This is a genomic window from Actinomadura sp. NPDC049382, assembly GCF_040677125.1.
GTDB lineage: Bacteria > Actinomycetota > Actinomycetes > Streptosporangiales > Streptosporangiaceae > Spirillospora > Spirillospora geliboluensis.
Genome location: NZ_JBFARO010000002.1, coordinates 225079 through 265669 on the forward strand (window position 1 = coordinate 225079; position 40591 = coordinate 265669).

A 40591-nucleotide genomic window follows, 5' to 3' on the forward strand; every position below is an offset into this window, starting at 1 on the left:
GACCTCCTTCTCGATCTGGACGCCGCGGCGCAGCCGGGTGCCCTCCGGGAAGGCGCTGTCGACGGCGCCGGCGAGCCAGGAGGTGGGCCCGGCGAGCAGGGCCTGGACGAGCTGGGTCGGCAGCGCCTGCCGGTTCGCGACCGGCAGGAAGACGCCGTTGGGCACGAGGGTGTGCCGGTCGGGCGCGAAGAAGAACAGGTTGACGGTGCGCATGGCGCGCTCGACGTCGTCCTTGGTGAGCAGGAGGCCGGACTTCTCGTCGCCGGGCAGGCCGGTGATGCGCCAGACGCCCTGCGAGGTCTTGGTGAGCTGGAAGACGGCCTCGAACTCCTTCGGGGACGCCGTGTACTGGCCGTCGGCGGTGATGGTGCCGAGCTCCTCCCCGGTGACCCGCACGGTGGCCTGGTTCTCCGCCGACTTGACCACGTGCGGGTCGGTGACGCGGCTCGCGAGGACGGTCACCGAGGGGCGCAGCCCGGGGCTCCAGGACGTCCGGCCGCCGAGGTACATCTTGGCGACCTTGTGGCCGTCGTCGAAGCTGGCGGACGCGGCGAGGAACCCCGAGACGATCTCGGCCGGCCCCCAGTCGGGCCGCGGTTTGACCGGGATGAGCCGGACGTAGGGGTCGTCGACGCGCTCGGCGCGCTCGGCGGGCCTGCCGCTGACGACCTGCCCGCCGCTCGGCACGTTCGCGCAGCCGGCGCCGCCGAGGACGAGCACGGCCAGGGTCAGCAGGCTGGTGATGCGCCCGGTGCACGCGCTCATTCGCCCGCCTCCAGCTCCGCGAACAGGGGGCGGGCGTCGCCGGCGCCGGGCGGGACGAGCGGGAGCGGCGAGCCGCGCAGCTCGGCCCCGGCGACGCGGGGCAGCGACAGGCGGAACTGGGAGCCCGCGCCGGGCTCGCCCCACGCCTGCAGCCAGCCGCCGTGCAGCTGCGCGTCCTCGCGGGAGATCGACAGGCCGAGCCCGGTGCCGCCGGTGGTGCGGGCGCGGGCCGGGTCGGCGCGCCAGAAGCGGTCGAAGACCATCTGCCCTTCCCCGGGTTTGAGGCCGACGCCGTGGTCGCGGACGGCGACGGCGACGGCGTCGCGGTCGGCGGCGACGGAGATGATGATGTCCTCCCCCTCGCCGTGCTCGACGGCGTTGACGACGAGGTTGCGCAGGATGCGCTCGACGCGGCGCCGGTCGACCTCCGCCATGCAGGGTTCGCCGGGCAGCTGCAGGACGACCTTGCTGCCCTTGCGCTCGGCGAGGCCCTGGATGTCGCCGACGACGCGCAGCACGAGGTCGCGCATGTCGAGGGACTCGGCGTCGAGGGTCGCGGCGCCGGCGTCGTGGCGGCTGATCTCCAGGAGGTCGGCGAGCAGGGACTCGAACCGTTCGAGCTGGCTCTGCAGCAGCTCGGCGGACCGTCCGACGGCGGGGTCGTCGAAGGTGTCGCGGTACTCGTAGAGCATGTCCGCGGCGATCCTGATGGTGGTCAGGGGGGTGCGGAGCTCGTGGGAGACGTCGGAGACGAACTGGCGCTGCACCTGCGACAGGTCCTCCAGTTCGCCGATCTTCTCCTGGAGGTTCGCGGCCATCTCGTTGAAGGAGCGGGCGAGGCGCGCCAGGTCGTCCTCACCGCGGACCCTCATGCGCTCTTCCAGGCGCCCTGCGGCGAGCCGCTGCGCGCCTTGTGCGGCCAAGCGCACCGGTATGACGACCTGCCGGGTGACCAGTGAGGCGATCGCGGCCAAGAGCAGCACCAGGACGATGCCCACTCCGGACAGGGAGCGGCTCACGTTGGTGAGGGTCTGCTGTTCCTGCGTGAGCGGGAACAGGTAGTACAGCTCGAACTGGCCGGTGCGGCCGCCGACGATGAGGCCGCGTTCGTCCGCCCTGCCCCCGAGGTAGGACAGCTTGCCGTAGGTGTAGGCGCGCGATCCGGCGGGCGCGGTCTTCAGCTCTTCGCGGAGCCGCTTCGGGACGCTCTCGGGCCGCAGTTCGTTGGTCGTGTACCCGTCGAAGTACTGCTCGTTGGTGTCGCGGATGTAGACCTCGTAGAGGCCGGACGGTCCGCTGCGCGACTTCAGGCGGTCGATGGTCGTGTTGAGCCTGCTGCCGTCCCCGGCGGAGTTGCCCAGGTCGCGCTGGACCTGCGCCAGGCCTTCGTCCAGCTGGAGCCGGGCCGCCTTCACCTTGCCGTCCATGAGCGCCGACGAGACCTGCTGCATCAGGAACGCGCCCAGGATCGCCACCACGATCGCGGAGATGAACAGCGTGGACGTGACGACCCGGACCTGGATCGACCGTCGCCAGCGCAGGTAGGCGGCGCCGATGGCGCCGCTCAGCAGCCGCCGCGCCTTGCCCAGGGCACGGCGGACGTACCTCTTCGCCCGCCTCATGTCCGCTTTCATGAGGGGTCCGCGAGGCGGGGCACGGGGCCGCGCTGGTACTGGACGGTCATCGGCGTGTCACGGGGGACGGGGCGCTGTGACGGAGCGCTGCGATGGGACGGGCGGGGGCGCCGCCTCGGGGAGCCGTGCGAGGGCCGGTGCCGCGGGCCCGCGGGCGGGGCGGCCGACTCAGGCCGGCCCGGCCTTGTAGCCGACACCGCGCACGGTGACGACGATCTCGGGGCGTTCGGGGTCCTTCTCGATCTTGGCGCGGAGCCGCTGGACGTGCACGTTGACGAGCCGGGTGTCGGCGGCGTGCCGGTAGCCCCACACCTGCTCCAGCAGCACCTCGCGGGTGAAGACCTGGCGGGGCTTGCGGGCGAGGGCGACGAGCAGGTCGAACTCCAGCGGCGTCAGCGGGATGTGCCGGTCGCCGCGCTTGACCGAGTGGCCGGCGACGTCGATGGTGATGTCGCCGATCTGCAGGGTCTCGGGGGCGGGCTCGTCGGTGCGGCGCAGGCGGGCGCGCACCCGCGCCACCAGCTCCTTGGGCTTGAACGGCTTGACGATGTAGTCGTCGGCGCCGGACTCCAGGCCGAGCACGACGTCCACGGTGTCGCTCTTGGCGGTCAGCATGACGATCGGCACGCCCGACTCGGCGCGGATCTGCCGGCACACGTCGATGCCGTCGGCCCCCGGCAGCATCAGGTCGAGCAGCACGAGGTCGGGCCGGGTCTCCCGGAACGCCTCGAGCGCCTTGTCGCCGTCGTGCACGAACGAGGGCTCGAAACCCTCGCCCCTCAGCACGATGCCGAGCATTTCGGCGAGCGCGAGGTCGTCGTCGACGACCAGTACACGTCCTCTCATGGCCCTCATCGTCGCAAAGTCGGGGTTCGGTGGAGTGGTGCGCGATGCTCCGGCGCCACCTTGCCAGGGAGAGATATACCTTGGCGTGCAAGGTTACCCGCGTTTGCGCCGTACATGGCTCCCCCGCATCGGGTGGGCGGCTCGGATTGCAGAGGTGACTCCCGAAAGCGGCGCAAGATTGACATCTCGCCCGTGACAGGATGACCTGACCGGCGATCGCCGCGGGGCCCGGCGGGCCCCGCCCGGAAGCGCCGCGACCCCCGCACGCAGACCGCAGGGAACCAGGGACCGCAGGGAGCCGAGAATGCCGGGACCGGACGGCTGGGACGACGACGCCGGCGCCACCGACGTGGTGCGGGGCGTCCCGTTCCGACCCATGTCCATCTCGGAGCTGCTGGACGGCGCGATCGCCGGGATCCGGCGCCGCCCCCGCGCCACGCTGGGCCTGTCGGTGGCGATCAGCACGGTCATCCAGGTGACGAGCTCGGTCGCCGCGTACTTCTTCATCGGCAACGAGGCCCGCGACGAGGTCACCCCGGACGTGCTGCTGGAGTCGCTCGGCGCGCAGCTCACGCTGACGGTGCTGGGGCTGGTCCTGTCGGCGTGCGGGATCCTGCTGATGGCGGGGCTGATGGCGCCGATCCTCGGCCGCGAGCTGGTGGGGATGCCGATCGCGCCCCGGCAGGCGTGGCGGGACGCGCGGCCGCAGCTCGGCCGGCTGGCCGGCACCGCCGCGGCCGTCATGGGCGCCTCGCTGGGCGCGCTGGCGCTGGCGGTGCTGCCGTTCTTCGCGCTGATCGCCGCGGACGCGCACCCGGCCTTCGGGGTGATCGCGGGGCTGCTCGGGTTCCCGCTCGGGATCGGCCTGATGGTGTGGCTCTACATCCTGCTCGTCCAGGCGGTCCCGGCGGTCGTCCTGGAGCGGCGGACGGTCACGGGCGCGCTGCGCCGGGCGGTCACGCTGTCCAAGGGCCGGTGGTTCCACACGTGCGGGACGCTGCTGCTGGCGCTGCTCGTGACCGTGTTCATGGGCTTCTTCGCGCTGCGCATCCCGTTCCTGTTCGTGCAGCTGGTCTTCTTCGGCGACGCCTCGGGCGACGGGGCGACGATGGGCGCGCTCGCGGTCGACACGCTGGGCCGGATCGTGAGCTGGTCGGTGGTGCTGCCGTTCGACGCGGGGGTGATCGCGCTGCTGTACATGGACCGGCGGATGCGCCGCGAGGGCTTCGACCTGGAGCTGCGCAGCCGGGGCCGCTCCGCCGCGGCGGTGATCGCGGGCGGGCCCGCGCACGAGCCCGCGCACGAGCCCACAGGTGAGGACGGGTTCATCGATCTCTGGCGGACCGATCCGGTGCCCGCCCGGCCGTGGACGGGAGCGAACCCGTGATCCTCGACCCGATCGGCCGCGACGAGGCCCGCGAGCTGGCCCGCCGCGAACTGGAGAAGCAGGTGTACCAGCGCGACAGGCCGTCCTGGCTGGAGCGCGTCTGGGCCGACTTCTCCGAGTGGCTGGCCGGCCTGTTCAACCGGGCGCCGAACCCGGAGGCGCAGGGCACCGGCGGCGGCTGGGTGTCCGTCCTGATCATCGTGCTGGTGCTGGCGATCGCCATCGCGCTGATCGCGTGGCTGATGCGGGGCCGCCGCAACCTGCGCTCCCGCGACAAGGCCCTGCTGGAGGACGCGCCGTCCACGGCGCTCGACCACCGCCAGGCCGCCGAGCGCCACGCGGCCGCCGGGGAGTGGGCCGAGGCGATCCGGGAGCGGCTCCGCGCGATCGCGCGCGACCTGGAGGAGCGGGCGGTGCTCGCGGCGCGGCCGGGCCGCACGGCGGACGAGCTGGCGGCGGAGGCGGGCGAGGCCGTGCCGGAGCTGGCCGGCGAGCTGGCCGCCGGCGTCCGGATCTTCGACGACGTCTGGTACGGCGACCGTCCCGGCACGGCCGAGGGGTACGCGCGGATGAAGGCGCTGGACGAGCGGCTGCGCGCGACGAAGCCGAAGCCGCTGGAGGCCGACGACCTCACCCCGGTGGGCGCCGGCGACGAAGGGGGCCCGCGATGGTGACCCAGGCCCCGCCCGGAGCCGCGACCTCCGGCGCCGCGGAGCCGTCCGCGCGGCAGGTCGCGGGCCGCCGCTGGCGGTCGGCGCGCGGCGTGCTCGCGGTGCTGCTGGCGCTGGTCGTGATCGCGGTGATCCTGGCGGCGCTGCGCCCGTCGACGTCGGCGGGCGCGCTCGACCCGGAGTCGCCGAAGCGGGACGGCTCGCGGGCGCTCACGGAGATCCTGCACCAGCACGGCACTGCCGTGACCATCAGGCGGAACATGCCGGAGGCCCTGCTCGCGGCCCAGCCCCGCGACACGCTCGTGGTGACCCGCACCGAGCGGCTCACTGAGAACGACCTGCGGATGCTGGCCGGTACGCAGGTGAACGTCCTGCTCGTCCGGCCGACGGCGGCGGCGCTGGACGTCCTGGCCCCCCAGGTGCGGCGGGTCGGCCCGAGCTTCGAGGAGACCGCGGCGCCGGGCTGCGCGCTGCCCGCCGCGTCCCTCGCCGGGAAGGTCGCCTTCCACGAGTCGGACACCTACGAGATCAACGGCCAGGGGACGGCGTGCTACCCGGCCGAGTACGGCGGCGCCAGGGTCGTCCAGGTGCAGGAGAACGCGCACACGGTGACCGTGCTGGGGTCGGCCGCGCCGCTGACGAACCAGCGGCTCACCGAGGAGGGCAACGCCGCGCTCGCCATGAACCTGGCGGCGCCGGGCTCCTCGACGGTGTGGCTCTACCCCGACCTGCCGAAGGCGGGCGAGGCCGCCGGTCAGCAGTCGCTCGGCGACCTGCTCCCGTTCGGCGTCAAGCTGTTCTTCCTCGAACTCCTGGTCGCGGTGCTGCTGGTGGCGCTGTGGCGGGGCCGGCGGCTCGGCCCGGTGGTGGCGGAGGCCCTGCCGGTCGTGGTCCGGTCGGCGGAGACGGTGGAGGGCCGCGCCCGCCTGTACCGGGCCGGGCGCGCCCGCGACCGCGCCTCGGACGCGCTGCGCTCCGGCGCCCGGGAGCGGCTCGTCCCGCTGCTCGGGCTGCCGCGCGGCAGCGCGCAGGACCCGTCCGCCGCACAGGAGATCATCACGGCGGTGGCCCGCCGCACGCCCTACGACGAGACGTACGTCGGGGCGGCCCTGTACGGTCCCGAACCCTTGGACGACGCCGGGCTCATCGCGCTCACGGACGTCCTCGACGACCTGGAAAGGCAGGTACGGCAGTCTTGAACACCCCTGTAGAGCTCGGGAAGGACGACGTGCCCGGCGGCAGCACGGGGCCGGGCGCGCTGTCCGAGGAGGCCCGGCGGCAGGCCGAAACGGCGCGCGCCGCGCTGACGGCGCTGCGCGGCGAGGTCGCCAAGACGGTCGTCGGCCAGGACTCCGTGGTGACCGGGCTCGTCATCGCGCTGCTGTGCCGCGGCCACGTGCTGCTCGAAGGCGTCCCGGGCACCGCCAAGACGCTGCTCATCAAGACGCTGTCGCGAGCCCTCGACCTGGACTTCAAGCGCGTCCAGTTCACCCCCGACCTGATGCCCGGTGACGTCACCGGTTCGCTGGTGTACGACAACCGGACGGCGGAGTTCGAGTTCCGCGAGGGTCCCGTCTTCACCAACCTCCTGCTCGCCGACGAGATCAACCGGACACCGCCGAAGACGCAGGCCTCCCTCCTGGAGGCCATGGAGGAGCGCCAGGTCTCGGTGGAGGGCTCCGCGCGCGCTCTGCCCGACCCGTTCGTGGTCTGCGCGACCCAGAACCCGATCGAGTACGAGGGCACCTACCCCCTGCCCGAGGCCCAGCTCGACCGGTTCCTCGTCAAGCTGACCGTGCCCGTCCCCACCCGGGACGAAGAGATCGCCATGCTGCAGCGGCACGCGGGCGGGTTCGACCCGCGCGACCTGTCGGAGGTGAAGGCGGTCGCGGGCGCGGACGAGCTCGCCGCCGGACGCGCCGCCGTCAGGACCGTCCACCTCGATCCCAAGGTCGCCGCCTACGTCGTGGACCTGTGCCGCGCCACGCGGCAGTCCCCGTCGCTGCAGCTCGGCGTCTCGCCGCGCGGTGCGACGGCGCTGCTGGCGACGTCCCGCGCCTGGGCGTGGCTGTCGGGCCGCGACTACGTGACCCCGGACGACGTGAAGGCGCTGGCCAGGCCGACGCTCCGGCACCGCGTCCAGCTCCGTCCCGAGGCGGAGCTGGAGGGCGCGACCGCCGACGGCGTGCTGGAGGGCATCCTCGCCCACGTCCCCGCGCCGCGCTGATGGCGCTGACCGGGCGCCTGGGGCTGCTGGCCCTGCTCGGCGCGCTCGTCCCGCTGCTCGTGCCGAGCTGGTGGGCGCTGTTCGCAGTGTGGGGCGTCCTGCTGCTCGGCGTCCTCGCCGACCTGGCGCTCGCCGGGAACGTGCGGGCCCTGCGCTTCCACCGGGACGGCGACACCAACGTGCGGCTCGGCGAGACCGCCCGGGTGGCGCTGATCGTCGAGAACCAGGGCCGGCGGCGGCTGAAGGCCCGCCTGCGGGACGTGTGGCCGCCGAGCGCGGGCGCCGCGCCCCGCACGGTCAAGGTGGACGTCCCGGCCGGTGAGCGCCGCCGCGTCGAGATGACGCTGACGCCGACCCGGCGCGGGGACCGCAAGGCCGTCACCGTCGTCGTCCGCTCCGCCGGGCCGCTCGGGCTGGCCGCGCGGCAGCTGTCGCGCTCCGCGCCGTGGACGGTGCGGGCGCTGCCGGCGTTCCCGTCCCGCCGCCACCTGCCCGCCAAGCTGGCGCGGCTGCGGGAGCTGACCGGCGCGCACGTGGCGCTGATCCGCGGGCAGGGCACCGAGTTCGACTCGCTGCGCGAGTACGTGGACGGCGACGACGTCCGGTCCATCGACTGGCGGGCCACCGCGCGCCGCGGCGACGTCGTCGTCCGGACGTGGCGGCCCGAGCGCGACCGGCGCATCTACCTGGTGCTCGACACCGGCCGGACGTCGGCGGGCCGCGTCGGCGACATCCCCCGGCTGGACTGCTCGATGGACGCGGCGATGCTGCTCGGCGCGCTCGCGTCCCGGGCCGGGGACCGGGTCGACCTGCTCGCCTACGACCGGCGCGTCCGCGCCCGCGTGGAGGGCGCGTCCCGCACCGACCTGCTGCCCGCGATGGTGCACGCGCTGGCGCCGCTGGAGCCGGAGCTGCTCGAATGCGACGCCGCCGGGATGGTGTCGACGCTGATGGCGCGGGTCCGGCAGCGGTGCCTGGTCGTGCTGCTGACCGAGCTGAACACGGCCGCGATCGAGGAGGGGCTGCTGCCGCTGCTGCCGCAGCTCACCGCACGGCACCTGGTCATGATCGCGGCGGTGTCCGATCCGCGGGTCGGCGAGATGGCCGCGTCCCGCGGCGACCTCGCCGCCGTGTACGACGCGGCGGCGGCCGAGCGCGCCCGCGCCGAGCGCCGCCGCCTCACCGCCGAGCTGCGCGGCCACGGCGTCGAGGTGGTGGACGCCCCGCCGGACGAGATCGCCCCGGCGCTCGCCGACGCCTACCTGGCGCTGAAGTCCGCCGGACGCCTTTGACGCGCGGACCGGCAGGACGCGCGCAGACCGGACGTGTGCGGGCCGGAGGCGGGTCAGCCGGAGACGGGGGCCGCGTCGGGGCGGAGGTCGGCGTCGCCGGTCTCCCCCGCGCGGGTGGCGCGGCGGCCGAGGACGAGCACGTAGCCGAGGAAGGCGACCTCCGCGACCACGCCGATCCCGATGCGCAGCCAGGTGACGTGCACCCAGCCGGTCACGAAGCCCTCGATGAGGCCGGACACCAGCAGCACCGCGACGAGGCCGATGGCGATGCTGACGGCGGCGCGTCCCTCCTCGGCGAGGGCCTGGCCGCGGCGGCGCGGGCCCGGGTCGATGATCGTCCAGCCGAGCCGCATGCCGCCCGCGCAGGCGAGGTACACGGCGGTGAGCTCCAGCAGGCCGTGCGGCAGGATCAGGCCGAAGAAGATGTCGCCCTTGCCGTAGGCGAACATCAGCCCGGCGGTCAGCCCGAGGTTGAGCTGGTTCATCAGCAGCACGTACACGGTGGGGATGCCGAGCAGGATCCCGAAGATGAGCGCGACCGCCGACACCCAGGCGTTGTTCACCCAGACCTTGAAGGCGAAGGACGCCGCCGAGTGCTCCGTGTAGTAGTTCGCGAAGTCGTGGTCGACGAGTTCGCGGATCTCGTCCGGCGTCCCGATGGTCGCCTGCACGTCCGGGCTGTGGACGATCCAGATCGCGAGGGCGAGCGAGAGCAGGTTGCCGAGGACGGCGGCGCCGAGCCACCACCACTTCATCCGGTAGGCGGCGGCCGGGAACGACACCGTCGCGAAACGGGTGACGTCCCGCCAGAGCGGCGCCTGGGCGCCCGCCACCGCGGCCCTGCCGCGCGCTACGAGCGACGAGAGCCGGCCCACCAGCTGGGGGTCGGGCGAGCTGGAGCGGACGACGGACAGGTGCGTGGCCGTGCGCTGGTAGAGCTCGACCAGTTCGTCCACTTCGGCGCCGCTGAGCCTGCGTCCCCGGTTGATGAGGTGCTCCAGGCGCAGCCAGTCGGCGTTGTGCGCGGCCACATAGGCGTCGACGTCCACCCGGCGAGACTAACGTGTCGCATTACCGAACCGGCAAAATGAACGCATCCCCGGCATTGGAGGAGCAGGACATGGCCGAACTCGTCACCGGCGAGGCCGTCGCGCTCGACATCCGCGTCGCGCGGCTGGCCAGCCGTGGCTGCGCCTTCCTGCTCGACCTGATCTTCCAGACGGTGATGCTCTACCTCGTCGTCTACGTGACCGCGATGACCTCGCTCGTCGCGGACGACGCGTGGACGGTCGGGCTGACGCTGCTCGGCACCGTCGCCGTGCTGGTCGGCTACCCGTGCCTGTCCGAGACGCTGCTGCGCGGGCGGACGCTGGGCAAGATGGGCGTGGGCCTCCGCGTGGTCGCCGACGACGGCGGGCCGATCCGGTTCCGGCAGGCGCTGGTCCGGGCGCTGGCCGGCGTGATCGAGTTCTGGACGTTCTACGGCTCCCCCGCGCTGATCACCTCGTTCTGCAACCGGCGCGGCAAGCGGCTCGGCGACCTGTTCGCGGGCACGATCGTGATCAAGGAGCGCGCCCCCGCGGCGGCCCTGTTCGGCCCGGTCGCGGTGATGCCGCCGCAGCTCGCCTGGTGGGCCCGGTCGCTGGAGATCTCGATGCTGTCGGACGAGCTGGCGATGACGGCCCGCCAGTACCTGTCCCGGTTCTGGGAGCTGCTGCCCGAGGTGCGGGACTCGCTGGGCGAGCGCATCGCCGGGCAGGTCGTCGCGGTGGTCAGCCCGCCCCCGCCGCCGGGGGTGCGGCCGGAGATCCTGCTGTCGGCGGTGCTCGCCGAGCGCCGGCACCGCGAGGAGATGCGGCTCGCCGAGCGCCGCGCCCGCCGGATGCGCCGCCTCGGCCTGCCCGTGTGGGGCCCGGGACCGGCGCAGGGCCCGGTGCCGGTGATGGCGATGGCCGGGCCGCCGGTGGCGGGTCCCGTCCGGCCGGGGCCGCCGGTGCCGCCGCCGTTCCGTCCGCCGCTGCCGGGGCAGCCGCAGTTCCTGCCGCCGCCCAACTACGGCGCGGGGCCGTACCAGCAGGTCCTGAACGCTCCCGGCCAGCCGCCCGCAGGGCCCTACCCGACCGGCCAGTACCCGACCGGCCAGTACCCGACGGGGCAGTACCCCACAGGCCAGTACCCGGCCGGGCGCTGACCGGCCGCCGTTTGTCAATCACGGCCGTCTCCAGGGCCGTTCGTTGTGGACTTGTGTGCCTATCCCGGGCCGTGGCCGCCTTCTAATATCCGAATAAGTTTCGTGTTTTAGGAGGCGGGATGCGCGTCCGTACTGCCCTCGGCCGGATCGCCCTGGCGTCCGTCCTCACGCTGACCCCCGCCGTCTTCACGGCGGCCCCAGCGCGCGCGGACACGGCACCGCTCCCCGCCATCACCGACGACCAGGGCCGGACGCTGGTCCTGCACGGGCTCAACACGGCGAGCAGCGCCAAGGGCCCGAACGGGCTGCCCTGGGTGACCCGGGACGACATCGCCCGCGAAGCGCGCGACCTCGGGACGAACTCCGTCCGCTACCTGATCCAGTGGAAGAACGTCGAACCCGAGCCCGGCCGGTACGACGACGCGTACCTGGACGACGTCGCCGAACGCGTGGCCTGGTACCGCGAGCAGGGCATGCACGTCATCCTCGACATGCACCAGGACATTTACGGCCCCGCCGCCTGCAAGGGCTCGGGGAACGGCGCCCCGGCCTGGGCCACCTACACCGACGGCCTGCCCTGCACCCCGCAGGACCCCTGGGTACTGACGTACCTGCAACCGGCCGTCCTGCGCGCCTACGACAACTTCTGGAACAACACCGGCAAGCATCCCGAACTGATGCAGCGCTACACCGCGATGTGGAAGCACGTCGCACAGCGCTTCGCGGACGACCCCGCCGTCCTGGGCTACGACCTCATGAACGAGCCGTTCGGCGGGACGAGGCAGTTCGGCTTCTTCGAAGGCCCCATCCTGACGCCCTTCTACCAGGGCATCGTCAACGCGATCCGTGAGGTGGACGGCGACAACTGGGTGTTCGTGGAGCCGCAGGCCCTCGGCCCCAACGAGGGGGCGGAGACGTCACTCGGCACCATCCGCGACCCCAGGGCGGGCGGCCCGCGAATCGTCCTGGCGCCGCACTTCTATCCCGGCGGGGTCGACCTCGGCGGTTCCTACGACGGACTGGCGAAGATGCTCGTGCAGGCGCAGTTCGCGCTCTGGAAGCGGAACATGCCCGCCGCCGCGCGCCGCCTCGGCACCCCGATGTGGCTCGGCGAGGTCGGCGGCATGGGCCAGGACGCCCCGGGCGCGGCCGCCTTCACCGGCGACTGGCTCTCCATGGCGGACGACCTCGGCATCGGCTGGGCGTACTGGTCGAACGACCCGGGCTCGTCCGGCGTCATCGACGGCAAGGGGGCGCCGACGCTCTTCTCCAAGCTCCTCGCCCGCCCCTACCCGCGCGCCGTCGCGGGCACCCTGACCGGCATCTCCCAGACCTCGGACGCGCTCACCGTCACCTGGCGCAACAAGGCCGGCGTTACCGGGCCAACGGAGATCTGGTTCCCGGCCGCTCCCAAGGTCACCTCGTCCGACCCTGACGGAACATGGCGGACGCAGTGGGACCCCGCCCGCCGCGTCCTCTCGGTGTGGGCCGACCCTGGTACGCCGTCCCACACCGTCACCGTGCGGCCCTAGCCCGGGAGGGAACGAAGCTTCTCGGTCAGGGTCGGGCGCATCTTCTTCAGGCAGAGCACCGGACGGTAGGCGCCCTCACTGGTCATGAAGTGCGTCGCCTCGGCGGGGCACTCCTGCTGCGTCGCGACGCGTCCGACGACCTTGGCGACGGCCTGGCTGGACCCGCAGTCGGCCTTGTCCAGGTCACCGACCTTGAAGGAGGGGTCGCCGATGCACTCGCCGGGGGACAGCACGCCGCCGCCGGGGCCGAGGCACAGCACCGGCTTGGCGAGGGAGCCGCTGAACGACCGCATCTTCATCACTTCGAGCGTCTGCGCCGGGCACGACCTCTCCGCGTCGACCCGCGCGATGATCTTGCCGTACCAGCCCGGCTTCGCGCACGCCTGCTCCTTGCCGAAGCCGATCGAGCCGCTGCTCACGCAGTCGCCGACGGACAGGAACGCGCCGCCCGCGCCGGGGTCGCCGGGGTGCGGGCCCTTGACGTTGCGGACGCACGCCTCGAAGTAGTTCTCGTCGGTCTTCTCGCCGCGGACGTTGGTGACGCCGTCCGTCCCGGCCGGGCAGTCCGGCTCGGACCGCGAGGTGACGCGCAGGCCGGTCGCCTTGCCCTCGTCGGTGACCTTGAGGACCTTCGCCTTGGCGTCCGAGCCCTCGCACCGCACCCGCAGGCTCGCCGGGATGCGGTTCCCGTCGTCCGCCCCGAACCCGGTGTCCACGCAGTCGCCCGCCTTCACCGGGCCGCTCGGCGCCCCGGTGCCCTTGACGAGCATGAAGCCGAGGCAGCCCACGATGAGGACGGCCGCGGCGGCGACGCCCACCCACACGAGCGGCGACGGCTTCTTGGCGGGCGGCCCCGCGAACGGCTGCCCCGGCGGCGGGAACTGCTGCCCCGGCGGCGGGAACTGCTGCCCCGGCGGCGGGAACTGCTGCCCCGGCGGCGGGAACTGCTGCCCCGGCGGCGGGAACGGCGGCTGCCCCTGCGGGACGGGCGGCATGGGCGGCTGACCGGGCGGGACGGGCGGCGGGGTCGGCGGCTGCTGCCCCGGGCCTTCCGGCGCCTGTCCGTGCATGTCCGGCACTCCTCCAAAAACACGATCTTGATGGACGGGCTAGGAAGATATCGCAACGCGCGGGCCCGCCCGGCCACCCGGTGCGACGCAACCCGGCCGGGTCACGCGAGGAGGTTGGGCGGGGACTCCAGGTCCGCCAGCTCCACACCCGGCGCGGCGAGGACGACGTCCCCGGCCAGGTGGACGGTCTCGACCTCGCCCGTGGCCAGGTCGGTGATCTCGTACTCCGAGACGGGCAGCGGCCCGGTGTCGGTCTCGTGCGCGGTCGTCCCGGCCCGGTGCCAACGCCACCTCCCGGTCAGCGCCGCGAGGGACGGCCCGCTCACCCGGACGAGCGGCACGTCGGCCCGCCCGCCGTCGTCCAGGTCCAGCGAGCGGGCGACCGCGACCAGGAAGCCCGGCGAGTCGGAGATGAACCCGGCCGCGCGCTCGGCGTGCTCGGCGCCCTCCGCGCCGGCCGCGCGCACCCACGCCAGCTCGGGCCCGGTCAGCCCGCCGCGCAGCCACCAGCCGGGCGTGACGAACTCGACGCGGATCTGCCGCCACCGCGCGTCCACGACCAGGTCGACGCGGACGCCGTCGTCCCGCCGGGACGTGTAGCGCCACCCGCCGGGGCCCGGCGCGCACTGGAAGCGCTCCGCGAGCCCCCCGTCGAGGTGCAGGTACGTCCCGGCGGGCATCAGGAGCCGATGCGCCAGGAGTGCAGGTAGTCCTCCTGGTCCGGGGTCAGCAGGTCGATGGAGATCGACATCGACGCGAGCTTGAGCCGGGCGACCTCCGTGTCGATCTCCTTCGGCACCTCGTGGACGGCCGGGGCCAGCGTCGCGTGGGACTCCGCCAGCCACGCGCACGTGAGCGCCTGGTCGGCGAACGACATGTCCATCACGGCCGCCGGATGCCCCTCGGCGGCGGCCAGGTTCACCAAGCGGCCCTCGGCGAGCAGGACGAGACGCCGGCCGTCCGCCAGCACGTACTCGTCCGTCTGCGGCCGGATCCCGCGGTGCACCTCGACCGCCATCTCGCTCAGCGCCCGCACGTCGATCTCGACGTCGAAGTGCCCGGAGTTCGCGAGGATGGCGCCGTCCTTCATGACCGCGAGGTGGTCGCCGTTCACGACGTCACGGTTCCCGGTGACGGTGATGAAGACGTCGCCGTCCGGCGCGGCCTGCGCCATGGGCTGGACGGCGAAACCCTGCAACGCCGCGTCCAGCGCCTTGACGGGGTCGATCTCGGTGACGACCACACGCGCGCCCAGGCCCCGGGCACGCTCGGCCAGGCCGCGCCCGCAGTACCCGAAGCCCGCGATGACGACGGTCTTGCCGGCCAGCAGCGTGTTCGTCGCGCGCACGATCCCGTCCAGCGTGGACTGGCCCGTTCCATAGCGGTTGTCGAACATGTGCTTGGTGTCGGTGTCGTTGACCGCGACCATGGGGAACTTCAGCGCGCCCTCACGCGCCATCTGGTGCAGCCTGATGACACCGGTCGTCGTCTGCTCACACCCCGCCTTCACCGCGCCGAGCAGGTCCGTGCGGTCGATGTGCAGCGTGTTGACGAGATCGCAGCCGTCGTCCAGCACGAAGTCAGGCCCGGTCTCCAGCGCCTGGTGGATGTGGGCGTAGTACCCCTCACGGTCGGTCCCCGCGCGCGCGAAGACCTCCACCCCGTACTCGTGGACGAGCGCCGCCGCCGTGTCGTCCTGCGTAGAGAGCGGATTGGACGCCGCCAACGCAACACTCGCCCCGCCCGCCTGGAGCGTGCGGATGAGCCCGGCGGTCTCGGTCGTCACGTGCATGCACGCCGCGACCTTGAACCCCTCCAGCGGCCGCTCCTCGGCGAACCGCTCCCGGATCTGCCGCAGCACGGGCATGCTCCGCTCGGCCCACCCGATCCGCTTGACCCCTTCATAGGCCAGCGAACCATCCGCGATATCGCTCATGAACTCCCCGCAGACACGGCCGCCGGGCGGGGAAGATCCCCGCCCGGCAGTCATATTTCCCTATCGGCTCAGTACCGGTAGTGGTCGGGCTTGTACGGGCCCTCCACGTGGACGCCGATGTAGGCGGCCTGCTCCTTGGTGAGGGTGGTGAGCTTGACGCCGAGGGCGTCGAGGTGGAGGCGGGCGACCTTCTCGTCCAGGTGCTTCGGCAGGACGTACACGCCGATCGGGTACTCGTCGGTCTTGGTGAACAGCTCGATCTGCGCGATGACCTGGTTCGTGAAGGAGTTGGACATCACGAACGACGGGTGGCCGGTGGCGCAGCCGAGGTTCATCAGCCGGCCCTCGGCGAGGACGATGATCGAGTGGCCGTCGGGGAAGCGCCACTCGTGCACCTGCGGCTTGATCTCGATCTTCTCGATGCCCTCGGTCTTGGCGAGGCCGGCCATGTCGATCTCGTTGTCGAAGTGGCCGATGTTGGAGACGATCGCCTGGTGCTTCATCCGGGCCATGTGGGCGGCCGTGATGATGTTGAAGTTGCCGGTGGTCGTCACGAAGATGTCGGCCTGGTCGACGACGTCGTCCAGGACGGAGACCTGGAAGCCGTCCATCGCGGCCTGCAGCGCGCAGATCGGGTCGATCTCGGTGACGATGACGCGGGCGCCCTGGCCCTTCAGGGCCTCCGCGCAGCCCTTGCCCACGTCGCCGTAGCCGCAGACCACGGCGACCTTGCCGCCGATCAGCACGTCGGTGGCGCGGTTCAGGCCGTCGATGACCGAGTGGCGGCAGCCGTACTTGTTGTCGAACTTCGACTTGGTGACCGAGTCGTTGACGTTGATCGCCGGGAACGCGAGCGTGCCGGCCTTCGCCATCTCGTAGAGGCGGTGGACGCCGGTGGTGGTCTCCTCGGTGACGCCCTTGATGCCGGCGGCGGTCTCGGTCCAGCGGCCGGGCTTCTCGGCGATGGTGCGGCGCAGGGTGTCGAGGATGATGCCCCACTCCTCGGGGTCGTCCTCGGTCGCGGCCGGCACGGCGCCCGCCTTCTCGTACTCGGCGCCCTTGTGGACGAGGAGGGTCGCGTCGCCGCCGTCGTCCAGGATCATGTTCGGGCCGGTGCCGTCCGGCCACCGCAGGGCCTGGTCGGTGCACCACCAGTACTCTTCGAGCGTCTCGCCCTTCCAGGCGAACACCGGGACGCCCTTCGGGTCCTCGGCGGTGCCGTCCTTGCCGACGACGATCGCGGCGGCGGCGTGGTCCTGGGTGGAGAAGATGTTGCAGGACACCCAGCGGACGTCGGCGCCGAGCTCCACCAGCGTCTCGATCAGCACGGCCGTCTGGATCGTCATGTGCAGCGAGCCCATGATCTTCGCGCCGCGCAGCGGCTTGGCGGCGGAGTACTCCTCGCGCACCGCCATCAGGCCCGGCATCTCGTGCTCGGCGAGCCGGATCTCCCGGCGCCCGAAGTCGGCCAGCGACAGGTCGGCGACCTTGTAGTCCATGCTTTCGTTGCTCCCTTGGTGATGGCGGCGCCGTCCGCGTGTGCGGGCCGGTACGCGAGGGCTTGACGGGCCCGTGGGACCCGGTCAACGCCGCGAGTCTACGGGCGGGCGGCGCCGGAAGGCACGGCCGGACGCGACTTTCTGACACGGATTTGTCAGAATCGGCCCATGCGCATCACGGAGGCCGCCCGGCGGCTCGGCACCTCGCCCCGCATGCTCCGCTACCGGGAGGCCCTCGGGCTGCTGCCCGCCACCCGGGAGGCGTCGGCGGCCCGGCGCGGCGGCGGCCACCGGCGGTTCGGCGAGGCCGAGCTGCGCGCCGTGGCGCTCGCCCTCGCGCTGGAGAAGCGCTACGACATCGGCCCGGCGGAGCTGGCGTTCGGGCTGCGCGTCCTGGCCGAGCCGCAGGTGCAGGCGCACGTCCGGGAACTGGGCGAGCGGATCGGACGGCTCTCCGCCCCGCCGACCCGCGCGCTCGACTTCGAGAAGGAGAAGGCGATGCGCCTGCTGCGCCGGCGCTGACCGCTCCCACCCCCGTCCTACCGCGGCTAGTTCGGGGCGTTCTCCCCCGGCACCACCACGCCGGACTCGTAGGCGAGCATCACGGCCTGCGCGCGGTCGCGCAGGCCCAGCTTGGTGAAGACGCGCGCCACGTGCGTCTTCACCGTGTGCTCGCTGACGACGAGGCGCTGCGCGATCTCCCCGTTCGACAGGCCGCCCGCGATCAGCACCAGCACCTCGGTCTCCCGCGCGGTCAGCGTCTCCAGGGCCGCCGGGGCCTGCGGGCGGTTGCGGCGCTGCTTGGTGAACTCGCGGATGAGGCGCCCGGTCACCTGCGGCGCCAGCAGCGAGTCGCCGCGCGCCACCACCCGGACGGCGGAGACCAGCTCGTCGGCGGTCGCGTCCTTCAGCAGGAAGCCGCTGGCGCCGACGGCGAGCGCGTCGTAGACGTACTCGTCCACGTCGAACGTCGTCAGGACCAGCACCCGGACGCTCTCGGCGCCCGGCAGGGCGAGGATGCGGCGGGTCGCCTCGATGCCGTCCATGCCGGGCATCCGGATGTCCATGACGACGACGTCGGGACGGATGCGCTCGGCGATCCGGACCGCCTCGCGGCCGTCGCCCGCCTCGCCGATGACGGTGATGTCGTCCTGCGCGGCGAGCAGGGCGGCGAACCCGGCCCGGACGATCGTCTGGTCGTCGACGATCAGCACGTTGATCACGGCCGCCGCCCCTCGGGACGTGCGGCGGGCGCGTCAGGGGTGGTGGCCGGGGGGCGCCTGCGAGCCGTGTCCACGGGTGGAATTCCCCTCCCTCGTCAGCGGAAGCTCGGCCTCCACCAGGAACCCGCCCTCGGCGGCCGGCCCGGCGGAGAACCGTCCGCCCAGCATGGTCGCACGTTCCCGCATCCCGACGAGCCCGTGTCCGCCACCGGACTCCGGCGGCGGCGGTCCGGTGCGTCCGTCCACGGAGGTCGGGCCCGCGGGGTCCAATACGGCGGTACGGGGATTGACGGCGTCCCGGTTCAGTACCTGCGTCGGCGCGGACGCGCCGTCGTCGCGGACGCGAACCGCGAGCCGGTCGGCGAGGAACATCAGGTCGACGTGCACGCCCGCGCCGGGAGCGTGCCGCCGCGCGTTGGTCAGCGCCTCCTGGACGATCCGGTACGCCGACAGCTCGACCGTGGTTGACAGGGTCCGCGCGTCGCCGTGCACGGCGAGGTCGACCCGGCCGCCGGCACCGCGGTGCTGCTCGATCAGGTCGGGCAGCCGGTCCAGCCGCGGCTGCGGTGAGTTCGCCGCGTCCGGTTCGGGCTTGGCGTCGGCGCGCAGCACGCTGAGCAGCCGCCGCATCTCCACCAGCGCCTCGCGGGCCGTCTTGGCGATCTCGGTGTAGCCGGCGCGGGCCTCGGGCGACAGGTCGTCCATCGTGTACGGGGCCGTCTCCGCCTGCACGGCGATCATGGAGACGGAGTGCGCGACGACGTCGTGCAGCTCGCGCGCGATGCGGGCGCGCTCCCGCATGACGGCCTGCTCCCGCTGCACGGCGGTGAGCCGGGTGAGGGTCTCGTTGTTGCGCTCGGCGGCGGCGGCCTCCGTCCGCCCGGCGGACTCCACGACCCGCCGCGCGTCGCCGAGCCCGATGGCGGCGAGGACGGCCACGACCGTCGCGGGCCACGGGACGTCGTCGAGCGTGCCGGTGGCGAGGTAGACGACGGCGACCGTGGCGACGCTGCCGAGCGCGAGGACGCCGGTCGACTGGCGGGGCAGCTGCCGGCCCAGCGCGTACAGCGTGTAGAGGGCGGCGAAGCCGGTGGTGATGAGCAGGATCTGGCCGGTGAGGAGGCTCGCCGCGACCGCGCTGAGCACGACGGCGGCGACCGGGCGCAGGTTTTCCCGGCGCCACACGAGGGGCAGCGTCGCCGCGACGGCGAACCCGCCGGCGAGGCTGAGCGGCGAGTCGACCTGGGGCGCCAGCTCGGCCAGCGCCGCGATCGTCAGCGCGAGCCCGGTCAGCGGGGCGAAGTACCAGGAGCCCGCGACCTCCCGCCAGGCGTTGATCCAGCGGGGCAGCGGCGCCGTCGCACCGGCGGGCGCGCCCGGCGCGCCGGGGGCGGGTGCGGCGCCGCCGTTCAGCCGCGCGCCGAGCCGCGCCGCGAGCGGCCGCAGCAGGGTGCCGATCCCGGTGAGGATCCACAGGAGCAGTTGGCCGACGCCCGCCACGATCCGGCCGGACAGCCGCCACGCGTGGTGCGCGACGGCTGGGCCGAACCCCGCGGGGTCGGGTCCGGTCCGGGCCTTGTCATCGGAGGTCACCCCTCCATACTGACCGCTGCGGGGGGTGGCCACCTCACCGAGCGGATGTATAGGGAGGAGAGGGCTCCACCTGGAGTACCACGCGGGTTCCCTCCTTGAGGGGGACGTCCCGGCACGGCCCGCGAACGTAATGTCTTAACCGTGACCGCGACGGTGGCATCGCCGACGTAGGGGGTTCGGCGGGGCCGCCGCGGTCACACCAGAACCGCCCGGTTTCAGGGGTCCGGGCGGGGAGGCAAGGGAAGCACCTCGCCGGACGGCCGCGATCCGCTTTCGCGGAGGCGTCCGCCGGTCTCGCCTGGGCTGGGGTACGGCCGGCAGTGCGGCGGCCGCCCGGCGAGGGGTCCCTTGCCCATCATGAAGGCCCGTGATGGAAAGCCCGCGATGAACGCGTGGGGCGCCCTATGGACGCCCACGGACGTCAGGACGACGCGGGCGCCTCCGGAGCCGCCTCCGCGTCCGGCACCCCGGTACGGGACGCCTCGTCCAGCGCGGGCTCCAGGTAGATCAGCTTCGCCACCGGGAACTGCGCCCGGATCTTGGCCTCGGCCGCGTCGATGCCCCGCGCCACCTCCGCCGCCGTGTCGTCGTGGTGCACGGCGATCTTCGCGGCGATCAGCAGCGCGTCCGGGCCGAGGTACTCGGTGCGGATGTGGATCAGGCGGGCGACCTCCTCCACCGACTCCAGCGCCGCGACGATCTGCCGCTCGGTGTCGGGGTCGACGCCCTCGCCGATCAGCAGGCTCTTGGTCTCGATCGCGAGGATCGTGGCGACCGCGCCGAGCAGCACGCCGATCGCGACGGTGCCGACGCCGTCCCACACGCCGTCCTCGGTGACCACGGCCATCGTGACGCCGAACAGCGCGAGGAACAGGCCGACGAGGGCGGCGAGGTCCTCCAGCAGGACGACCGGGAGTTCGGGGGCCTTCGCGCGGCGGATGAACGACCACCAGGACTGGCCGCCGCGGACCTGGTTCGACTCCTTGATCGCGGTGCGGAAGGAGAACGCCTCCAGGATGATCGCGATGATCAGCACCCCGAACGCCCAGGCCGGGGCCTTGACGTCCTCGGGGTGGGAGATCTTGTGGTAGCCCTCGTACAGCGAGAACGCCGAGCCGACCGTGAACAGGACGACCGCGACGACGAACGCGTAGAAGTAGCGTTCGCGGCCGTAGCCGAAGGGGTGCTCGGGCGTCCGGTCGCGCTCGGACCGCTTGCGGCCGAGGAGCAGCAGACCCTGGTTGCCCGAGTCGGCCACCGAGTGGATCGACTCCGCCAGCATCGACGACGAACCGGTGAACGCGAACGCGACGGCCTTGGACGCCGCGATCCCGAGGTTGGCGGCCAGCGCGGCGACGATGGCCTTTGTTCCACCCTCAGCACTCATCTAGGTAATCCTCGCTTTGAGCTCATCAATGGCAGGCACCGGCGTCGGATCCACGCCCAGCGCGATAGCCAAGTAAACCGTGACATAGTCCGCTGACGCGATGAGTGACGCGATTCTCTCCAGCGGATGCTCGCCCTCGGCGCGGATCTCGGTGACCACCACGCCCCGGTCGCGGGCCAGCGCGGCGGCCGCCTCGGCCCGCGCGCGCACCCGGGGATGCTCGTCCACGTCCCGCAGGACGAGGAGGTGCAGGCCGTGCTCGGGGTCTTCGGCGCGGTCGCGGAAGAAATGGTCGTCGTCGGACGCGCCGGAGTCGGCCGGGGAGCCGCCGCGTGCGAAGAAGCCGTCGAAGGCCGCCACCTGGTTGTGGCCGGCCTCCGGCATCTCGCCGGACACCGCCGGGTACTTGGCGTTCTCGTTGAGCTGGCAGGCCGTGCGGTACGCCGCCGTCGCCGCGATCGGGGACGTCCCCCACACCAGCGGCACGTCGCCCGCGAGGTCGAGCGCGATCCGCTTCGCCGGGTTCACGAACGGCTCGCTGGACGGACGGCACCGGTGGGCCACGTCCTCCAGCAGCGTCGCCGTCGACTCCAGCACCGCGTCGGGGACGTCCACGAGCCGCAGTGTGCGCGCGGCGACGACCAGGGGGACCGTCAAGCCCCACAGTGTGGAACGCGGCTGCCCCACAGACCGCACAGGAACGAACAGCGCGCGGCTCCGGTCGGCGAGGTCGGCGAGCGGCGACTCCGGGGCGCCGACGAACATCAGCCTGCAGCCCCGCCGGGCCGCCTCAGCGGCGACGTCCAGGGTCTCCGCCGTGGTCCCGGAGCACGACACCGCGATGACGAGGTCGGCCGCGCCGACCCAGCCGGGCAGCCGGTGGCCCCGGACCGTGAACACCGGGACCGCGCAACCCGCGCCGCACACCGCCGCGAGCACGTCGCCCGCGATGCCGGACCCGCCGACCCCGGCGACCACGACCGCGCGCGGCCGGCCGTCCTCGGCCAGCGCCGCGACGCCCGCCTCGGCCGCCGCCCGCTGCGCCTCCCGCACCTGCGCCGCCGACGAGGCGACCTGCCGCAGCATCCCGCCCGGGTCGGCGGCCTCGACCGCCTCGGCGTCCTCCAGCCGGGAAGGGTCGAGCGCCGCGCTCATCGCCGCGCCACCGCCCGGAGGCTCACGGGGCGGGGGTCCTGGCCTCGTCGACCAGCAGGACGGGGATGTCGTCGCGCACCGGGTAGGCGTAGCCGCACGAACCGGTGCAGACCAGCTCGTCGGCGCCCTCGTCGGCGCGCAGGTCGCCGCCGCAGTTCGGGCAGGCGAGGATCTCCAGGAGCCAGGAGTCCAGCTTCATCGTCATGGCAGCGTCACTTCTCCCTACAGTCGGTGGGCCCGGTCGTCACTTCTCGTCCCTGACCAGCGCCAGGACCTCGTCGCGGATCGCCGCCATGGTCGCCTCGTCGCCGGCCTCCGCGTTCAGGCGCAGCAGCGGCTCGGTGTTGGACGGCCGCAGGTTGAACCACCAGCCGGCGGACTCGTCGGCCACGGTGAGCCCGTCCAGTTCGTCGATCGCGACGCCGGGGCGGCCGGCGAAGGCGTCCTTGACCTTCGCCGCGGCGGCGTCCTGGTCGGCGACCTCGCTGTTGATCTCGCCGGACGCGACGTAGCGGGTGTACTCGCCGAGCAGTTCCGACAGCGGCCCGTCCTGCTCGCCGAGGGCGGCGAGGACGTGCAGGGCCGCCAGCATGCCGGAGTCGGCGAACCAGAAGTCGCGGAAGTAGAAGTGCGCCGAGTGCTCGCCGCCGAACACCGCGCCCGTCTCGGCCATCGTCTGCTTGATGAACGAGTGCCCGACGCGGGTGCGGACCGGCGTCCCGCCGTGCTCGGCGACGATCTCCGGGACGGCCTTGGAGGTGATCAGGTTGTGCACGATCGAGGACCCCGGGTGCTTCGCCAGCTCCCGGGTCGCGACCAGCGCGGTGATCGCGGACGGGGCGACGATCTCGCCGCGCTCGTCCACCACGAAGCAGCGGTCGGCGTCGCCGTCGAAGGCGAGCCCGATGTCGGCGCCGGTCTCGCGGACCTTGGCCTGCAGGTCGCGCAGGTTCTCCGGCTCGATCGGGTTGGCCTCGTGGTTGGGGAAGGTGCCGTCCAGCTCGAAGTACATCGGGACCAGGTCGATCGGCAGGCCCTCGAACACCGACGGGACGGTGTGCCCGCCCATGCCGTTGCCCGCGTCAACGACGACCTTCAGCGGCCGGATCGACGACAGGTCGACGAGCGTCTTCAGGTGCTCGGCGTAGCCCTTCAGGACGTCCCGCCGCTGCACCGTGCCCGGCTTGCCGTCGTAGGCGGGGACGCCGTTCTCGATCATCTCGCGGATCTCGGCGAGGCCGGTGTCGCGGCCGACCGGGCGGGCGCCGGAGCGGCAGAGCTTCAGCCCGTTGTACCGGGCCGGGTTGTGGCTCGCGGTGAACATGGCGCCGGGCAGGTCGAGGCTGCCGCTGGCGTAGTAGAGCAGGTCGGTGGAGCCGAGCCCGGCCTCGATCACGTCCGCGCCCTGGGACGTGGCGCCGCGCGCGAACGCCTCCGCCAGCGGGACCGACGACTCGCGCATGTCGTGCGCGGTGACCACCGCGCTCGCCCCGGTGACCCGCACGAACGCCGCCCCGGCCGCCTCGGCGATCGCGGGGTCGAGCTCGTCCGGGACGACGCCCCGGATGTCGTACGCCTTGAAGATCTTGCCGAGGTCGCCCACTCCTGCTCCCTGGTCGAGAAACGCTGCCCGAATGTGCCAAGAGACCCTGTGCCCCGGGAAACCGGGTTCACGAGCCTACCGGGACGCGAGACGGCGACCGGCCGCGACATGGCCGCGGGCAGGGCGGGGCCGCGGGGAGGACGGGGCCGGGGCTACTCCTGGCCCTGGGTGCCCGCGGGCTCGGAGCGCAGCACGCGCAGGTGGCCGCGGCGGCCGACCTCCGTGCCCTGGCCGACCGGCTCCTGGCCGGGGCCGGGCGCGGGCTTGGCGGCCTCCCGGACGGCGTCGGCGAGGGCCTCCAGGTCGTCCGCGCTGGGCTCGGTCTCCTCCTCGACGGGGAGCCGCACGAGTTCCCACCCCATCGGGGCGGTGAGCCGCTCGGAATGCTCGGCGCACAGGTCGTAGCAGTGTGGCTCTGCGTACGTGGCGAGCGGCCCCAGGACCGCGGTGGAGTCGCGGTAGACGTACGTGAGCGTGAACACTGCAGGCGCCTTGCAGGCGGTGCGGGAGCAGGTGCGGACGGGGCTCACGATGGCTGACCGTACCCCCCTCCCAGCGGCTCCGCCACCACCCCGGCGCACGTGTCGCCGTTACCGGGCGATTTCCGGGGTAAGAACTACATTCCGTACGGAGACGAACTCTCACCGTGCGACATCTGGCAAGCCGCGCGCACCCGGTTCCCGGCGGCTCCCCGCGGGTCACCGGCGACGGCGGAGGTAGTCTGGACGCGTGCGACCCCGTGTGGCAGGCGCACGGCGTCGCGACCGTCACGGTCGCGGCATCCGTGGTCCTCTGACGCCCCCGCAGGCGCCGGTCTCGCGGACCCGCGCCGAGCGGTTCGACGACCTCGTCGACGACGAGGTGCGCCGGCTCGTCCAGCGCTGGGGTCCGGAACTGGCCGAGGTGGAGTTCGCGGTCGACGACGTGCCGATCGTCGAACCCGGCTTCGACGGACCCGTCCCGCTCGGCCAGACCGTCCTCCGGTCACCGCCCACCGCCGTCCCGCCGATGAGCTCCGCTCGGCCGCCCGCCTCCGCGGTCCCCGCCGGGGAGCCGGCGGTGAGCATCGTGGTGTTCCGCCGGCCCGTCGAGGCCCGCGCCTCCGGTGAGGCGGAGCAGTCCCGGCTGATCCGCGACCTGCTGGTCGAGGAGGTCGCCGAACTCCTCGGCCTCTCCCCCGAGTCCGTCGACCCGAGCTACGACTCCCCCGACGACTGAGGCCCACGCGGCTCGGCTCGCGCGGCTAGGGGGTCAGCGCGGTCTGGGAGTCGGCGGTGTCGGGCAGGTGGATCGTCGTCCGGGCCGGGGTGATCGGCAGGACGGTGAACAGGTAGCCGTCGCCCTTGCCGGTGGCGAGCACGCGGGACGCGTAGACGGGCCCCGACCCCGGTTTCGGGACGATCAACGCGCTGTAGGCGGTCGCGGCGTCGGCCTCGCCCGGCGCGGTCAGCTTCGCCTCGACCGTCCGCCCAGCCTGGAGGCTGATCTCCTGCGGGCGGCTCCGCCCGGCCGCGTTGACGGTCGTGACCTCGATGGTCGCCGCCCCGAACGGCGCGGTGAGGACGAGCGAGGAGTCGAACCGGTTGTCGGCGACGACGCCGGGGCCGCCGGCGGCGAGCGGCGCCGTCGCCGCGCCGTAGGCGATGTCGGCGCCGCGGTCGGCGGCGAAGCCCGCGAGGATCGGCCGGTCCGCGGTGAGCCGGACGGCGGCGGCCTTCCCCGACAGCGCGCCGTCGAGCGGGACGGACGTCACGGTCTCGGCGGGGGCGTCCAGCACGTCCTGGCCCTGCGGGGCGAACGCGCCGCCCGGCGTGATCACCTGCACCCTGATGCGGGCGTCGTCGTCGCCGGGGACGGAGACCAGCAGGCGGCGCTTGCCGGCACCGCCCGGCACGCCGGGCACGAGGACGGACGTCGCGGGCTCGGCCGACCGCGGCAGCCACTCGATGCCGCGCTTCGCGCCGATCCGGGCGCGCACCGACGCGGCGACGCGCCCGCTGGTGGTCTGCACGCGCAGCGCGAGGTCGGCGGCGGTCTTCACGATGTCGCCGAGGCCCTCCGGCGACCCGCCGATGCGCACGACCCGGGTGGTGTAGGGCGCGACGGGCGTGGCGCGTCCGTCCGGGGTGTCGAGGGGCCCCTCGCCGGACAGGGCGGTGAGGTTCACGGACGCGGGCTGCGCGTCGACGTTGGTCAGGTACAGGTCGAGCTGGTCGGCGGCTGTGGGGCCGGGCCCCAGGAACCACAGGTCGGTGCCGGGGACGGCGCAGCGGGCACTGGCGAGGCCGCGGTCGGGGCCGCCCGGCCAGTACGTGGTCTGCTCGGCCTCCAGCCCGGCGGCGATGGGACCGGTGCCGCGGACGGTGTAAGCGTCGCCGCTGGACTTGGTGTCGCCGTTCCAGCCCTGGCCTGGCGACGACATGGACCCGAGTGGGGAGCCGCCCTTGGACGGCGCCATCTGCACGCTCCCGCCGCCTCTCTGGGAGAGGGACTGGACGGCCAGGCGCCCGCCCTCGTGCCCTGGGCAGACCATCACGGCGTCGGCGACGGGCACCGTGCGGCCCTTCTCGGACGCCTCCCCCGGACGCGACAGGGTCGCGGCCCCGTACAGGGCGGCGACGGCGACGAGCATCAGCGCGGCGGTGGCGTAGCGCATGCCGAGGAGTCGCACTGTTCTCTCCAGCACGGCCCTTTCCGGCACGGCCTTCTCCAGCAGAGCCTTGCGCATGGGGGTCACGGCACCTCCTCCGGGCTCGGCTCCTTGGCCGGCTCTGAGGGTGGCTCTGGGGGTGGCTCTGGGGACTGCTCGTGCTTGACGTGGGCGGCATGGCCTGCGCGGCGGCGTCCACGGCGGCGCGCGCGCCGTCCGTGGTGGCGCCCTTGCCGGTCGCCACCGAAAGTCAGATTGTCGGTCTGCGCGCCGGGCAGCGCCAGGACGAGGACGGCCAAGACGGCGACGCCCTGGATGACGACCCAGGTGTGCCGCATCTTGTCCGAGCGTGTCAGCTTGAACTCGCCTCCGCTCGGAGGGATGTCATAGCCCCGCGCCCAGCCGTCCACCGTGTGCCATTCGAGGATCTCCTCGCCGTTCAGGGTGGCTCGCCAGCCGCCGTCCCCGGCTTCGGCCAGCAGCAAGGTGCGCTTGCCCTGTCCCGGAGGGATCTGCACACGGGCGTTGATCCGGCCCGCAGGTAGGGGCGTGACGGTGGAGCCTTGCAGAAGCATCATCCGGGCGGACGCCGCCTGGAGCCGCCACACGGCGAACGTTTCAGTGCGGCTGAGGCGGGTCAGCTCCGGTGACGCGTCCAGGACCTTCGTGACCGGGTCCTTCTGTGGGTGCGGCACGAGGATGTACTGGACGCCCATACGGGTCAGTGCGGGCCCGTCATCGCCCTCACGTCCCACGGCCAGGCCAGCTACCAGGTCGTTCAAGCGTCCGTGGGCTTCGCCGCCCACCGGGACCTCTGCTTCGCCCAGTCTCGGACGCTCGTCCCGCAGAATCGTGTAGGAGACCCGTCCGGTGGGCTCTCGGTGCAGGACGAGGGTTCTCGGCCCGCCCGGCGCGTGCAGGAACACGGGCACGGTGTCGGGGTCGACCTTGCCGAGCGGCCCACCCGCACCGCCGACCACCCACAGCGCGGCGGACAGGACGGGCGCGCTCAGCGCGGCGAGCACCACGACGGCGCCGCCCATCCGGTAGATCACGTCCTTGCCCGCGAGGACCTCGGTGGCGCGCTGGACGGCGGCGGTCGCGGCGAGCAGCACCCCGGCCCCCGCGAAGATCAGCACCACGCCGGGCCAGACCGGAGCCGCGTCCGCGCCCTTGGTGACGGTGATGGCGCTGATCAGCACCGCGAGGAGCAGCCCGAACACCGCCAGCAGCCAGCCCGCGAGCACGCTGCCCCGGCGGCTGCGCAGCGGCAGCGCGAGCACGGCGACCGCGAGCAGGCCCGCGAGCGCCCACCGGGCGGGCGTGCCCGGCCCTCCCGGGTTGAGCGTCAGCAGGTCGGCCGCCGTCGCGGGCTCGAACCGGCGGTGCAGGCCCGCCTCCGTCAGGAAGCGGGACGGGTGCAGCAGCAGGCCGACCGTCCACGGGAGCATCAGCAGCGGCGGCACGCCGAGCGCGATCCCGAGGTTGCGGCGGCCCTGCCGGGGGCCCGGCCGGTCGAGCAGCGCGTACACCATCACGGCCGCCAGCACGGCGAGAAGCCAGACGAGCGGGACGAAAGCCATCGCGACGGTCAGCAGCAGCGCCACCGTCCAGGCGGCCCGTCCGGCGCGCTTGCGCCGGGTGGCGGCGTTGAAGCGGGCGGCCTCCGAACGCGGCACCCCGTAGAGGCGGGCGGCGTACAGCCCGATCAGCGGGAGCAGCACGAGGGCGACGGCGGTACCGAGGCGTCCGCCCGCGATGGCGCCGGTCGCGGCGGGCAGCAGCGCGTACACGGCCGCGAACCAGGCGCGGACGGCGGCGACGGGGACGCGGCGCCCGGCGGCGCGGGCCCGGCGCCCGGTCAGCGGCGACTCCGTGATCAGCAGCCGGGACGCGCGGTAGGCGGTGAGCCCGGCGAGCGGCACGCTGCCCAGCAGCAGGACCGACACCGCCAGCCACGGCTTGCCGAACAGCACCGTCGACAGCGCCGCGAGGACGCCGACGTAGGGCGGGCTGCCCGCGTCCGTGCCGAGCCCCACCGGGTGCCAGCCGGTCAGGTACTGCTCCCACAGGTCGCTTGCGCCGCCCCAGGCGGGCACGAGCGCGCCGCCGCCGAGCCGACCGGCGGCGGTCAGCAGGGACCGTTCGGCGGCGACCGCGACGGCGGTCAGCGCGAGGACGAGCAGCACGCCGGGGCGGGCGAGGAACCGGCGGATCGGGCCGGGCTCGTCCACCGTGACGTCGTCCTCCTCCCGCTGCTCGCGGGCCCGCTCCTGGGCGGCGAGGTGCTCGGAGACCGCCTCGACGGCCCGGCGCAGCACCACCCACCGTGGCTGGAAGCGCCGCACGGTGCGGTGCACGCGGGCGCGGCCGTCCGCGCGGGCGGCGCGGGCCCGCCGCAGCCGGCCGGGGTCGCGCAGCACGTCGGCGAGCGCGCGCAGCTCCTCGCGGGCCGCACCCGGCCGCTTGGTGACCAGCAGGAACAGCGCGTGCGCGAGGGACGCCCACACGTTGCGGGCGAGGGCCCGCAGCATCGCCGGGAACGGCTGGTTGGCGAGCAGCGTGAACAGCGCGTTGCGGCGGTCGCGGCGGGCCGGGTGCTCGGCGGTCATGCCGATCTCGCGGAGCCCGCGCCGGGCCGCCTCCGCGTGGTAGACGACGGCGTCGCTGGCCGTGACGACCCGGTGCCCGGCGGCGTGCGCCCGCCAGCAGAAGTCGAGGTCCTCGCGGAAGATGCCGTACTCGACGTCGAAGCCGCCGAGCCGCTCCCACACGTCCCGGCGCACCAGCATCCCGGCGCTGCCGACGGCGAGGACGTCCCGGACGCCGTCGTGCTGCCCCTGGTCGAACTCGTCGCGGTCGAGGCCGCGCTCGCGGCGCCCGGCGGCGTCGACGGTGACGCCCAGCTCGCGCAGGACGCGCCGGTCGTCCCAGTCGCGGACCTTCGGGCCGAGCACCGCCGCGTTGGGGTCGGCGCCGGCGGTGCGCAGCAGCTGGGCGAGCGCGTCGTGGGCGGGCTCGGAGTCGTCGTGCAGCAGCCACAGCCACTCGGTGCGCGGCGTGCCGGGCTCGTCGTCGGGGACGGGCGCGGACGCGGCGTCCTGCCGCAGCGCCTCCGCGATCGCCTCCCCGTAGCCGGTGGTGCGCGGCAGGGTGAGGACCGTGCCCGCGCCGACGACCTCGGCGAGCACGGCGGGCCCGCGGTCCCGGCTGCCGGTGTCCACGATCACGAGGCGCTGCACGGGCCGCGCCTGCGTGAGCAGCGCCTTCAGGGTCTCCGGAAGCCACCGGGCGCCGTCATGGACGACGAGGACCGCCGTGACGACGTGGCGATCGAGAGTGGGGGCCAATGATCGCTCGATCTGTGGGACGACAGGGTCGTGGTGAAGCGTGCGGGAAGACATCAGCCGTGCCGGCCGGGGCCGGCACGGCTGATAACTGTACGGCGACCGCTCGGCGCACGCCCCGGTTCCCCCGAGATCCGGGACGGGCGGCGGGCGGCCTGGACGCCGCTAGACGGCCTGGCGCTTCAGTTTGCGCCGCTCCCGCTCGGAGAGACCTCCCCAGATGCCGAAACGTTCATCGTGCTGCAGCGCGTACTCCAGGCACTCCGTACGCACCTCGCATGCCCGGCACACCTTCTTGGCCTCGCGAGTGGAGCCGCCCTTCTCCGGAAAGAACGCCTCCGGGTCCGTCTGCGCGCACAGGGCGCGCTCCTGCCAGCCCATCTCTTCGCCGTCTGTGCCGTGCGCCAGCGGGATGACCACCTCGCTCACAGCGCACCTCCCTGCCCGTGGAACCCCCTGGTCAATGCCTTCCCTCCGGTTCCTTCCCCCGAGAAGGCATTGAAACTACACGGACGAAATTACACGCGTGTAGCGACTGCCCCGTCAAGCCGGAGAGCTTTCCTGGGCGACAAAACGGCTTATGCCGGGATGGGCTCGCTGACCTTTGGATGAAGATCAGTTAATCGGGCGGTCACCGCCGCGCTTGGACGCCGGGTCGGCGCACGCGGGCGCCGCGGCGGATCACTGCGGCGGCGGGGGCCGGTTGTCCCGGTACCAGTCGCCGCCCTGCTCGCCCTGAGGCGGCGCGGGCTGGGTGCCCTGCGGGCCCTGGTCGCCGCCGGAGCCGCCGTAGGCGCGCGTCCACTCGCCCATCTCCTCGTCGGCGGCGGGCTGCTGGTTCTGGGGCTGCTGCTGGCCGGCCTGGTAGCCGCCCTGGGCGCCGTACTGCTGGTAGTCCTGCTGGCCGTACTGCTGGGGCTGGCCGTACTGCTGCTGGCCGTACTGCTGAGCGGCCTGCTGGCCCTCGGCACCCGGCTGCTGCTGCCCGTACTGCTGGTACTGCTGCTGCCCGTACTGCTGCTGCTCGTAGCCCTGCTGCTGGTAGTCCTGCTGCTGGCCGTACTGCTGCGGCTGCCCGAACTGCTGCTGGCCCTGCTGGCCCTGCTGGCCCTGCTGGTACCCGAAGTCGGGGTAGCCCGGCTGCATCTGCGGCTGGGCCTTCGGACGCGCGGGCTGCATCCCCTGGAAGACGGTGAAGACGAACCAGCCGCCCGCTCCGACGACGGCGAGCTTGCCGGCGCCCTCCAGGAACGCGGACAGCTTCGTCACCGCCGAGGTGTACTCCGAGTCGGCGAGCATCCCGCTGAGCCACGCGATGACGCCGAACAGGACGATGCCGCCGAGGACGCCGAGCGCCCCCATGGTGATCGTCCTGGCCTGCGGGGTCGGGGTCTCGCCCCAGGTGACCAGGAGCACCGCGAGGACGAGGATCCCGACGAGGGCGATCTGCAGGAACGTGCCGCCCCGCGTCTCGCCGAGCGCGCGGCCGGTGAACGTGCCGTCGCCGCCCAGAAGGGAGATCAGCCCCGCGAGCAAGTGCAGTCCCGCCGCGGCGAGCAGTACCCAGGCGGCCGGTTCGCGCAGGCGCTGGACGGCTTCCTTGTTCACGGTGAATTCTCCAGACTGAGGCAATCCATTACACGGCAAAGCTTTGCACAGTCTCGTCCGGAGCGGCGACCCCGCACCCCGCGTCGCGGACCGCGCGATCCGCGCGGCGCCTCTTCGGTGCAGATCTCCATGCGCGGACGGCGCCCCGTAGGGTTGGATTATGAAGATCGTGTGTCTGGCGGGCGGGATCGGCGGCGCCCGGTTCCTGCGCGGCCTGCGGGAGGCGGTTCCGGAGGCGGAGATCACCGTCATCGGCAATACCGGGGACGACATCTCCCTGTTCGGGCTGCGGGTGTGTCCTGACCTGGACACCGTGATGTACACGCTCGGCGGCGGCATCAACGAGGAACAGGGCTGGGGCCGGACGGACGAGACGTTCACCGTCAAGGAGGAACTGGCCGCCTATGGCGTCGGCCCGGGATGGTTCGGGCTCGGCGACCGCGATTTCGCGACCCATATCGTCCGGACGCAAATGCTCGAAGCGGGCTACAAGCTGTCGGCGGTCACCGAGGCGCTGTGCGACCGGTGGAATCCGGGCGTCCGGCTGATTCCGATGAGCGACGACCAGGTCGAGACGCATGTGGTCATCGAGGACGAGAAAGGCCGGCGGGCCGTCCACTTCCAGGAGTGGTGGGTGCGGCTGCGGGCGTCCGTTCCGGCGCTGTCGATCGCTGCGGTGGGCGCGGAGGACGCCAAGCCGGCGCCCGGCGTGCTCGCGGCGATCGAGGCGGCCGACGCGGTGCTGTTCCCGCCGTCCAACCCGGTGGTGAGCATCGGGACGATCCTGGCGGTGCCCGGCATCCGGGACGCCGTGGCATCGAAGACCGTGGTCGGCGTCTCCCCGATCATCGGCGGGGCGCCGGTGCGGGGCATGGCCGACGCGTGCCTGACGGCGATCGGCGTCGAGACGTCGGCGCGGGCGGTCGCGGAACTGTACGGGCTGGGCCTGCTGGACGGCTGGCTGGTCGACGAGGCCGACGCGGACGTGCGGGTCGAGGGCATCGACGTCCGGTCCCGGCCGCTGCTGATGAGCGACGCCGCGGCCACGGCCGCGATCGCGCGGGCGGCGGTCGACCTGGCGATGGAGTTGAAGCGGGCGGAGGACGCCGAGTGAGGCTTGAGGTTTTCGGCGTTCCGGGGCTGCCGGAGGTCGCCGAAGGGGACGACATCGCCGCGCTGGTCCCGGCGGGGACGGTGCAGGACGGGGACGTGCTCGTCATCACGTCCAAGATCGTCAGCAAGGCGGAGGGGCGGGTCCTGCTCGCCGACGACCGGGAGAAGGCCATCGACGCCGAGACGGTGCGCGTGGTCGCGCGGCGCGCGCACGCGCGAGGCGAGACTCGGATCGTGGAGACGCGCCAAGGGCTCGTGCTGGCCGCGGCCGGGGTGGACGCGTCCAACACCCGGCCGGGCACTGTGCTGCTGCTCCCGGAGGACCCGGACGCGTCGGCGCGGCGCATCCGGGCCGGGGTGCGGGAGCGCACCGGGGCCGACGTCGCCGTGATCGTGTCCGACACGCTGGGGCGGCCGTGGCGCAACGGGCTCACCGACGCCGCCATCGGCGTCGCCGGGCTGGAGCCGCTCGCCGACCTGCGCGGCCGCACCGACTCCCACGGCAACCGGCTCGACGCGACGATCACCGCCGTGGCGGACGAGATCGCCGCGGCGGGCGAACTGGTCAAGGGCAAGCTCGACGGGGTGCCGATCGCCGTCGTGCGGGGGCTCTCCGAGCTGGTCACGGCCGAGGACGGGCCGGGCGCGCAGGCGCTCGTGCGTCCCCCCGACGAGGACATGTTCAGGTTCGGGTCGGCGGACGTGCTGCGCGCGCGCCGCACGATCCGCGAGTTCACCGCCCAGCCCGTCGACCCGGCGGCGGTGCGCCGCGCGGTCGACGCCGCGATCACCGCGCCGGCGCCGCACCACACGACGCCGTGGCGGTTCGTCCTGCTGGAGTCGGCGGAGTCGCGGACCCGGCTGCTGGACGCGATGCGCGACGCGTGGGAGGCCGACCTGCGCCGCGACGGCTTCTCCGCGGAGTCGATCACCAAGCGGCTGCGCCGCGGCGAGGTGCTGCGCCGGGCGCCGTACCTGATCGTGCCGTGCCTGGTGATGGACGGCTCGCACGACTACCCGGACGAGCGGCGGTCGCGCGCCGAGCGCGAGATGTTCGTCGTGGCGACCGGCGCCGGGGTGGAGAACCTGCTGGTCGCGCTGGCGGTCGAGGGGCTCGGCTCGTGCTGGGTGTCGAGCACGATGTTCTGCCGCGACGTCGTCCGCGACGTCCTCGACCTGCCCGACGAGTGGGACCCGATGGGCGCGGTCGGCGTCGGGCACGCCGCCGCGCCGCCGCGCGAGCGCCCGCCGCGCAGCGCCGAGGCGTTCATCGAGGTCCGGTAGCCGGCGCCGTCGAGGTCCGGTAGGCGGGAATAGATCGGGTCCGGCCGGGGCTGGCGTGGGTACGGGACTCCACGCCGGCCTTGGCGGGGCCCCGGCGCGGCACAAATTATGACGATTGGCATAGAGTGCCCGCATGGACGCCACGAGCTCCGCTCTACGTCGGGCCCTGGCCCGCGCGCGCGACGGCAAGACACTGGACCGATCCGAGGCCACCACACTGCTGCAGGCCCGCGGGGCGCAGCTCGACGATCTGCTCTCCTACGCGGCCCGCACCCGGGACGCCGGTCTGGACGCCGCCGGCCGTCCGGGCGTCATCACCTACAGCCGCAAGGTCTTCATCCCGCTGACGCGGCTCTGCCGGGACCGCTGCGGGTACTGCACGTTCGCGACCGTCCCGCACCGGCTCGACGCGCCCTACCTCAGCCCCGACGAGGTGCTGGAGATAGCGCGGCAGGGCGCCGCGATGGGCTGCAAGGAAGCCCTGTTCACGCTCGGGGACCGTCCCGAGGACCGGTGGAAGCAGGCCCGCGAATGGCTCGACGCGCACGGGTACGACGACACGCTCTCGTACGTGCGCGCGATGGCGATCCGGGTGCTGGAGGAGACCGGGCTCCTGCCGCACCTGAACCCGGGCGTGCTGACGTGGCGCGACTTCCAGCGGCTCAAGCCGGTCGCCCCGTCCATGGGCATGATGCTGGAGACGACGGCGACGCGGCTGTTCAGCGAGCGCGGCGGCCCGCACTTCGGGTCGCCCGACAAGGACCCGGCCGTCCGCCTGCGCGTCCTTGAGGACGCCGGCCGCACGAACGTGCCGTTCACGACCGGGATCCTGATCGGCATCGGCGAGACGGTCGAGGAGCGCGCGGACGCCGTCTTCGAGATCCGCCGGACGATGCGGGAGTACGGGGCGATCCAGGAGGTCATCGTCCAGAACTTCCGTGCGAAGCCCGACACGAAGATGCGGGACGCGCCGGACGCGGAGCTGGCGGAGCTGGCCGCGACGATCGCGGTGACGCGGCTCGTCCTCGGGCCGAAGGCGCGCATCCAGGCGCCGCCGAACCTGGTCGCCGACCAGTATGCGCTGATGCTGCGCGCCGGCATCGACGACTGGGGCGGCGTCTCGCCGCTGACCCCCGACCACGTGAACCCCGAGCGGCCGTGGCCGCAGATCGACGAGCTCGCGGAGCGGACCGCCGAGTCGGGCTTCACGCTGCGCGAGCGGCTGACGATCTACCCCGAGTACGTGCGGCGCGGCGAGCCATGGCTGGACCCGCGGCTGATCGGGCACGTCGCCGCCCTGGCCGACCCGGCGACCGGGCTGGCGCGGGAGGACGCCGTCCTCGAAGGACGCCCCTGGCAGGAGCCGGACGGCGGCTTCGAGGCGTCCGGGCGCACCGACCTGCACACGACGATCGACACCACCGGCCGCACCAGCGACCGGCGCGACGACTTCGACGAGGTCTACGGCGACTGGGACGCGCTGAAGGAGCGCATGTCCGCACCCCAGCGCTTCAACGCCGACGTCAAGACCGCTCTCGCGCGCGCGGAGCAGAACCCTGCCGGGCTGTCGGACGACGAGGCGCTCGCCCTCCTGCACGCCGAAGGCCCGGAGCTCGACGCCCTCGCCTCCCTCGCCGACGACCTGCGACGCGAGGCCGTAGGGGACGACGTCACCTACATCGTCACGCGGAACATCAACTTCACCAACGTCTGCTACACCGGCTGCCGGTTCTGCGCGTTCGCACAACGCCGCACTGACGCCGACGCCTACACGCTGTCCCTGGAACAGGTCGGGGACCGGGTGGACGAGGCATGGGCGGCGGGCGCCACCGAGATCTGCATGCAGGGCGGCATCCACCCCGACCTGCCCGGCACCGCCTACTTCGACCTCGCGCGTGAGGTGAAGCGGCGCGCCCCCGACATCCACCTGCACTCCTACAGCCCGATGGAGGTCGTGAACGGCGCGTCCAGGACGGACCTGTCGATCCGGGAGTGGCTGCAGGCCGCGAAGGAGGCCGGGGTCGACTCGCTACCGGGAACGGCCGCCGAGATCCTGGACGACGACGTCCGCTGGGTGCTGACCAAGGGAAAGCTGCCCACCGACCAGTGGGTCGAGGTCGTCACCACCGCGCACGAGATCGGCATACCGACGACGTCCACGATGATGTACGGGCACGTGGACACCCCGTCGCACTGGGTCGCGCACATCAAGCTGCTGAGGTCCATCCAGGAGCGGACGGGCGGATTCAGTGAGTTCGTGCTGCTTCCGTTCGTCCACCACAACTCGCCCATCTATCTCGCCGGGCTGGCACGTCCCGGGCCCACAGTTCGGGAGAACGTGGCCGTCCACGCCTTGGCGCGCATCCTGCTGCACGGAGCGATCTCCAACATCCAGACGTCGTGGGTGAAGCTGGGGGACGAACTGTGCACGCGCGTCCTGCAAGGCGGCGTGAACGACCTCGGCGGGACGCTGATGGAAGAGACCATCAGCCGCATGGCGGGGTCGGAGAACGGCTCGTTCAAGCCCATCAGCGAACTGGAGGCGATCGCGGCGCGCGCGGGGCGTCCGGCCAGGCAGCGCACCACCCTCTACGGCGAGGTGCCGGCGGAGCGTCTGGAAGCCGCCCGCCGCACGGACGGGATCGGCAAATTCGGGAAGCGGCTGCCGCTCAGTCCTGTATGACGGACACGTGGACGAAGACGGACGCCCGCTGTGGCGGCGCCCGGCGCTCTGGGCGGCCTTGGCGCTGCTCCTGTCGGGCGCGGGCGGCGGCGCGTGGGCATCCGGTCTGTTCTCCGCACCGGCCTGCTCCGGCGCCGACGTCCGGATCACCGTCGCGGCGCAGCCGGAGATAGCACCGGCGCTGAAGGACGTGGCGTCCCGCTTCAACGTGGAGAAGCACCGCGTTGGCGGGCGCTGCGTCCACGCCAGCGTCACCCCGGTCGCACCGGCCGCTTACAAGGGCCAGTCGGACGCCTGGCTACCGGAGTCGTCACTATGGCTGGGCCGCAACATGCCCGGCACACCAGTGGCCGCAACACCAGTGGTTCTAGCCACGCCCCGCCCCGTCGCAGACGTGGCCAAAGCCCTCCGCAAGAGCGGCGGCTCAACGGCGACCTTGGCCACCCTCACCACCGCCGAACGGTTCGCCCGCCCCCTCGCCGTCACCACAGAGCAAGCAGTGGTCGCCTACAACGAAACCCACCGTCCGAACCCCGTCATCAGCCTCCTGCCAACCGAGGGCACGCTGATGCTGGACCACCCCTACGCCGTCACCACGAAGGACCCGCGCCGACGCGACGCCGCAGAGGCGTTCCAGGCGGCCCTAGGCACCCGCTCGGCCCGCAACATCCTCCAACGCGCGGGCTTCCGCACACCGGACGGCGCACTGAACCCCGCCTACGCAACCGAGTACAACGTCCCGGACAAGCCACCGAAGTCGCTCCGCCTCCCCACCCGCAAGGAGATCGACGACGCACTCACGTCCTGGAAGACCTGAGTCAAGGAGCGCCGCGAACGGTGCTGGGACGCCGCTCCACCAGCGCGTCCGCCGACTCCCGTAGCTCCTCCAGGACGGCCCGCACCGACGGCCGCACCTCGGCACCGACCCGCGTCCACATGACCATGCGGCGGTCGACCGGGGCATCGGCCACGTCCCGCACCACGATGCCCTCCTCCCGCTCGGCGAGCGCCAGGTCGGGGATCAGGCACACCGCGCCGCCCGACGCGACCATCGCGAAGATGATCAGCAGGTCGTTCGACCGGTACCGCACATCGGGCCGGAAGCCGCCCAGCTCCACACACGTCCGCTCCAGCAGATCGGCGTGGTTCGTCCCGACATGCCCGGTCACCCAGGGCGAGTCCGCGAGATCCGCCATCCGCACCGGAGCGCCGTCCAGCGCCAGCCGATGCCCCTCGGGCAAGGCCACGCGCATCATCTCCGTGACGAGCACCTCAGACGTCAGCTCAGGCCGCCTAGGGCGCGGCAGATGCGAGTACTCATCGGTCAGCACTACATCGATCTCCTGCAGCACCAGCGCCTGCAGAACCCGATGGAACTCCTCGTCCAGAACATCGACCACAAGCTCGGGATACTTCTCCGCCAGCCGCGGCAACGCGGGCGCCAGCACATGCAACAGCGCCGTCTGGAACCCCACGAGCCGCACGACCCCGGCGACCCGCCCGCTCGCCGCGACCGTCGCCTCTTCAGCCTGCTTGGCCTGCGCCAGCAGCGTCTCGGCGTGCTCGGCGAGCACCTCCCCCGCCGTGGTCAGCCGCAGCCGCCGCCCGGCCCGCTCCACCACCGGCACGCCGACGTCCTTCTGCAACTGAGCGAGCTGCTGCGACACCGCCGAAGGCGTGTACCCGAGCGATTCCGCCACGGCCCCGAGCGTCCCGCGCAGCTTGAGCTCCCGAAGCACCCGCAACCGCCCCAGATCCAACATAGTGAAGCGATTCTTACACAATCCCTCCAGGAAAGGTCGCTGGACCTGAACGTTGGACGGAGTCAAACTAAAGGTGCGATGGGAAGGGACGGACACCCCGGCTCCACCGATCGCCCCGCGCGGGAACGCCCCTTCAGCGATCCCACTGAAAGAAGAAGACCATGCTGTACGTGCTCGGCATCATCGTCGCCCTCGCCGTCCTCGGCCCCCTGTTCGGCGCCGACAGCCGCGACGGCCTCGACTGGACCCCGAACAACTTCTGGCTGCGCCGCCGCTCAGCGGCGGACCCGGTCAAAACGACCGGTAGTCCCGGACAGGCAACCGGGGGCCGCGCCTCGGCGGGCGCCTCCCGGACGATTCCAGCAGCCGGGTGACCCGGTACCGATGGCCGGCATAGGGCTCCAGCAGTTCGAGCATCCCGGCGTCGTCCACCTTGCGGCCCGCCAGCGCCCAGCCGACCAGGCCGGGCAGGTTGTAGTCGCCCACGGAGACGGCGTCGGGATCCCCGACCGCCCGCTGCCGGATCTCGGCCGCGGTCCAGACCCCGATCCCGGGCAGCGACCTGAGCCGCGCCTCCCCGGCGTCCTCCTCCAGCCGCTTCGCGACCCGCGCGGCCCCGATGATCGTCCGAGCCCGGACGGCCTCCAGCCCGGACCGGTGCCACTCCCACGAGGGAATCCGGACCCACACCTCGGGCGGCGGCGGAACCCGCATGTGCGGCGCGCCCGGCGCGGGCTCCCCGAACCGCCGCAGCAGGTACCCCCACCCGCGCCACGCCTCCTGCGCGAGGACCTTCTGCTCCATCACGGCCGGCACGAGCGCCTCGAACACCCGCCGCGACTTCCCGATCCGCAGCCCCTCACGCCGACGAGCCTGCTCCAGCACGACGTCATGCCGCGCGACGAACCCGTCCGGCGAGTCATCGACCCCGAGTAGCTCGGGCACCCCGTCCAGCAGCCACTCGGCCCCGGGCCCCCACCCCGTCGCCTCGACGACGTCGCCGACCCACCGGAGCCGCAGCGTCCCCGGCCCCTCAGGCGTGTGGGACGCCCGCCAGACGGCACCGTCCCGCTCAACGCGGAACGCCGGATCATGAGGCCCCCGCTGATGCGGCGAGACCGTCCCGTGCAGGTCCAGCGGCCACGGCGGCCGCCACTCCCGAACCCGGCCGGGGAGACGCCCAGCGGTCTTCTCCCCGGCCGCACGGGCGAACGGCGTACCGGACGGCACCAGAGCCACCGACCACCCACCGTCCACTCGTCCGTCCGCACTTCGCGCTGCCGCGCCCCAGTGTGCCACCGCCAGGCAAACTGGACCCATGAGCGGCACGGAAGCCCTCGCCATCGCGCTCGGCATCGCCCTCAGCCTGCCGGTCCCCTCCTCCGTGTTCATCCATCTCCGCACCCGACGCCGCGAAAGAGAGCAGCAGAAGGAGCGAGAGGCGGCCCACGACGCCCTGGTCAACTGGCTCCCCTACTACCGCCGCGCCGAACTCCACTACATCCGGCAACGCATCGAACACCCCGGCACCCAGGCCGCCCGCGACGCGCACTCGGCGTCTTTCCGCGAACGCTCGACCGCCCAAGGGAAACTCTTAGATGTGCGGATCGCGTACACCGACCCACGCATCCTGATGCTGGCGCAACGCGCATTCGACCTCACCGGCCAAATCCACTACGCGGAAACCCTGGAGCAGGCCGCCCAGGACGCAGCCAAGGCAATCGAGGCGCTCCGCGACTTCGCCACCGCCACCGGCGCCACCGTCCACCCCACAACACCCCTGACTGAGGTGTGGCCCTCCAACGCCGAAGAACTGCTCCCGCAAGCGAGTGCCGACAGAGAAGCGGATAGCGGTCAGAACGAACTCCACGCCAGCCCAGACACAGAGGCCAAGCCATAGTTCAACGCCCGTCCCTCATTGGGCGCCCCAAGACCACGCCGCACCTCAGCGCGACGCAATGAGGTACGACGCATGACTGCCCCACTCAGAGGTCGTACGCGCCCTGCTTGATCTGCGTCACCATGCCGCTCACACGTGGGGGTATTCCCTCAGGTGTGGAAAGTGATCTTGCTGGGGAGCAAGTGATCAGTGGGTGAAGCGCCCACGTTCTTCGGGGGGAGAACCACACGTC

35 protein-coding genes (1 of these 35 cut by a window edge) are annotated in these 40591 nt (G+C 73.0%); 14 read left to right on the forward strand and 21 right to left on the reverse strand.

Annotated features, from left to right (window positions below; translation table 11 throughout):
• The 3 genes from AB0K34_RS02340 to mtrA all read right to left on the reverse strand — a co-directional run.
• On the reverse strand, positions 1–765 hold the beginning of the coding sequence (locus AB0K34_RS02340; RefSeq protein WP_301175947.1) for an LpqB family beta-propeller domain-containing protein. It extends 1026 nt beyond the left edge of the window; only the first 765 of its 1791 coding nucleotides appear in the window; its start codon is at positions 763–765; its stop codon lies beyond the left edge, outside the window.
• The gene (gene mtrB / locus AB0K34_RS02345) at positions 762–2387 is read right to left on the reverse strand and encodes an MtrAB system histidine kinase MtrB (protein ID WP_301175948.1); all 1626 of its coding nucleotides are present in this window, start codon (positions 2385–2387) and stop codon (positions 762–764) included. Before mtrB ends, AB0K34_RS02340 begins: the two co-directional genes overlap by 4 nt.
• A 180-nt stretch (positions 2388–2567) precedes the next feature.
• Positions 2568–3245 carry an MtrAB system response regulator MtrA gene (gene mtrA / locus AB0K34_RS02350; RefSeq protein ID WP_021598338.1) on the reverse strand — a complete coding sequence of 226 codons (678 nt, stop codon included), beginning with the start codon at positions 3243–3245 and terminating at the stop codon, positions 2568–2570.
• Positions 3246–3549: 304 nt separating this feature from the next.
• Here mtrA and AB0K34_RS02355 point away from each other — a divergent pair, with 304 nt between their 5' ends.
• The 5 genes from AB0K34_RS02355 to AB0K34_RS02375 are packed head-to-tail and all read left to right on the forward strand — an operon-like array spanning position 3550 to position 8822.
• Positions 3550–4632, forward strand: coding sequence for a hypothetical protein (locus AB0K34_RS02355; RefSeq protein WP_364544765.1), 1083 nt, complete (start codon positions 3550–3552; stop codon positions 4630–4632).
• Entirely contained in the window at positions 4629–5306 is a 678-nt protein-coding gene (locus AB0K34_RS02360; protein ID WP_301175950.1) for a DUF4129 domain-containing protein, read from the forward strand. Before AB0K34_RS02355 ends, AB0K34_RS02360 begins: the two co-directional genes overlap by 4 nt.
• Complete coding sequence (locus tag AB0K34_RS02365; RefSeq protein WP_301175951.1) at positions 5300–6502, forward strand: DUF4350 domain-containing protein; 1203 nt, start codon at positions 5300–5302, stop codon at positions 6500–6502. The genes AB0K34_RS02360 and AB0K34_RS02365 overlap by 7 nt, the downstream gene beginning before the upstream one ends.
• 59 nt (positions 6503–6561) lie before the next feature.
• The gene (locus tag AB0K34_RS02370) at positions 6562–7530 is read left to right on the forward strand and encodes a MoxR family ATPase (RefSeq protein WP_240807591.1); all 969 of its coding nucleotides are present in this window, start codon (positions 6562–6564) and stop codon (positions 7528–7530) included.
• Entirely contained in the window at positions 7530–8822 is a 1293-nt protein-coding gene (locus tag AB0K34_RS02375) for a DUF58 domain-containing protein (RefSeq protein ID WP_301175952.1), read from the forward strand. The genes AB0K34_RS02370 and AB0K34_RS02375 overlap by 1 nt, the downstream gene beginning before the upstream one ends.
• 53 nt (positions 8823–8875) lie before the next feature.
• Here AB0K34_RS02375 and AB0K34_RS02380 read toward each other — a convergent pair whose 3' ends face one another.
• The gene (locus tag AB0K34_RS02380) at positions 8876–9871 is read right to left on the reverse strand and encodes a stage II sporulation protein M (protein ID WP_301175953.1); all 996 of its coding nucleotides are present in this window, start codon (positions 9869–9871) and stop codon (positions 8876–8878) included.
• A 71-nt stretch (positions 9872–9942) separates the two neighbouring features.
• Here AB0K34_RS02380 and AB0K34_RS02385 point away from each other — a divergent pair, with 71 nt between their 5' ends.
• Both AB0K34_RS02385 and AB0K34_RS02390 read left to right on the forward strand, forming a co-directional pair.
• Entirely contained in the window at positions 9943–11013 is a 1071-nt protein-coding gene (locus AB0K34_RS02385; RefSeq protein WP_301175954.1) for an RDD family protein, read from the forward strand.
• Positions 11014–11132: 119 nt separating this feature from the next.
• Positions 11133–12545: a cellulase family glycosylhydrolase gene (locus AB0K34_RS02390; RefSeq protein ID WP_364544770.1), complete on the forward strand. Its 1413-nt coding sequence runs from the start codon at positions 11133–11135 to the stop codon at positions 12543–12545.
• On the opposite strand, the gene AB0K34_RS02395 is transcribed toward AB0K34_RS02390, so the two are convergent.
• The 4 genes from AB0K34_RS02395 to ahcY (AB0K34_RS02410) all read right to left on the reverse strand — a co-directional run bounded on the left by AB0K34_RS02395 (position 12542) and on the right by ahcY (AB0K34_RS02410) (position 17050).
• The gene (locus tag AB0K34_RS02395) at positions 12542–13615 is read right to left on the reverse strand and encodes a hypothetical protein (RefSeq protein WP_364544773.1); all 1074 of its coding nucleotides are present in this window, start codon (positions 13613–13615) and stop codon (positions 12542–12544) included. The genes AB0K34_RS02390 and AB0K34_RS02395 overlap by 4 nt on opposite strands.
• Before the next feature lie 101 nt (positions 13616–13716).
• A complete protein-coding gene (locus tag AB0K34_RS02400; RefSeq protein WP_138636631.1) occupies positions 13717–14295 on the reverse strand; it encodes a hypothetical protein in 579 nt (192 codons plus the stop codon).
• Positions 14295–15551 carry an adenosylhomocysteinase gene (gene ahcY / locus AB0K34_RS02405; RefSeq protein WP_138636630.1) on the reverse strand — a complete coding sequence of 419 codons (1257 nt, stop codon included), beginning with the start codon at positions 15549–15551 and terminating at the stop codon, positions 14295–14297. Before ahcY (AB0K34_RS02405) ends, AB0K34_RS02400 begins: the two co-directional genes overlap by 1 nt.
• A 68-nt stretch (positions 15552–15619) precedes the next feature.
• Complete coding sequence (gene ahcY / locus AB0K34_RS02410) at positions 15620–17050, reverse strand: adenosylhomocysteinase (protein ID WP_138636629.1); 1431 nt, start codon at positions 17048–17050, stop codon at positions 15620–15622.
• A 168-nt stretch (positions 17051–17218) separates the two neighbouring features.
• Here ahcY (AB0K34_RS02410) and AB0K34_RS02415 point away from each other — a divergent pair, with 168 nt between their 5' ends.
• The gene (locus tag AB0K34_RS02415) at positions 17219–17572 is read left to right on the forward strand and encodes a MerR family transcriptional regulator (RefSeq protein WP_138636628.1); all 354 of its coding nucleotides are present in this window, start codon (positions 17219–17221) and stop codon (positions 17570–17572) included.
• Between the two features lie 26 nt (positions 17573–17598).
• Here AB0K34_RS02415 and AB0K34_RS02420 read toward each other — a convergent pair whose 3' ends face one another.
• From AB0K34_RS02420 to AB0K34_RS02450, 7 genes are all read right to left on the reverse strand, one after another.
• Positions 17599–18273, reverse strand: a complete 675-nt coding sequence (locus tag AB0K34_RS02420) for a response regulator transcription factor (protein ID WP_138636627.1) — start codon at positions 18271–18273, stop codon at positions 17599–17601.
• Between the two features lie 33 nt (positions 18274–18306).
• Positions 18307–19866, reverse strand: a complete 1560-nt coding sequence (locus AB0K34_RS02425; protein WP_138636626.1) for a histidine kinase — start codon at positions 19864–19866, stop codon at positions 18307–18309.
• 421 nt (positions 19867–20287) lie between these two features.
• Positions 20288–21253, reverse strand: coding sequence for a cation diffusion facilitator family transporter (locus AB0K34_RS02430; protein ID WP_138636625.1), 966 nt, complete (start codon positions 21251–21253; stop codon positions 20288–20290).
• Positions 21254–22408 carry an SIS domain-containing protein gene (locus tag AB0K34_RS02435; protein ID WP_364544778.1) on the reverse strand — a complete coding sequence of 385 codons (1155 nt, stop codon included), beginning with the start codon at positions 22406–22408 and terminating at the stop codon, positions 21254–21256.
• Positions 22409–22430: 22 nt separating this feature from the next.
• A complete protein-coding gene (locus tag AB0K34_RS02440) occupies positions 22431–22613 on the reverse strand; it encodes a Trm112 family protein (RefSeq protein ID WP_138636623.1) in 183 nt (60 codons plus the stop codon).
• A gap of 39 nt (positions 22614–22652) precedes the next feature.
• Complete coding sequence (locus AB0K34_RS02445) at positions 22653–24011, reverse strand: phosphomannomutase/phosphoglucomutase (RefSeq protein ID WP_138636622.1); 1359 nt, start codon at positions 24009–24011, stop codon at positions 22653–22655.
• A 152-nt stretch (positions 24012–24163) separates the two neighbouring features.
• Positions 24164–24541 (reverse strand): DUF3499 domain-containing protein, encoded by a 378-nt coding sequence (locus AB0K34_RS02450; protein ID WP_089331018.1) that lies wholly within the window; start codon positions 24539–24541, stop codon positions 24164–24166.
• 199 nt (positions 24542–24740) lie between these two features.
• Here AB0K34_RS02450 and AB0K34_RS02455 point away from each other — a divergent pair, with 199 nt between their 5' ends.
• Positions 24741–25229: a metallopeptidase family protein gene (locus AB0K34_RS02455; RefSeq protein WP_240808215.1), complete on the forward strand. Its 489-nt coding sequence runs from the start codon at positions 24741–24743 to the stop codon at positions 25227–25229.
• Between the two features lie 25 nt (positions 25230–25254).
• Here AB0K34_RS02455 and AB0K34_RS02460 read toward each other — a convergent pair whose 3' ends face one another.
• The 4 genes from AB0K34_RS02460 to AB0K34_RS02475 form a co-directional block, all read right to left on the reverse strand.
• Positions 25255–26739, reverse strand: a complete 1485-nt coding sequence (locus AB0K34_RS02460) for a DUF5719 family protein (RefSeq protein WP_364544809.1) — start codon at positions 26737–26739, stop codon at positions 25255–25257.
• Positions 26740–26744: 5 nt separating this feature from the next.
• Positions 26745–30011 carry a glycosyltransferase family 2 protein gene (locus AB0K34_RS02465; protein WP_364544781.1) on the reverse strand — a complete coding sequence of 1089 codons (3267 nt, stop codon included), beginning with the start codon at positions 30009–30011 and terminating at the stop codon, positions 26745–26747.
• A 162-nt stretch (positions 30012–30173) separates the two neighbouring features.
• Positions 30174–30389, reverse strand: a complete 216-nt coding sequence (locus AB0K34_RS02470) for a WhiB family transcriptional regulator (protein ID WP_171064042.1) — start codon at positions 30387–30389, stop codon at positions 30174–30176.
• A 300-nt stretch (positions 30390–30689) separates the two neighbouring features.
• Positions 30690–31616, reverse strand: coding sequence for a hypothetical protein (locus AB0K34_RS02475; RefSeq protein ID WP_364544784.1), 927 nt, complete (start codon positions 31614–31616; stop codon positions 30690–30692).
• Between the two features lie 160 nt (positions 31617–31776).
• On the opposite strand from AB0K34_RS02475, the gene cofD reads away from it, so the two are divergent.
• The 4 genes from cofD to AB0K34_RS02495 all read left to right on the forward strand — a co-directional run bounded on the left by cofD (position 31777) and on the right by AB0K34_RS02495 (position 37513).
• On the forward strand, positions 31777–32730 hold the full coding sequence (cofD, locus tag AB0K34_RS02480) for a 2-phospho-L-lactate transferase (protein ID WP_364544786.1): 954 nt from the start codon (positions 31777–31779) through the stop codon (positions 32728–32730).
• Positions 32727–34013: a coenzyme F420-0:L-glutamate ligase gene (locus tag AB0K34_RS02485; RefSeq protein WP_364544788.1), complete on the forward strand. Its 1287-nt coding sequence runs from the start codon at positions 32727–32729 to the stop codon at positions 34011–34013. Before cofD ends, AB0K34_RS02485 begins: the two co-directional genes overlap by 4 nt.
• Positions 34014–34146: 133 nt before the next feature.
• Complete coding sequence (locus AB0K34_RS02490; protein ID WP_364544791.1) at positions 34147–36696, forward strand: bifunctional FO biosynthesis protein CofGH; 2550 nt, start codon at positions 34147–34149, stop codon at positions 36694–36696.
• Positions 36697–36703: 7 nt separating this feature from the next.
• Positions 36704–37513, forward strand: a complete 810-nt coding sequence (locus AB0K34_RS02495) for a substrate-binding domain-containing protein (protein ID WP_364544794.1) — start codon at positions 36704–36706, stop codon at positions 37511–37513.
• Position 37514: 1 nt separating this feature from the next.
• On the opposite strand, the gene AB0K34_RS02500 is transcribed toward AB0K34_RS02495, so the two are convergent.
• Together AB0K34_RS02500 and AB0K34_RS02505 are read right to left on the reverse strand one after the other, a co-directional pair.
• Positions 37515–38435: a LysR family transcriptional regulator gene (locus tag AB0K34_RS02500; protein WP_254715592.1), complete on the reverse strand. Its 921-nt coding sequence runs from the start codon at positions 38433–38435 to the stop codon at positions 37515–37517.
• Between the two features lie 315 nt (positions 38436–38750).
• Complete coding sequence (locus AB0K34_RS02505) at positions 38751–39698, reverse strand: DNA-3-methyladenine glycosylase 2 family protein (RefSeq protein ID WP_364544797.1); 948 nt, start codon at positions 39696–39698, stop codon at positions 38751–38753.
• 79 nt (positions 39699–39777) lie between these two features.
• Here AB0K34_RS02505 and AB0K34_RS02510 point away from each other — a divergent pair, with 79 nt between their 5' ends.
• On the forward strand, positions 39778–40359 hold the full coding sequence (locus tag AB0K34_RS02510) for a hypothetical protein (RefSeq protein ID WP_364544800.1): 582 nt from the start codon (positions 39778–39780) through the stop codon (positions 40357–40359).
• The last annotated feature ends 232 nt before the right edge of the window (positions 40360–40591 follow it).

Coding starts and splice junctions, on each gene's coding strand:
- mtrB (WP_301175948.1), bottom strand. CDS start 2,387: ATGAGGCGGGCGAAGAGGTACGTCCGCCGTGCCCTGGGCAAGGCGCGG.
- mtrA (WP_021598338.1), bottom strand. CDS start 3,245: ATGAGAGGACGTGTACTGGTCGTCGACGACGACCTCGCGCTCGCCGAA.
- AB0K34_RS02355 (WP_364544765.1), top strand. CDS start 3,550: ATGCCGGGACCGGACGGCTGGGACGACGACGCCGGCGCCACCGACGTG.
- AB0K34_RS02365 (WP_301175951.1), top strand. CDS start 5,300: ATGGTGACCCAGGCCCCGCCCGGAGCCGCGACCTCCGGCGCCGCGGAG.
- AB0K34_RS02375 (WP_301175952.1), top strand. CDS start 7,530: ATGGCGCTGACCGGGCGCCTGGGGCTGCTGGCCCTGCTCGGCGCGCTC.
- AB0K34_RS02385 (WP_301175954.1), top strand. CDS start 9,943: ATGGCCGAACTCGTCACCGGCGAGGCCGTCGCGCTCGACATCCGCGTC.
- AB0K34_RS02390 (WP_364544770.1), top strand. CDS start 11,133: ATGCGCGTCCGTACTGCCCTCGGCCGGATCGCCCTGGCGTCCGTCCTC.
- AB0K34_RS02395 (WP_364544773.1), bottom strand. CDS start 13,615: ATGCACGGACAGGCGCCGGAAGGCCCGGGGCAGCAGCCGCCGACCCCG.
- AB0K34_RS02400 (WP_138636631.1), bottom strand. CDS start 14,295: ATGCCCGCCGGGACGTACCTGCACCTCGACGGGGGGCTCGCGGAGCGC.
- ahcY (WP_138636630.1), bottom strand. CDS start 15,551: ATGAGCGATATCGCGGATGGTTCGCTGGCCTATGAAGGGGTCAAGCGG.
- ahcY (WP_138636629.1), bottom strand. CDS start 17,050: ATGGACTACAAGGTCGCCGACCTGTCGCTGGCCGACTTCGGGCGCCGG.
- AB0K34_RS02415 (WP_138636628.1), top strand. CDS start 17,219: ATGCGCATCACGGAGGCCGCCCGGCGGCTCGGCACCTCGCCCCGCATG.
- AB0K34_RS02430 (WP_138636625.1), bottom strand. CDS start 21,253: ATGAGTGCTGAGGGTGGAACAAAGGCCATCGTCGCCGCGCTGGCCGCC.
- AB0K34_RS02435 (WP_364544778.1), bottom strand. CDS start 22,408: ATGAGCGCGGCGCTCGACCCTTCCCGGCTGGAGGACGCCGAGGCGGTC.
- AB0K34_RS02440 (WP_138636623.1), bottom strand. CDS start 22,613: ATGACGATGAAGCTGGACTCCTGGCTCCTGGAGATCCTCGCCTGCCCG.
- AB0K34_RS02460 (WP_364544809.1), bottom strand. CDS start 26,739: ATGCGCAAGGCTCTGCTGGAGAAGGCCGTGCCGGAAAGGGCCGTGCTG.
- AB0K34_RS02470 (WP_171064042.1), bottom strand. CDS start 30,389: ATGGGCTGGCAGGAGCGCGCCCTGTGCGCGCAGACGGACCCGGAGGCG.
- cofD (WP_364544786.1), top strand. CDS start 31,777: ATGAAGATCGTGTGTCTGGCGGGCGGGATCGGCGGCGCCCGGTTCCTG.
- AB0K34_RS02490 (WP_364544791.1), top strand. CDS start 34,147: ATGGACGCCACGAGCTCCGCTCTACGTCGGGCCCTGGCCCGCGCGCGC.
- AB0K34_RS02510 (WP_364544800.1), top strand. CDS start 39,778: ATGAGCGGCACGGAAGCCCTCGCCATCGCGCTCGGCATCGCCCTCAGC.